This is a genomic window from Oceanobacillus sp. AG, from assembly GCF_009746545.1.
GTDB lineage: Bacteria > Bacillota > Bacilli > Bacillales > Amphibacillaceae > Oceanobacillus > Oceanobacillus indicireducens.
In genome coordinates this window covers 1-51,566 of sequence record NZ_WOWT01000030.1, presented here as the reverse complement: position 1 = coordinate 51,566, position 51,566 = coordinate 1, and the positions used below count along the sequence as shown (strand labels likewise).

Genomic DNA, 51,566 nt, shown 5'->3' with positions numbered 1-51,566 from the left:
AGTTACTTTGTCACAGGGCTTCAACCTTAGGATTTCTCCACCAGTTGCCTGTCAGCTACTGAGCGTCTTGGCACCTACTCAGGTTGGACTTTCACCAACTAGCAATTAACGGCTTGCTGGGCGCGCGTAATTAAAAAATAAAGTTGTTTATTTTTGAAACTGAAAATACACATTCATCATCCGAAAATTGGAAAGTGTAAAAATAAAGGGGTAATCGGAAAATAGAGTGGAAATGTTCCTTTTATAGATTTTGCTTAACTAATGCATTCGGTACTTTAAGTGCATTTTTTCATGAAGAAGTATAAAAAAGTGCAGGAAATAAGATTTCCACACACTTTTTTTACCTTAACCTTATTTATTTAATAAAACCTCTATTTCAGAAATAAGTTCTTGAAGTATTTCAAGCCCTCTTCTTGTGCTATCGATGTTTAGAGAAAGCAATGTGATAATTTTATCTATTCTTTTCTTGTAGCCTTGTGGCTTTGTATCAAACCCGTCAATCATTCGAACTGCTTTTTTCTCATTGATACAATATTCTTCATTCAGAGCAAATAAGACTTGATTTAGACATGAGATGGTTCGATAACAATGACCTGTAACATACGAAATATCATCTTTATCAACATTATCTTTAGCAAACATTAAAGAAAAAGATGCTTCGAACATAAAATAGCCAATTATTGCATCTTTTAAAGGTTTTGGATATGGCATGGTTTTGGATTTTAGTTTGGCAGGTTTTGTCATCCAGTATTTTGCAGATGGAAACTTCACCCATATACATAACATTTAGATAAGCATGTGGATGTCCAGTATGGTAATGAGTTGAAATGTTACCTAACAAGCATTCACCAATGACTTGTTCCACTCTATTGATATCACGAAATATTAAATCAACGTGATAACCTTGAACAATAATCCATCCACCACCATTTATCCAAGCACCCCATTCGCCTAAAGATGTCACTAAATTCTCTCTATGTTCATCATCCAGTTTAGTAGCAACCCTGCTAACATCGTTGACATTAAAACCTGCCGATTCATCATAGTATATTCCAATGTCAATATCAGAAGTGGCGTGATTAGTGCCTCTTGCTCTTGAGCCTCCTAAAACTACCCCTACAATGCCAGGTATCCCGTTCAGTTCCTTAATTATTTCATTTAAAATATTTTGTACAACCATAAAATTTCCAACTCCCATAAATTAAATTTAATATTATCTAAACGTTACTTATCCATTTCTTGAACCTCCATTTCATTCAACCTGGCACTGTCGAATATCTTATATATAATTATAAAATCTAAATTCTCTTTTTCAAAGTAATAAAGGTATAAATTGGCTTGAAGGTTCAGTGTTTTAATTAATAAAAAAGTAATTCCACCATATATTCCGAAGACCCAAAAAACAAATAAAAGAGGATAGCACATAACTAGTATGTGTATCCTTTTTGTCCCAAAATCGCGCCCTTTTGCAGGACTATGAGGGTTACTCAGAAAACAAGTCACATCCATGAATTATTTCATCAGTAGAAGCCAAAGTTGCTTCGTAAATTGTCTTATTATACTTTTTCATATAGGACTGAACAGCCTTATATCCTACTGCATAACCGGCACAGAAAGGAAGCCCAACAGGTTGATACCCTTCTTGTGCCGCAATTTCATCACCAAACATATAACTGCTCACTTCGGCAAACCCTTTTACGTTAAGTGCTTCCCTAATAACATCGGTTGAATACTCTAATTCCTCTTTATCCATGCTAGTAACCCAAGGTCCTAATTGTTCTGTTCCGTATAATTCTTTGGCAAATGACTCGGCTAAACCTTCTATAACAAGATAATCTCCTAATGTTACGTTACCATGGTCCCAATCAAAATAAGAAAAACGAATATTGTGATGAAATTCATGAGCTATAACTGCGGGAAGTTTCGGTAAATTATATTCATTTGGATAGATATTCACAGTAATAAACCCGGGAATACCTCCGAATCCTGTATATCCTTTCTGTAGCTTCAGTTTATCAGGATTTGCAACATACAATCCAAACTTTATTTCATCAGCGTTTACTTTCAAACCCGACTTATTAGCGTTTTCTATACAGTTTTTGATGGTATTATCCGCTACTGTATAAGCGTTATTTTCTTTTAGGATTGATAACCCCTGTTGGATTTGTTTACCGTTGGAAATATCTGCATAACCAAGCATTTTTGTAGCCATTATAACATCATAACCATTTTCTTGTTTTGCTTTTAAAGGAACATTAATTAAATTCCACATTTCCTTAAATGGCTCCATCATTGTATAACGAAAGTAATTTTTTCTTTTTTCCAAATCCGTAATCGCAAGTAATTCTTCGTATTGTTCCACTGTATCGATTACCTTATAAGTCATACCCATTTTAATCACCTTTTTAGCAAATATTTAACATTATAATCTTGAAGCAACTTTATATTTTCCATAAAATTTTCCTTGGAGTCAGTTAGGTCTAAATGAAATAATATATTTTCTAAGTCAGCAATTATTTGTGTTAAGTCATTTTTAAGAAATCCTAATGAAGGTTGTCGGTTTACTAAATCTTTAAGTTTATAACCTGTAATCTTCCCGGCAAGTATTTATGCAATTTTTTCTAACTAATTTGGATAAAACTAACTGGCCGTTAGCATTCTTTGCTTTTAATTAATCCAAATTAGAATAGTATCGTATGTAAGTCCAGTTCTTTTGCAAACGTCGCCCGTTGTAAAACAGTGTAATTCACCTCCATATTTCAAGACTAAGGTATTACGCTACGTTAAAGTCAAGTAAAATTATAAGCATCGACTGCAACTACAAATAAAACTTCCGCTAAATAAACCTTAATTCCATATGATAATCTGGATACAAAAAAACCCCTACCAAAAATAAATTGGTAGGGAACTATATCATTCAACTTATTTTGTCCATTTTAGCTTAAAACAAATGCTGTTAAACAGGCATTCTCTCTTCAAATTAAGTTAGCTCTTTACTCCCTTAAAGTAAGGGTGAAACATTTATAACTGGCTCTTCTTTCATTATATATTTTCTATTAGGAAAATCTCGATTTTACTTTCTTATTAGCTGTTCTATTAACAAAAGTAAATAATACTAATGCAATAAGAACTAATACACTACTTCCTATTCCCACATAATTTACTGAACTTATACTTATAACCCCTCCCCCTATAAACGCTCCTAATCCAATTCCAATATAAAGAGCCGAGGCACTGAATGATAAAACCATTTGAGCCTGCTTAGGATTCAAAGATATGAGAAATGAATTAAGAGCAGGGTTCATACCAAAACCAGGGATTCCCCACAATATCGCCACAATTGAAACCATTATAATTGCGAATGTAGATGGATTTAGCAGTGATAAAAATGAGAATGCTGCTAATAATATAGCAAACCCTCCCAGCGACAGTTTTAATGTTTTTGGAGCGTCAATCTTATCTGTGAAGTAACCTCCAACTAAATTCCCAAAAAGTGCACCTATTCCAAACAACATAAGAAAAATACTAATGTTCTCTACGTTCGTGATACCTGTAATGATAGGAGCTATATACGTATATGTCATGAAACCGCCAGTGGTACCAATAATGTTTACACATAACGTTAATAGAATAATTTTATTGAAACCTTTTAATCTTTCCCTAATCGTTAGTTCTGCTTCTCTTTCAATTTTAGGCAAGAATATCAGAACTCCTATGACAGTAATGAAAGAAACTACAGCAACAAAAACAAAAGAATAACGCCAAGTAAAAACATTTCCAAGCCATGTTCCAATCGGTGCTCCTAAAACTAATCCCATGGTTATTCCTGCTAATATAAATGACAATGCTTCAACATGTTGACATAAGAAAACAAGAAAAAACCTTATAAAATAAACATTCTAAGGCAGGATTCAAGTGAGAATTGTACAAAATATTAATTTAATAAAGGACGTCATTAAAATGTATATTTAATATTAGACAAAGAAACACGTAACAATTACATTAAAGTTACTTTTATGTTCGCACATGGCAGTGGATTAAGCAAAGGCTCATTAAAGGCCGCCCAAGGCAGCGGTGTGCGAAGCGGAAACCGCTGTTTTGGGCGAAGCCTGCGTGGCTTTAGCCACGCTTTAACCCCCCATATCTAAACAGGGGGGTAGAAAAACATTAAAAAACAGAAAAAAAGAGCTTAAAATCCAATAGGAACAACGGTTTGGAGCAAATTATGAAAATGTCAACTTTCCCCCGTTAGTTGACATCCTTTTGATTTAGGTATTTTCACCTAAATTTTAGCAATTTAGAACAATTTGTAAATATAACTATGATCCTTAATCCGTGACAAAATTCAGCTAAAATGCATCCAAAAGCTGGTGAAATCAGGTATAATACCCAAAAAAGGTGAATTTAGTAAGTTCACCAAACGGGTGATATTCTATGAAAAAGTTTATTATTGAACCTACTAATGAACGAATTACAGCGCATTCCGGTTTAGCCATTGTCGGTGATCTTTTATATCACACCAATCTTTCGCAGCGATTCAATAAAACGAAACTGGCTACAATGGAAAACCCTTCAATTTCTAACGGAGATGTCGCTTCTTCCTATATCGGCTTACTCTGCTAGGGCAAAAGTGATTTTGATGACATCGAAGATTTCCGGGAAGATGAATTTTTCCGTTACGCCCTGAATATCGACAACGTCCCTTCAAGCCCCACTCTTCGCCAACGGCTGGACCAGGCTGCCTTGTCGGACGATTGGAAAGAGATCTTGTTGGAAGAGTCAGCAGACCTTATCCAGCATTTAAATACATCCATTTCGCCTGTCTATGCGAACGATACGCCATATGTTCCTTTAGATGTGGATGTCTCTCCCTTTGGACAACTCCAACACCAAGAAAGAAGGGGTGGAAAGAACGTATAAGGGCTGTGACGGCTATGCCCCCATGCTTGCCTATCTGGGACAAGAAGGGTATTGTGTCAATGCAGAGTTGCGTGAAGGCAGTGTTCATTCACAAAATGGCACCCCGGAATTTCTTCAAAAGACGATTGAACTTGCAAGACAAATGACGGATCAACCGCTGCTTGTCCGGATGGATTCGGGGTGTGACAGTGCTGACAATATGAAAGTTTGCTTCCAGAACGAAGTAGACTTTATCATCAAGCGAAACCCGCGAAAAGAAACAGCAGAAGACTGGCTGGCCATCGCCCAGGCCGAGGGAACCTGCCGTGAAGTGCGCCCGGGAAAAAAAGTATATACGGGCTACTCTCTTTCCACCATTAAAGGTACAGGCGTCCCTATCCATATCGTCTTTAAGGTGATAGAGAGAACGATAGATGCAAACGGGCAAATCCTGCTTGTTCCAGAGATTGAATTTGATACCTACTATACTTCGTTGCTTGAACCGTCTTCCACGATAGTAGAACTGTACAAAGATCACGGAACAAGCGAACAATTTCACAGTGAACTAAAAACCGAACTGGACTTGGAACGCCTTCCTTCAGGCAAATTTCCGACGAATGATCTTGTTCTTCACTTTGGCCTATTTGCCTACAATCTATTAAGGATCATTGGGCAGGAAAGCCTGAAAGCCGATGATGCTCCCTTAAGAAAAAATGTAAAAAGGCGCCGTATCCGGACAGTAATCCAAAATATCATTACCTTGGCATCGAAACTGGTTTATCATGGAAGACAGTGGAAATTAAAGGTCCATAAGCATAATCGCTGGATGCCGGTATTCGAAAGGCTTTATTACGCTTTTTACTAAGTTGGCTATACTGTTAAATCAAATCCAGCCCCTTACCCAACCTTTGGAAAAAAACGGAAATCCTAAGGCTTATTTCACTATGCCCTCAAAAGCGCTTAAAAAGCGGAAAACAAATAAAGCATCCTGTTTTTTTGTTTTTCTGATTCATCAGGTGGAAGAAATTGGAAAAATTTAGGGCAGCACCTTATTTCTAAAGGTTTTAACAACCGATATCACGGATTCAGGTTGTCAATAAAAATATATTATTATTCTTTATATCGAAAAAATAGGTATCGAAAAAATATACTGTATAACTATATATAACTCAAACTTCACAGTTTGAAATAGGCAAATATGCCTTGAGATACCTGGGTAAACTGGCGATCCATTGTTGGAGTTGACTTTTAATCAGTTGTGTAAGTTTCTTGCTAGACTTAGTTGCTACTTCATTGATCAATTCGATGAGTTGCTGCAAGGCTACCACCCAGTCCAAGGTGCTGACCTCACCACAAAGCAAATAAAATAAACCGCCAAGTGTGCGCTGATCGGTGCTTTACCGATGCTGCCACGCAAGCAGAATGTACCTAGAAGATACAATTGTCGTATGACAAACAAGCAAGTCATACGAGAGTCCTTGAAACTCCTTTTGCAAACGCAATAAGGATTTCGCGCACTTAAAGAAAACCTCTATGTCCCAACACATGGAGTAAATCTGTATGACTTCCTCAACGGTTAAACTCAGGTCTGTTTAGAGAATGGCCAGCCATTCATTCTTCTTCGTGCGATGCCGAATAAACACCACAAGGACGGGGGATACATGGAATTAATTCCGTCCGGATCGAACGCAGGATGTTGGCGTTCTTCCCTTCCACTCGCGGAGCCGCCAGATACAAATCTTTTAGGGATAGCCGATTTCCGTTCACTAGGTACTGCTTGTTGTCATTTTTAATCATACCAATGACATGCAGTCAGTCCATCGGAATAAAGAAATGAACGTCCGACCATCCCATCGTCAGCATGCCGAAGCTTTTATAGTAGGCGCCGGTCGCATGATCCTTGAACCTTGCGAGCAACTCCATTGTTTTGCTGCAGTTACGATCAAACATCGAATCGTCAAAGATGAATATGGTCAAGCGGTTATCGGAAGTCAGTCTCTCGACTTTCTGAATCGTCGCAGCGCTTAGTGATAAAAGGAACTGCTGCCACGCGAACTTCATGTAGTTCAAAAATCGATAAATGGGGTCTTTGCCGGAAAATAATTTGGCTTGGGCACTTTCGAGCAGGCGAAACCAATTTTACTGATGAAATAAAAGAACAAAAACAAGCTGAAACAGATATGCAGCTGTATAGCCAAATTTCTTGTCAATCTTCGCATCTATTAAATGCTTAAGTACGCTTAGTTCTTTGAAAGCCGCTTTAATTTCCTTTGGCAGTTGATTGCAGGGATCTTTTTGTTTTATCATATAGGGGACACCTTTGTGTGGTAGTGGGTTGCTCGACACAATCACCACCCAACGGTTGTTTGAATTTAATTGGCCGCCAAATGGCAGGAAAAACTCATCCGGCATGATTAGTTGATTAGCATTATGTTCGTACAAGGTTATCCCTCCAAGTGCAAGGCCTTTTAATAGATTTCCGATCATATCCTTGTATATAATTTCGACAAAAAAGGAAGAAAATCTTGTTAAAACAACATTTTTTAGTTATTCAATAGACCCAGTAGAGATTGGCATTTCTTGCAGGAACTGCATTTTCCATTTATGAAGCTGGTTCACATGGATCCCGCGTTTCGGAAGCAATTTGTCTCATTGTTTTTTCTTCCTTCAAGACTACCAACACGATTTGGGATTTGAATTCAGGTGTATAGCTTTTACGTTTCATAAACCTATCTTAACATCTTCTTTTTTCATGTCTAAAATCTTGGGTCCATTATAAAAGGAATGATTACTTATACGGAATATTAAATTCAATACGAGCCCCAGATAAAACTAAGGGATCTACAACTTCAATGTTTCCGTTTAGTTCATCAACAAGTTTTTTAGTAATGAACAAACCTAAACCAGCATTGCCCAACGAATTAGATCTTGATCTATCTTCCCTAAAGTGTTTGGAAAACACCAAATCACGGTGTTCCTTTTCTATCCCCACTCCCGAATCCTCAATGGCGAAGTAAATGTAATTACCTTTTTCCTTAACAAAAAAATGGATTTCCCCATTTTCCGGTGTGTATTGAATAGAATTGGCAAAAAGATTCTCTAAGATTCTATTGACCTTAAAGTAAGGGATTTCCACGTGACTATCTATTTTCAAATCATGCTCATATTGAATATTTTTCTTTTCTATTAAGTGAATAAAATCATTTTCCACGTCTTTGATTAATTCATCAATAGATCTAACATCATAAATCAGTGTTGGATCCTTGATATTACTTGCTTGTCCCATACTTTCTAATATATTATTTACTTTTAAAATGTTTCTATTTATAATATCTATCTGTAATTGTTGATTAGGTGTTAAATTACTCATATTATTTAACATTTCAGTACTTAAAGTAATGAGTGTAACAGGTGTTTTTAGATCGTGTGACAGGCTAGACATCATAACCGCCCACTCTGAGTCGTGTTGCCAATTCTTATATAAAGACTTCTTTAGTTCTCCTTGCATTTGTCTAAATGACTGTGTTAATTCGCCAATTTCATTATTGCTATTATAACTAAGGTTAAATTCCAAGTTTTTATTTTTAATCATATTCGACGCATTTAATAACTCCTCCAAAGGGGCTTTTACGGAATAATAAAGTTTATTAATAAAAGTTCGCGAAAATATAATGAAATAAATAATCGGTGATATTAAAGGGATAATTATTAATCCAAACATAATATAGCGAGAAACAGAATGCCGACTTTTTATCTGATAAGAATAAACCCAAAGTCCTTTAATTTGATTTTCAATTACTATTGGCTGGATGAGATGATAGTAACCTTTGTAAAAGTGAGTATTATTAAACTTATCAACAACATTTACTCCCCGAAATAAACTACTGAATTTTTCACTACCATCAATGAATTCTCCATTGGGGCTAAATTTGTTTAGGATGATATCATTCTTTTTCAGATTCCATTTCATCTCATTGAATTTAGACGATCTCATATATTCAGAAGGATGATCCAACATTTTACTGCTCTGTTTATGGACTAGTTTTTCACTATGATTAGCTGTCCGTTCAATAGTTACAAAAATAATCAAAATTGAAATAATAATTGTAAATATACTCATTATAATAGTCCATACTATGCTTTTGAAATATAACCTTCTTATATCCTTAATTATTGATTGTTCCATTGGTACCCTATTCCCCAAACGGTTTGTAGGTAATTTTCTGAAAAACCGGCAGATAATAATTTACGTCTTATATTCTTAATATGCTCCACTATAGCACTTGAATCTCCTTGTCCATCAATTCCACTTATACGCTCATATATTTGTTCCTTGGTAAAAACTTGCTTAGGCGATGAAAGTAATAAGACCAATAAATCAAATTCTTTTTTAGTAAAGGGGATCACCTTTTTATTATACATAATCTCTCGCGATGTTATATCAACAACTAAGTCGTCAATCAATATTCTCTTTCGTTCATTTCCACCATGATTTTGCAGTAGACGTTCTCCCATTTTAAATAAGGCTTCAACCTTGTATGTTAACAGCTTCAAGGAGAAAGGTTTAGATATAAAATCGTCCCCCCCTAAAGCAAATGCCTTCATCATATTCATATCGTCTGAGGCAGCACTGATGAATATAATTGGGCAAATTACTTGATTACGAATTTTTTTGCACACTTCTAATCCATCAAACCCTGGCATCATGATATCCAACAAAATTAAGTCAACATCTACCTTTGCCTTATCAATCGCTTCTATGCCATCTTTTGCTTCCGAAACTATATACCCCTTAGACGTCAGATGAAGCGAGAGTATCTGTCTCATATCTTCTTCGTCTTCCGCAATCAATATTTTTTTATTCATTAATTTTCCTCCCCTCCCATTTATTAAACCATGTTAAAAATGCTACGAATAAAATCAAACTCACACTAGTATATAGCCCCCACACCAAAGGGGAATATACATAGTCACCAATGGTTAACAGTTGCAAATATCTCGTGCCGTACAGTAAAGGAATATACTGCCATATAGAATCACCTAAACTGTTCGCACCAAAATAGATAAGAAATATACTAAAAAAGATTCCCATACCGAGACATACACTTGTATTTATTTTTAATGCCATGAACCATAAAATAATTATAACAGGTAAAGTAAATATCGTTGTTAATATAGAATATAATAAAATATCCCCTGTGAAATGATTACCAATAAGCATCCATAATGGTATACAACTAATTAATGTACTGAAGTAAACCGAACCTAAACTTACAAAGATTAAATTCTTACTCCACTCTTTTCTACTTCGCAGCTGTAAAAGGTGATTGAAGTGTCCTATCTGTTCTTCATATCTAACATACAGACTTATCATTAGTGCAATACCAAATGGTATTGCACAATTAAAATAGACCGTATAGCTAACGAATATACGGATTAGAGAATCATACCTCTCGAGATATAAAAATAAGCTAATTCCATATACAACAGGGGCTAAAATCATTATAAAAAACCAATAGGATTTTGCCATTTTATAAAACATAACATTTAAATATTTCATATATACATCTTCCTTTTAAAAATCTTATTGGATAACCATATTAAAATTAGGAAATATACTACACTAGCTCCCATAGCTATAGCTAAAACATGAAAGTCTGGAACCAAATTAAAGCTTTCAATGTGTGTACCATTGGGATGGATTCCCATTGTTTCCGCTGGCACCCTTAACATACTTCCCCAAGGAAGAATCCAAAAATATGATTTTAAAGCGATAAATACAGATCCGACCGCACCAATTAGGTTTATTAGAGACGTAATAAGTACACCGATAAATTGGCTTACAATTAAATTGAAAGGAATTAATGGTAAAGCAACAATTATTATGAACGCTGTTGTCATAATTACCTGGGATATGATTGGCAATTCTTTATATATTAGCAATGAACCCAATATAGACACAACAGCTATCGATACTGCGGAGATACATTGATAAACTGTAATTACAACAACTTTAGAAAAAAACATTTTGGATAAAGATATGTTGTTTGAGAAAATGTTTTTATAATCACCGGCTATCTTCTCTTGATTAATATTCATACTACATGCCATAGCCAAACCCACAGGCAAGAAAAATATAGGCCAAAGATTATAAACAATTGTTAAAAAAACATTTGTACTTGGCTGTTGCTCCGCATATATATTTGAAAAAATAGCAAAAGCTAGAAAGAAAATTGGAATAGCTAAAAATAATTTTTTCGATAAAGATGATTTCATTTTTAATAATTCAGCTTGAATAAAATTAGACATACTTATACGTCCTTTCTATTGCCTGAAGTAATTTCAAAAAACAGATCTTCGAGGCTATCTTGATGATTAAGTTTATTTTGATATTCCAACTTGCCGTTATGAATAATACCAATGGTATCTGATAAGATTTGTATTTCATTTAAAATATGGCTGGAAATCATGGTTGTAACACCATCTTTTTTTAAATCGTTCAAAAGGCTTCTTAATTCCCTTATTCCTGCTGGATCTAATCCATTTGCAGGTTCATCCAAAACTAATAGTAATGGCTTTTTTATTAAAGCTAGTGCAATTCCTAACCTTTGTTTCATCCCTAAAGAGAACTCTTTTGTCTTTTTCTTGCCTGTATTAGAAAGATTAACTTTTTTCAACACTTCATTTATTTCTTCAAAAGGAATACCTTCTTGTAAACAAAAAACTTTTAAATTATCATACGCACTTAGATTGCCATATATAGCAGGACCTTCTATGAGTGATCCAATCTTTTTTAAATCATCTCTTTTCCACTTATTACCCTCAAACAGCACTTCGCCGTTTGTTTCTTGGAAAATTCCACTTATTATTTTCATTAGTGTGGATTTACCAGCCCCGTTTAGTCCGAGAAGACCGTAAATTTCTCCATAATTCACATGCAGATTTATGTCTGAGAGCACTTTTTCGTTTTTGAATTTTTTTTCTAAATGTCTTGTTTCTAAAATGTAATTAGTCATTATTACAACCCCTTATCTTTATTTAATACAAGTATAGAAAACAAATATCAAGAAACTATAAAGATTATCCCAAATTACGAAAGTAAAATCTAGTTACTAAATGCAAAAAGGGCTCCAGCCTTTGGTATAATTGAGTTTGCGAGAACTACAATCCTAAAGAAAGGAGCACCTTTAAGGTGAAGTTTATCACAAATCTATCAAATATAAAAGTTAACTTTAACTTGGAAAACGCAACCAATATAGCGGGATTGCTGCCCTTCCTTCAGTTCCTGAAACAAATGGAAATCGAAAACACTTTTCGGTGTTTTGACCCAATCAAAAAAAGCAATTCGCAATTCCCATTTCGTAAGATTATTATCTATCTGATCATTGGATGGGTCGCGTCCTGTACACGTCTCTTCCACTTTCGTTCCATGCAGAAGGATGCCATGATCCAACAGTTTATGGGTGGCAAGTGCCCGCATCATACTTTACTGGGCAAAGACTTAAGGTCTCTCGCGAAATTCAATGTACAGCTTGATGTCAAAGAGCTGATGCACGATGTCATTGAACCTGCCCTGCCATCATCCTTGATTTTGGATTTTGACTCAACCATCGAAACCGTTTATGGAAATCAGGAACTGGCTAAAAAAGGGCCAAACTCTCATAAACCGGGCCGTAAAAGCTACCATCCCTTGCTTGTATATGAAGGGAAGACCCGATTATGCCTGAATGCAGCTCTGCGGCCCGGAAACCGACATACTGCCGACAATGCCATTGAGCTGGCAAAAGAGACGTTGAATCTGCTCTCTGAGTCCCAATCCGTCTCTTATGGGCGGTTTGACAAAGGCTTTGCCGGAGAGGACTTTTATAGCTTTTGGGAAGGAAAGCAGATTGACTACGTTGGAAAACTGAAATGGACGAGCCGTTTAGCCAAAGCCGTTTATACAGATCCCGGTCCATGGATTCGATTTGTCGATGAAGACATCGTCATTGAAGGAAAGACGATTGAATATCAAGCAACTTCCTGGAATAAGCCAAGGCGTGTTTCCGTGATCCGAAAAGCTGATCGTTTTGAAATGGATCAAGTACAATTTGTAGACTTTATCTGGGAACATGAAGCAATGGTCCATACGATGGATTGGACTCCGATTGATATATGGCGGTTTTACAACCAAAGAGCCTGCATGGAAAATTACATTAAGGAAGCCAAGTACGGGTTCTCTATCAACCGAATCCCTACCGGCTCATTCAAAGCCAATGAACTGGATTTATTGATCAAATTATTTGCGTACAATCTGTTTGAGCTTTTTAAGATGGATCATTGCCCAACTCCGATGAAAAGCTACACGATCCAAAGATTTCGTAGGGAAATCGTTCAGGCAGCAGGTGTATTCACCTTTCACGCCAGACAAACCATGTTAAAGATTCAGGAAGCCTACCTTCATAAACGGGCTTTTTTGAACATGATCCAAAGCGTGAAAAAACTAGAGTGACCATTTGTAACTGAATAAATTGGAAATTTATTGCCCCTTCATTTGGGGAGGGGGAAGAACTATCCAATATACAAAATTTAGAGAATCTCAGCATCCAGTTTTACAAAATTTTACCAGGTTGCCTTGGAATTAATGTTCAGTAAATTTACTTTCGTAATTTGGGTTTATTCACTTATCTGGTGAATATGAGAAAGAACAAGAAACATTAAAAGCGTCATGTCATACCTTACAAAAAGAATTAAAAGAACACGAGAAAAAGAAAACAAACGTCGGCAAATTTGTGAAAATCGCTAGAAAATATACAGAACTGAAGAAGTTGGACACAGCCATTTTAAGAGAATTTATTGATAAAATATTAGTGTCAGCAAAAGATCATCAAACCAAGACACAAGAAATTACCATTGTGTATAATTTTATTGGTGCGTTTGATTTTAACCGAGTCATTCATCAAACAAAAAACGAAGATAAACATACAAAAGTTGACGTCGTATAACACTCCGCCAACATTGTATCCATGCATTCTTAATTCAGCGCACCATTTGCCTCTCATTTTATCGGGTACTAGACTGGCAGAAGCAGTCATCGCTAACGGGGTGAATATAGCAGCAGCTAACGCAGCTAATATTCTTGTTAAAAAGAGCATTTCATAAGAAGTCACAACTGATGACAGTGTATTAGCAATAGCAAACATCAACATAGATATAACCAAAAGCGATTTTAAAGGTAAATTCATCATCAAAGTTCCAAAAAGAGGAGCTCCTATAGCATATGCAATAGCGAATGCAGTTACTAGCTGACCCGCTGTAGCAATTGTAACATTCATTTCATTAGAAATATGAGGCAGTAAGCCAGCAATTACAAAATCATCTGTCCCAATGATAAATGTTCCAAGTACTAATATAAGAAGTCTGTAATTCATTTAATCCCTACTTTCTAGCTTTTTCTTTTTCTTTATCCCAATAATCCACAAGGTTTTCTAGCTGGTGTTCAATCTTTTGCAAGTAATTTATCTGCTGACGGACATTTGTTAATCGCTTAGAGTAAAGCTCTACTGCAATATGAGCACACCCATTATTTTCAGTGAGATGGAAATCATCACAAGATAATACATGATAAATCTCATCTGTATTCATTCCTATCTTTAAAAACAATTGAACAGCTTTTACTTTTTCAATATCAGATTTCTCAAATTCTCGATATCCATTTTCTAACCTCGAAGGTCGAATCAGATTCTTCTGTTCGTAATAACGTAACGAACGAATGCTTACTCCCATTTTTTTTGATAATTCTCCAATTTTCATTTTTCATTCCCCTTTTGATCTTTTACTGTAGACACATCATAAACCATAACACCGTGTCAGGGTCAACTGTTTACTTTACCCAGTACACTTGTCATTATTAGAATGAATTACAAGCATAATTTGTTGTACATGACTTAGAATTGATTCAAATTCAAGGATATTCCCAAAAAGCAAATACAGAGAACAATAAACGTTTTTACAACTCTACCATTGGGAATAAGTCACTATACAATCTTTTAAAATGGGAGATGAATTATTAATGCGAGCATTTGTATACCTTGGTTTACTAAGTTTCATCGTTATTCTTACAGCATGCACCGGTTTAGGCTCAGAGGAAACAGACATTGAAGATCGTAATGCAACAGAAAACGAAGAAAATGAACAACATGGAGAAGCAGAGCCGGAAGACAACGTATCTTCTAATAATGAAGAAAACCATCAAGAGCAACCTAGTGATACAAACGGAGAAAACGAGGGGAATGAAGAGAATCGAGAAACATCTGAACCTGGCATTTATGACCCTGAGGAAGTGAGCGGGCGAGAAAATCCAGATGGTGATGGTAATATCGTATACCCTGAAGCCTTAGAGAATCTTGAATTACCTTATATATATGAAAATACAGTTGTTTATAGCGGTACGATTAATCCTAATCAAAATATTCGATTTGAGCTACCGTTGCCAGATACAGATGATACGGAAATGGTTGAACCAGATGTGTCAGACGAAGGTTATTTTACAATTCCACTTGGAGGAACAGAACTTGATGCTGGTGATGAGTTGATCGTGTATGTTATGGGTGACATGCCCCATGAGCAGCAATTTGTTCTCCCTATTCAGCCGGCAGAAGAAGGAATGGAATTGATAGAAAGTAGTTCAGCAACAGAAGCAATAGAAGAAATCAAAGAGGCTACTTATTTACCGGAATTTTACGAGAATACATCGACCTATTATGGAAAAACTTTACCAGAAGTTGATGTGCAAGTCTCAGAGGTAGACGCATTCATCGGAGATACAATGGAATTGGAAGCTGATGAGAACGGAGATTTTAGCGGGGACTTTTCTAATTTCCCATACGTAGCAGCAGGAGAAGCAGGATTGCAAGAAGGGCAGTCGTTGTTGTTCACCATTAGAGACGAAGAAGGACATGTCGCTTTATTGATGACTGAAATTCAACCCCCTTCTGATAATTCCGAATATGATGGTCCAGTATCTGAAGATGATTGATGTACTATCCTGATTCCGTTTCTGCTTTCATTACCAAAAGATTTTTGGAACTATGTCAAGAAATTGGACATTAGAAATGCTGAACTTCTTGACATAGATTCATATTTAATCAGATAAGTCCACTATACGATTAATTTCAAGCATTATAGCTCGCTGTTCTAGCTCAAGTAAATCAATAATTTTGATTAATTCAGGAATAGCATGCTCTAATGTATAAACCCCGTCTGCCTTCAAACTATAGGTAACTTCAACTAATTTCTTCTATTTCTGCAAAGTACAATTTTCGATTCAATTCATATGTTAATAAGCGTTTCTTTTTTCAAAATTATACTTAATATTATTGGTCATGATTGTTAAATAAAAATTGACTTTTAAATTTCTCATTGAATTTTTCAGGATCTAATTTTAATACATAGATATTTATTAGTTTTTTTGCATTTTTTGAAGCTCATTCACGTGTATATTCGTTAAATCTACTGGGTATATTTATAAATACCTTAATTTCAGTCTCTTCTTGGGTATCTCTTAGTTCATCCAGCAATGTTTCAATGGTTTTGAGATATTGTATGTGACAATATAAATAAACTCCGCACTAGGGAAATCCTCCAGAACTTCACCGTAACTTGCCCGTGTAAATTCTACTACTCTTCGCAAAAAAACACCACCCAATCTTAGTAATTCGAATGAACGAATCATTGATAGGATAATTATAGTTATTTAATAATTAAAGTTTAATTTTTGTTACAATTGCTGACAGGCTATAGATGGTTATAATCAAGCTGATTAAGTAGGATTGTTCAATAATCGCGCCCAATTATATTATTTTTTATATTTACTCTTGAACCTCTAGTTGCTTGAGGTTTTATAATGAACGTATCCTTTTAAAGGAGGTTGTTCAAAAAGTCCGGTAAAAATGACACTTCTGTAAAGGGGAAGTTCTACTAAAACGTCCACGTCCTGCGGGAGCTCGTTGACTCGCTTTTTCGCTCCTCATGTACCTATGAACGTACATTCCGGTGCCGGGAGTTCTCGCCGTCTCGAACTTCGATGCACAGGACATGCTAGTGTCGGCGTTGCAACGATAGCCGACCCCGTTCCTTTTCGAACACGCACTAATAGGAGGAATTTTGGTGAATAAGAATATCAAGTTTTCCATTGGAGAGTTTTCAGAAAAGACAGGAATACCTATTCCTACTTTGCATTACTATGATGAAATTGGTTTATTACGACCAGAAAAGAAACCTTATTCGAGGCACCGCGTCTACAATTATCAAGATATTATCACCTTACAAAAAATTTTAAGTCTAAAATTTCTAGGTTATAGTCTAGATAGAATCGCAAATTTGTTAAATAAATCCAGTTTTACTGCTGATTTGAATAAAAGTTTATTCCTTCATTTACAAACTTTAGAGAAAGAAAAAGAACTAATTGAGCAATCCATACAATCAATTAAAAGAGTAATTAAGTTAGTCGAAGAAGAAGGAAAAGTGGATAGCAATTTATTATTTAGCCTTATTCATGGTATGCGCACTGAACATATACATGAAGAATGGATGGATCGTCATAGGTTAACAGATATCGTAGAAGAATTGTCGAAGAAAACGGAACAAGAAAAAATCTCTTTAGATAAAACGTTTATTCAATTGTCTAAGGAAGTAAAACAATTATATGGTAAACCAGTAGAGGACCCAAAAGTACAAGAGATGGTTAAGATCTATTTGGAGGCATCTTTTTCATTTCTTGGAGAGGAATTGATGCAAAAACTGGCTGATACTGATATAGAAGGATTGGATATTCAAGAACTTATAAAACCTTTCCCTTTCACAAAGGATGAACAAGATTGGCTTAATCAAGCGATGGAATATTATATGAAGCAAGAAGAAATGGAATAGCTTTTTACGAGCATTCTCTTAAATTTTTACGAATTAATAAAAACTATGTTAGAAAAACAGGGGGAAATCATGACTAATTCAACAGAAACAAAGTATGAATTTTTATCTGATAATCCGAATGTCAAAACACTGCCAATTATGGCGGCATTAATTATTGGTGCTTTTTTTGCATTATTGAATGAAACACTTCTAAACATAGCCTTGACAACATTAATGGATGAGTTTGATATTACATTACCGACTGTACAGTGGGTTGCTACTGGATTTATGTTAGTTACGGCGATTGTCATTCCAATATCGCCGCTTTTAATGCAATGGCTTACGACAAGGCAACTCTTCATTGGAACGATGACAGTATTTACAATTGGTACAGCAATCGCAGCAATCGCACCAACATTTTCTATTCTTCTTGTTGGACGTTTGATTCAAGCTATTGGCACTGGACTGTTAATGCCGGTCATATATAATGTATTCTTATTGATATATCCTCCGCATAAAAGAGGGAAGATTATGGGAACTGTCGGGTTAGTAATAATATTCGCTCCGGCAATTGGTCCAACGCTTTCTGGTGTAATTGTTGACTATTTAGGCTGGAGGTTTTTATTTATCTCAGTTATCCCTTTTACGCTTTTTTCAATTTTGTTCGCCTTTAAATATTTAATCAATGTCTCTGTGGTTACCAAGCCCAAAATTGATTGGATTTCTATTCTTTTATCAACTGTTGGCTTTGGAGCAACGATATATGGATTCAGCTCTGTCGGAGAAAGTGAAGCTGGCTTTTCATCCCCGACAGTATTACTTTCGATTATTATTGGAGGAATAGCTATTATTCTGTTTGCGATCAGACAATTTAAAATCGACGAACCTTTAATGGATTTACGGGTATTCAAATTACCAATGTTTTCACATGCTGTTATTATGTTCATTATTATTGTGATGACAATGTTTGCTTCCGAACTGATTTTACCAGTATTCATGCAGGGGCCGATGGCTTTGGCGCCTGCAGCAGCGGGAATGTTGCTTTTGCCGGGGAGTATTTTAAATGGGGTTATGAGTCCATTTATGGGAGCGTTATTTGATAAAGTTGGCCCTCGTGTGATGATGATCCCAGCAACAATTGTTCTGGCAAGAACAATGTTTATGTTTAGCCGATTAACAGCGGATACACCACCGTGGGTCATTATCGTAGGATTTGTGCTGATTATGCTTAGTATATCCGCAACGATGATGCCTGCTGAAACAAATGGATTGAACCAGCTTCCTAAACGCTTATATTCACACGGTACAGCAGTAATGTCGACATTACAGCCGTTAAGTGGCGCTATCGGTGTCTCTGTATTTATTAGTCTTTTTAATTCTAAACAAGCAAGTTACCTAGAAAGTGTAGCAGATCCCACGTCAGAAGCTTCCTTGACAGAGGCGATGGTCACATCGGTAGAACATGTCTACTTTATTATCTTTATCTTTGCGATAGTTACAGTGTTATTGTCATTTGTCGTTTATCGAGCCCGTCCAGTGGATGAAGATAAGCCAGCGGAAGATATGCTGAAATCATAATCTGAAGTGCACATTGTAAGCTATACAAAATGATTCCGAAATGGAAAATGTAAATCGAAGGAATGATGTTCTTAATGTTTCAGTAAACAAATAAGGATAAGTGTTTTCATCGCCTACAGACGTATTATTTTATGACCTAAATTGCAATATTAAATGCAACACTTTATGTGAAACCACTATATAAGGTTTTTATGTCAATTTGTTGATTATGTGGCCTAGGCCACACAATCAACGAATTTCGCAAATTTTCCGGGGGAATGTATTCATCCAATTGGCAACTTCTGCAATGCGCTGGTCTGAGTATGCATGAATCTGTTGCCCTTTCTTTATAAAACGTCTGAGTAGCCCATTATGACGTTCATTCGTCCCTCTCTCCCAATATGCATATGGATGCGCAAAATAAACATCTATTCCCATTTCTTTTCCTTGTGCGCTAAGTTCACTAAATTCGGATCCGTTATCAGCTGTGATGCTTTTAAATGTCTGTTGAACGTTTGGGTATTCCTGAAATATACCTTCTAAAGCTTCCCTTACTGCTGGTGCGTTCTTACCTGGTATGCGTTCGACAATGGTCATACGAGTCTTTCTTTCCACAAGAGTTAGAAGTGCCTGGTCTTTGGATTTGTGGCCAAGAACAGTATCAATTTCCCAATGCCCGAACTCTTCACGTGTGTCAATTGATTCTGGTCTTTCTTCAATGCTCGTTCCAAGGACTTTCTTATTACCTTTTGACTTTGAAGGCTTTGTTTTGCGACGTAGCTTCAAAACTAGGTCCATATTCTTTACTTTTAAATCATCGTTATCAATCCAGTTATATAGGGTTTTCGTGCAAGGAACGGAATCGAATGTATTTTTTTTGCATGGCCCACCACAACGTCGGGTGACCAGTTGTCTTTCAATATTTTCTTCTTAGCGAATAATATAAATTCCCATGAAGCCATCAAGATAGTCGGAGCACCACAGTTTCTTCTGTTCTCCTCATAAACACGTGCACCAGCGTCAGGAAAGTATTTCTTGTAGAGTTTACGATTGGTATCGATTTGTTCGACTGTGCCCCGCTTTAGTTCTCGATTAAAGTGACCGTTATAAAATATGTTCACTTAATTATGACCCAAGAAGTCACAATAGTTACTTCATTATATCAAAATTCAATACTATCATAGCCAAATATATTGGATTTTCCCCTCATTTGATAAAGTCGCCACATTAACCATCGAAGATATGGCTGACATCAAAATGACAACTAGAAAAAGTGAATACATCATAGGTATTGCTAAGTTAATGAAAAATGGAGAACTGACAAAAGAGAAATTACTGAGTATGGATGAATTTAAGCAGGTAGAAAATGCGTTGATCAAAATTCGTGATTAAAAGAAAAGGACCAATTTTGAACTCTCTTAACAAAATTGATCCTTTAATGATTTTAAAAATCTCTCTGAGAACGTTTATATACATTCAAGGTAATCAGCCAACTAATGACAATGATTCCTGAAAAAAGTAATAGCAGATTACTATACAAATAAGTTGATTGATCAACATCCATAGGTAACAACTTTTGATTAAGTAGGCGTATAGATAATAAACCACCTACAATTGCAATACCAGTTCCCTCTGATAAAAAGCTGGTAAAATTAAGCAAACTCATTCCGGCACCAGCTTCCTGCTGTTTCAAACTACTTGAAACAACTGTTGATATAACTGTTTTGGTGAACGAAAGCCCGCCTAAAACAAATACTATTATAATTGACATGAACCATGACGTTGTTTCTAAAAAAAAGGCAGCGATTAAAAAGCTAACAGAAAGAAATGTAACTCCGATGGTTAACACGTATAAAGGACCTTTTCTGTCAACAAGTATCCCACCAATGTAGCCGAAGATAATGACACTCATTGTTCCAGGGAAAATAATTACGCTTCCGATTGCGACAGTACTTAGTTGGTGAACATCTTTCATCATATAAGGAACCATAGAGACAAATCCTGCTACTGTGCCAAATATAATTCCTCCACAAAGAACTCCAATCAAAAAAGGTATATTTTTCCCTAGTCCAGGGTCAACAAAAGGCTCTGTTACTTTCCTAATATGTTTTACAAATATCAGGAATGACAGCATGCTGATGATAAGAAAAGAAATGCTATATGATGTTGTAAACAACATAAAAAATACAATGCCCGCAGACATTAGTATAATTCCTTTAATATCAAAATGACCTTTTATCTTTACTTCTTTCTTTAATAATTTCATAAGGAACGGAACAGTGATAATTGTCACCGTAGGGATGAGTAGAAGATAGGACCAATGGATATAATGGGCTATCATTCCACCAATCGCTGGGCCAGCGCCTTCTCCCATAGCTACTATCGATCCAATAAGACCAAATGCTTTACCCCTATTTGCCTTTGGAATATAGCGCGCAACTACAACCATCACGAGCGCCGGAAATGCAGCTGCACCAACACCTTGAATAAAGCGAGCCATAATAAGTAAGGGAAAGAGAGAATGGCCAACAAACCCAATTACTGACCCGAAACAATTTATTATAATTCCAAATAGGAGTAATCTTTTGATACCTAATTGATCAGATAGCTTTCCATATACAGCTGTTCCAATGGAAAAGGTTAACATAAAGGCTGTGTTCACCCAGTTTGTACTCGCAGGTGGTTTATTAAAATCATTTGCAATATCAGGTAATGAGACGTTCAAAACCATTTCATTTAATACGCTAAAAAAAGATAAAACGCAAAGCCAAATTAAAATTTGGTTGTGTTGTAAATTCGATTGTGAATAGGATGTATTCACATTTCATCCCCCAATAATGAGGGCAGACGCAGTTTATAGGGCTAATGATACGCTTCCCTCTTTTAATTGAACCCTGTTATATTCATTGCACTTCATAGTTAAGTCCTCCTAATCTTGATTAAAACATTTTACCACATATAGAATAAAATTTAAATTCAGTTTTCGATTTACTCCCATTTAAATATTTATCACCCATGCCAATTAGATATTTTAGAAATAGCTGATTTACTAAACATAAAGGTTCATTTTATAAACCTTTCAAGTAGAACCTACAAAGGTGAAATTATTATTGATTCTCGTTTATCACCCGAAGAACAGTGAGAAGATTTTGCACATGAACTTTGTCATGTTTTATTTCAATATGGAAATCAAATTCTAAATTTAGATAGCCTTTTTCTTGAATATCAAGAATGGAAAGCAAATAACTTTGCACTACATTTCTGTGTGCCTATTTCATGTTACAAAAATCATTACTTAAACATAAGATTGAAAGTATACCAGAAGCTATACCTTATATAATAAACAAATATAATGCTGCAGATAAAATTGCATTAAAAAAATTGATTCACTTTAGAAATCAGCTACAAATGGCGAAATTACAACAACTTAATTAATTATTCCGGTTTTGGATAATTTTTAAAAAGGGGTTATGGAAAATAGTGTAAAAAAAGTTTAGAGTTCAATCCTAAACTCTAAAACAAAAAAGAGGATGCACATAACTAGTATGTGTATCCTTTTTGTCCTACAATCGCGCCCTATTCTGGAATAACTCAGATTGCGCAGATAAACGCCATTTAACCTTTCAATTAGGCAATCATTCGGGGACTCTTTTTACTAGGTATACCGAATCTTTCAAAACTGAAAATCCATTTTTTTGATAAAATTGATAAGCTGGGACAGTCTTTTCAGTAGCTAATGTTATATGCCTAATCTCTTCGGTGCTCAATATATTATTAATTAGAGCAAGAAAGGTACTGCCTGCCCCTTGATTTTGTCTTTTTCTTGAAATAAAGAACTCCTTAATAAAATATTCCCGACCCTCCCACCAGTTAAAACATAACCTAATGCACAACCAATTAGCTTATCTTTTTCATCATAGAGGGCTAATGAGAGTGAGTTATTATTTTCCACCGCAGCCAGTCGAGTATCTTCTGAAAAAGCAAGGAGGAAAATACCCGTCGTCCGTCCCTTTCAAGAAAGACGTATGCGAAGTACCGCAAAAGACAAAAACAAATCAGGATTCATTGGAAGTTTCGGACGGACAAATGACCCTTTCCCAACTTTGCTAGCTGGTTCAGTCAGTAACTTTTCTTTTTGGTATGAAGGGAAAGAACAAGAAGGTTATATCCGACAACTTACACCATTGGAATGTGAACGGTTAATGGGATTACCAGAGGGCTGGACAGCTTTGGGAAATGGGAATAGGGTCATTAGTGATTATGCGAGATATAAAGCGCTTGGAAACGCGATTGCCGTATCATGTGCGGAATATATCATGGCGGGTATTGCGGAAACTTTATAGATAAGTCGATTTTGTTTCTGGCAATTAACGGATGTATGTTTGGCAGTATGTTTATTAGTCTTTATAAATCATAATAAACATTAATATTTATTCACCCTTGCGATGTGATGCTTACTGCACCAACGAAGCAAATTAGTTGAACAAGAAAAGAAGCGTTACTCCAAAATCGGATTAACGTTTCTTTTATGAATTTAAGTTTTTGCATTCATTATTAATTCCCTGATAGCTAAACTTGCTTCTTCAAAGTATTTCTCTGGTGATTGGAGACTGTTTTCCTCCCAATCGACGGAAACTCCGTAAATCATCCAACTTAACATGGTTGCGAGCATCCTTAACTTATCATCACTTCCATCTTGATATTTTTTTGCTAGTGATTGCAAGATGATTTGTTCTAGCTCCTTTTTCATTATCGCTTCAATGTTCACCGACATATCATGGTAACTTTTTTGACAGCGATTGGAAAGGTTTAAATGGAATTTCGTAATGGATATAAATAAACTCGCTAGCATCTCCTCACTAAACTCCTTATTTATCGTTGAAAGTTCTTGAAGTACGTTTGCCATCAGATCTTCTTTGATTACCTTTTCAAGTAAATCATATTTATCAAGAAAATGACGATAAAAGGTTGCTCTATTAATCATGGCTCCTTTTGTAATATCACTTATCGTGATACTGTTAAACTCCTTTTTCTCTAAAAGGTCTATAAAGGAATCAATAATAAACTTTCTTGTTCGAATGGAACGTAAGTCTGTGTTTTCTTCCAACTTTGACTTCCTCCTTTCTATAATAACGATAACAATTATCGTAAATTGTAGCTTATGCAACAAAGCGAAGATTTTGTTGCTTGAGTAGTGAACAAATTGGACCTATAATTTAATTATACAACAAATGTTGCGTAAACGATAGTTGTAACAAAGACATCTCATTAATTGTGGGAGCCAAAAATATAGGAGGATTTTAAAATGAATTTATTAGTAGTGAAAGCAAATAACCGCCCAGTTTCGGAAGGTGTGTCCAGTAAAATGTACGAAACTTTCATGGAATCAATCAAAGATGCAAAGAATTTAAATGTAAGTGTCTATGATGTCTTTGAAGAGGATATGCCTTATATTGGGCAGGAATTATTTGATGCAGGTAAAAAATTACAAATTGGGGAAGAACTATCGGAATATGAACAACGTCTGATTACAGCAAAACAGAAAGCGAAAGACGTATTTGCTACAGCAGATACCGTTGTATTTATTTTCCCATTATGGAATTTGAACGTGCCAGCTAGATTGCATACATTTGTCGACTACATTGATGAAGCGGGCTATACGTTCAAGTACGCTGCAGATGGTTCACCCGTTTACCTAATGCCTGAGAAGGAGATTGTTCTTATAAACTCAAGAGGTGGAGATTATTCTTCACCACAAATGCAACCAATGGAACATGCGGTTAATTATATGCGTAGTATCTTTGCAGGAATGTTTGGAATGCAAGTGACAGATGAAGTAATAATTGAAGGTCATAATGCAAGACCGCATGAAGCAGAGGAAATTATTGCAAAGGGACTTACAAAAGTGGAGGAAGTTGCTGAAAAAGTAATGTACCAACATGCGTAATGAAAAATAAAAGGAGGAATGGAAATGTCTAACACATTTCATAGAGAAATTAATCGACCTTGGTATACAGAATATGAAAATCCTGGTTACCCGCACGTACAAACTGGAAAAATCGTTACACCTGATCGTTCGCATGAAATTGATCCATTTATTGTTATGGCTGAAGACTGGTATAAGCGAGGGACTTTTCCTGACCATCCACATCGGGGCTTCCAAACAGTAACTTATGTAGTTGATGGCAGACTTGAGCATATTGACAATGCAGGTGGATATGGAATTCTTGATGCAGGTGATGTTCAATATATGAACGCAGGTTGGGCAGCAAGGCATGCGGAAGATGCGTATGACGATGATTTAATTCATACGTTGCAGGTTTGGTTGAATCTGCCGGAAGATTTGAGACGTACGGAAACAAGCTATCAAAATATCCGTGTTGAAGAAGCACCGGTGGTTTCCGTTGCGGGTGGACAAGTAAGAGTATATTCAGGTGAGATTGCAGGAGTAAGAGGTCCGATGAAAAGTTTAGTTCCAATTACGATGACAGAAATCACTCTCCAAGAGGGATCGGAGTATACACATATATTGCCCGAAAATCATAATGCATTCTTGTATATGTTAGCAGGAGAAATGGAATTTGGAGAAAACAATACAAAAGTTAGGAAAACAGGTGCGGCTACTATAACATTTAATGAAAATGGAAACGAAGAAAATCCAAGTGAATTGAAAATAAAAGCAACAAGTCGATCAAAAGTATTGATTTATTCCGGAGTACCTATTAAGGAAGAATTTGTTATGGGTGGACCATTCATTGCGAAAACGAGAGCAGGTATTCAAGAGGCTTTTCGGGATTTTCAAGATGATAAGTTTGGACCACCTGCTGTGAGAGAGTAAACCAATGTACAAATAACAAATCCAAATAAAATACTTGAGTTAAATTAATGGAGACTTTGGCCAAAATAAGTCACCTTTATAAATTTCACTTAAAGTGTTTATATTAAAATTTAATAAGCAAAACTTTAATAAACAATATTGTTATTTTTCTACAGCACAAATATATTCTGTTTCTGCTCTTATATATGGCTGTTTTTATTATAATACAACCAAGTTATCCACAGAAAATATTCCCTGCCAAGATTTTTTTGGCAGGGAACTATCTTATTGTTACCTTATTTCGTCCGGAAAAATGCTGTCAAATTAGCATTTCCACTTCAAATTACGTTGTTGGGTCATTCCCACTCCAAGTTTGCAGGTGACGCCAAAACGCTGCTGTACCAACGTTTTTCGCACCTTCAAATTGTTTTGGCGGGGATTCTGGCGGAACTTATTTTTTTACTGCTTGATTGCCATTAAATGATACACCTGATTTTTCTGCGGTTTGTATCTTAATGTTACCTGTCATTTCTTCCGCAATCAATTCATCTACCCCTGACCACATATGTGAATAATGTTTTAACGTAATTTCCGGACTAGAATGACCCATACGTTTGGATAGAATCAAAACAGAAATGTTAAATTCATTAATGAGATAGGATGCATGTGAATGTCGAAGCCCTTTGGCTTGGATACGATGAACATTTGCGAGCTTTGCATAGCGTTGAATAATTCTAGCAAGTGTCGATTTAATCATCGGTGTTCCATCATAACTAAAAACAAAATCGTCAATCCCTATTTTTGATTGTCGTTGTTTCCATTCTTGCAACACTTGTATCGTATCTTCATCCAAAGAAATAATCCGTTTGCCATCCTCTGTTTTCGTATAATCTTTTCGCTTCCAATTACTTTTATTTCGTAAATACAAGGAATGATGAATGCGAAGTCGTTTATTTTTAAAATCTACATCATCCCACCACAGGGCTGTCCCTTCACTAACACGTATTCCTGTCATGAAATACGTCCACAACATCACAAAACATAAGTGTTCATAAAAATCATCCAGACAGATTGTAGAAATTACCTTCTCAAATTCTGTTTTTGTCCAATAAGGAACAACCGCTTTTCCTTTAGGAATAGCTTTCACTTTTTTAGATACATTTACTTCTAGATATTGCATATCAACTGCCATATCTAGACTTTTACGAAACATACCAAATACCAAACTTGCATATGCCTGAGAATAACCAGCACCTTTATCAGAAAGTAACCAGGTTCGATAACGTTGGACATCTTCTACTGCTAAAGAACGGAGCTCAATGTTTAAAAAACGATCTCTCATACTTTCCAACGTTCGTTCGCGAACATAAAAGGTACTTTCTTCTACTTCTGTTTCATAAGCTGGAATGTACACAGTATCCATGAATTGACCATATGTCATATGATAATTTCCATAACCATTTGCTTGATGATATTCATTTTTTACCCGTACTAATTCTTTATAAGCTTGTAAAGCAGAAGTAAACTTTCTTCCTTGTTGATTGGTGCGTCCTTTTTTTCGGAGTCGTTTTCCAGTAATGCGATCCGTTCCTAATTCCGTTTCATAAAAATATTGGCCATTGTTATCAATATAAACCCCTGCATATTTGGTTTTAGCCATGACTGTCTTCCTCCAATTCTAGTTCACAACCTAGAATCGATTCGACTGTCATTTTTGGTACACGCCCTAAGCGTTTATTATTATAAAATGGATACCCTTTTTGTACCATGATCTGTTTCGCTTGTCTAATAATTCGTATCGAAGTATATTTAGGATATCCAAGTTGAATTAAATCATCTTTTGTAATCAGTTCCTTCATTATATATACCTCCTTTTCAGTAACAGAAGAATACATACTAGAAACAACGATAATTTAATACTATTAAAAAATCAGACGGCTGTTGGTACAGCTCCACGGGAATTTCACCCCTGCAAGTATTTCTTCCAGCTCTACTCATAGCTTGCGACGCTTTGAACGCTCGAACCATGACGATAGAGGAGTATCATTATCCAGACTGATGGGTTATCGCCAGCAATCCACCACGATTGTATTAGACTCATAGATTATCGCTCGTTTCTATCGAAAGTCAAGGCGTATGAATCAAGTGGCTCTGCATCAGTAGAACGTATCTGAGTTTCAGTTTATACTGCACAGCGTTTTCTTCTGTGCTTTCTTTGTCAAAGAACAATATATATGCGAAAGGGAAAACATAACCATGTAATCAAATCTTGAAAGCTAAAATGGCTTGCATCAGCTTCGAACGTAAACGTTCACGTGTATCTTCATCAATGCCCCAATACGTATTGCCTTGTTCATCATAAAGTTTACGCATCGACAAACTAGTCATGTAGCTTCCATAATGTAAAACAACTAGTTTCATTGCTTCTGGTTCACCCTTATTTGCAGCTAAAATGATTGGATACGGTAATAAACCACGTTCGTTGTCTTTTGTGTTAACATCAATCATCCCAGTCATCTGCATGTTCCTCCAAAAATCGCTTTAACCTTTTAAAAGAGCTTGTCCGTCTATATTGAACTGTACTACGAGGAATCTCTAGTAGTTCAGCTATTTCTACATCTGATTTATCAAAAAAATAGTATAGTAGGACTGTCTTACGCTTTTCTTTCGGCAAAGTACGCATCGCTTCAGCAAGTAATTTCAGAGTGATTTTCTTTCCAGCCACTTGAAAACATTCTCCATCTTCTCCCTCATATTGTTTATCTAAGATATAAAGTTGATTTGCTTCTTGTGGTGTGAGATCCGAAAATGTCATCTCTTTTGTTAGCCGTTGTTGCCTTTCGTTATAAATATTAATTGCTTCATTCTTCAATACGCGTTTACAAAAGGCGTTAAATGCACAGCGAACTTGCCACTCGGTACGATTTGGTACTATCATGCATTTCCTCTCCCTTCGCAACTGCAAAGGTGGGTGATGATTTCCCCTTTCATAACCTTCAACAAGCTTTTTTGTGAAATGCCAAATAACGGAGCAATATTTTTGAAAAATATCATTAAATGAAAAAATCCAACTGAACATAAGTCAGCTGGATCAAAAATGTATATCTTCTTCAAATCCCATAGAACCCCAAATCTTTTTCATGTAATGCTAAAAACCAATTGCTGTTCACAGCGTCTGTTATGCCCTCATGGAAGATTTAACAAGATAATAGCTGTAAAACCAGATAGTTAGTAAGCGTTTTATGTTTTTTTCATGTAACGGTATTTATTTAAACTGTTTTAGATGATCATCCTTCGTAACAATAAATATCATAACTGCAAGTACCTCAACCAATCTAAAAAGGGTTTAAAAATTCGGCACTATCGTATAGTCCAACTTAATTTTATCACTTTGCCTAGCTTGGCAACTTGTACTTCTATAGTTTTGTGCTTCCAAGGTAATAACTCCCTATAGAACGTAAGTGTTTATCTAACGAATATACTAGCGGAATACCTGTTGGTACATTCAAATCAACAACCTCCGCGGGACTAAGATTGTCTAGTATTTTAATTAATGCCCGCAAGCTATTGCCGTGTGCAACAATAATTACACTTTTACCTGATTTGATCTGTGGTATAATTTCATTATTCCAATAATCTTTGACCCGAAAAGCTGTTTCCTTGAGACTTTCAGTTAACGGAATACGTTCGTCATCAATATCACGATATCTAACATCATATCTTGGATAACGTTTATCATCCTTTGTCAAGGCAGGAGGCAACATGTCATAACTTCTACGCCATAATTTAACCTGATCTTCTCCATATTGTATAGCAGTAGTTGTTTTACTCAATCCCTGAAGCGCACCGTAATGACGCTCATTAAGCTGCCAAGACTTGTATACAGGGATCCACAGTAAATCCATTTCTTCAAGCACATAATCTAGTGTTTTAATTGCTCTCTTCAAATATGAGGTGTAGGCTACATCAAATACGAATTGCTCTTCTTTGAGTATTTTTCCCGCATGCTGGGCCTCTTCAATGCCTTGATCCGACAAGTCTACATCCGTCCAACCTGTAAAAAAATTTGCTTTGTTCCACTCACTTTCTCCATGTCTAATCAAAACCAACTTATACATGTATTATTGTCTTCCTTTCCGATGAATTTCTTTTACTAGTTATCCAGTTAAGTCACTCTATCAATAAACTATTTCGATTTTAAAATTATCAAGCCTTAAAAGCTGCATATTGTGGGCATATATGAAATTTAATATCATCATTGGAAGGCCAGATACACCTTGATTTAGATGAAAAATGCTTTGGTAGCGAGAATAAATGTCTGAAGTATGCTCTTGACAAGCCCCTTAGTAATGCATAGACTTTAATATAATGATTGTTTAATTAAATAAATGTGTTATCAAAGGAGTGGCTACGATAAAAAATAAGGAAATACTTCACGATCACGATAAAAATTTAAGCTATGTTTTAAAGCACATGCCTGATGTCCAATTTTTCCTGGAAGGATCTGCTGTTTTTCAACAACTAAGTGATGGCTCGCGTCTTCAAATCCTTTGGCTACTCTGTCACTGCGAAGAATGTGGACACAATATTTCAACTGCTCTTGACATGAGTCCCGCATCCGTTTCTCACCACTTGAAAGTGTTGAAATTACATGATTTAATCAAAAGTAGACGTGCGGGAAAAGAAGTTTACTATTCACTTGCTGATAGCGAAAAAGCTCGTCTGGTTCATCAAATGGTAGATGACTTTTTTAAAATGAGTTGTCCGTTGAAAGGACTTTAAATTAATAATAAAAGGGGAGCGCATTATATACAGAGCCCTAGATACCTCCCCTATAACATTATGCCACTGCCCCTTGGCGACCTTCTTCTTCTTGTTTTTGGGATTTTTGTATAGGCGTGTTGAATTTTTTAACGTTAAGTGCCCTTATTGCGTTGAGTATTGCTATGACAGATACCCCAACATCAGCAAAAACAGCTCCCCACATCGTTGTCATGCCAATTGCCCCTAGAATAAGTACAATTCCTTTGACACCCAATGCAAAAATAATGTTTTGTTTAGCGATACGGAGTGTCTTTTTACTAATCTTCATCACTGTAGCAATTTTGGATGGCTCATCAGTCATGATTACAACATCTGCAGCTTCAATTGCGGCATCTGAACCCATACCACCCATAGCAATTCCAATATCCGCTCGGGCAAGAACCGGAGCATCATTGATGCCATCACCGACAAACGCCAGTTTTCCTTTATCAGCTCGCTCAAGGACTGGGGCGTTATTGATACTATCACTAACAAAGGCCCGTTTTCCTTTTGCATTTTTATGCCGCATTAATTCTTCCATGTGTTCCACCTTGTCCGCAGGCAATAGTTCCGTATATGCTTTGTCTAAATTGAGCGTATCGGCAACCTTTTTCCCCACCGCATCGGTATCACCAGTTAGCATAACGGTCAGCTTGATTCCTAACGATTTTAAAGCCGTAATAGCATGTGAGGCGTCCTGTTTAATTTCGTCCTCAATGAGGATATATCCCATGTACTCATTGTTTACGGCTAAATGAACTACAGTGCCTACAAGATTCCTATCTTGATAAGATATGCGTTCACGTTTCATAAGTTTAGTGTTTCCTGCCAACACGACTTTGCCGTCAATCACAGCTTTCACACCATGTCCGGCGATTTCTTCTATATCTTTAATACGGGAGGAATCAATTTTTCTTCCATACGCCTTCTTGATACTCTGTGCGATGGGGTGGTTAGAGTAATCCTCCGCATATGCTGCCAATTCCAACAACTTATGATCAGGCACTTTATCAGAATTTATCTCACTAATCATGAAGCTCCCTTTGGTTAGTGTACCGGTTTTATCAAACACGACTATCTCTGTGTTGGCCAAAGCTTCTAGATAGTTGCTTCCTTTCACTAAAACACCAGATTTGGATGCTCCACCAATTCCTCCAAAGAAGCTGAGCGGTACCGAGATAACCAAAGCACAAGGACAAGAAATAACTAGGAAAATCAGTGCTCTTTCAATCCACATAACAAACGGTTGACCCGTGATGAGAGGTGGGACGATAGCCAAAATGACCGCAGCTAACACAACAAATGGTGTATAGTATCGGGAAAATTTAGTAATAAAGTTTTCACTTTTACTCTTTTTATCTGACGAGTTTTCAACTAATTCTAAGATCTTCGCCACCGTAGATTGACCGTATTCTTTATTCACTTGAATGGTTAATTTACCGGTTTGGTTGATACAACCGCTAATCACATCTTCTCCTACCTGTACCTCTCTTGGTACGGATTCACCTGTTAGAGCCGAGGTATCAATTGCAGAAAAGCCGTCTGTAACTATCCCATCGAGAGGGATTCGTTCGCCAGGCCTTACCACAACAATTTCATTAATTTTTACTTCTTCTGGATTAACCTGTAGCAATTCCCCATTTCTTATCACATTGGCATAGTCGGGGCGAATATCCATCAATTCGGATATGGACTTGCGAGATTTTGAAACAGCATAGGATTGAAACAGCTCACCGACTTGAAAAAAGAGCATAACAGCAATACCTTCTGAATACACTCCAAGGCAGAAAGCGCCGATCGTGGCTACTGACATCAGGAAATTCTCGTCGAAGACCTGTCCTCGTGTAATGTTTCTTGCTGCTTTCCATAAAATATCTCCTCCAACGATGAGATATGGTACGAGATACATCAGGAATTCAGGAAAGCCATCTAACTTTAAAAAAAATGTTACTACAAATCCAGCGGAAGCAATAAGGATACGTAGTAATCGTTTTTTTTCTTTCTTTGACATGTTTGTACCCTCCTCATATTCGAGTCAGCAGGGACTGCACTACAGCCACTACTGACTCAAATAATTCAATTTGAATGTAGTCAATTGTGACCATTCATTATGAACTGATTCGACGTGAAAAAATATCCATTAGCTTAGCCCTCTATCGACACATCTGAATCAATTCTTTTTATAATCTTCTTGCTTTGTTTAAGAACGGCATCGAATTTATCATCTGGGGCTTCAAGAATCATTCTTTGAGCCATAAAATTCACCTTTACATCGGTAACATTATCAAGCTTGCGAATGCTATGCTCAATCTTTGCCGCACAACTTCCACAATCCACATCATGCAACTTATAGGTTTTTTTCATAAAACAATTGCTCCTTTCTATTATTGTCTATATAATTAAACTATAATACAATCAAATGATCGTTTGATTGTATGTATTTCAAGTATATTAACTCTGTAATTAATTTTCAACAAGATTAGGGAAACTAGACTAATTGGATTAAAAGTTTGGCTGATTGGAATAAATTTCATTCACACAGATAGATAATCATTGTTCTATCTAATTGAAGCTAGTAACATGATTGTTAATTATTATTCTAAATGTATTACCTATAAGCGGAATAAATGAGTTCCGTATCGGAGGAAGGAAGAAAGAGTATGAAGGGATTTTCTCATTCACATATTAATACAAGCATGAACTTAGTGCGGGATGATCACCATGTTGTTTATCGCATGAATCCATATGAAGGGCAAGGAATTGCATCTGTCTATTCTGTATTGCCAGGCGTTGAAGTGATTATCTTTAATTTTGAAGCGAGCCACTATATGCCAACACTTCACCCAAACCTCCATATTTTGGAATTGAATCACTGCTTTAAAGGGCGAGCTGAGTGTAAAATGAAAGATGGATGCCTGCAATATATAGGAGAAGGTGATTTGTTCATGAATACGATGAGCAACCACAGTGACCGTATTGAATTTCCATTAGAGTACTACAAAGGTATAAACATTACGATTGATTTGGATAAGTTTATAGATCCACTATCTGATTATCTCCCTGATATTCCAATTGATATTCCAAATCTTGTTAACCGCTATTTTTCAAACGATGAATGCTTTTTTATACAGGCGAAGAAGGGTATTCAACATATCTTCAGTGGTATGTATTCGATTCCACTTGAGGCTAGAGACAATTATTATCGGCTGAAGGTTCTGGAAATTTTGATATACCTTCATTATTTTGATACAACTAAAGAGCAACAGAAGAAATTTTATGCCCGGCAACAAGTTGATATTATTAAACAGATTAAAAAGAAGATAACGGAACAATTTGAACAGAGGTTTACGATTGATGAACTAGCAAGACAATATTGTATCAGTCCTACTACCTTAAAGGCTACTTTTAAAGGTGTATACGGGGTTTCCATCGGGGTATATATGAAAGAGTATCGTATTAGGAAAGCGGCTTCTATGTTACTTCAGACTCAAGAAAGCGTTGGGGAAATTGCCTCGACAGTAGGGTATAAAAGTCAGAGTAAATTCGGGGCCGCTTTTAAAGAATTGTATAAAATAAGTCCTCTCGAATACCGAAGTAAGTATGATAAAGAAAAAAGTTACAAACCTTCTGAATAGGAGGACTCATGTTAGGATTCTATACTTGTTTTTCTATTATTGGTGGGATCTCCTTTTTGAAAATAATTGAGCTAAAAAGAAGTGGTCGATTAACGCATGTATTCAAATGGGTTAATCGACCGACTAAATTAAATGCTGTTTTAAACGTTGACCAGTTAACATTAGTAATTACATAAATAATGAATTTAAATTCACAATGCTGGACACAGTTTTATTCAATAATTTAAGCTAAACATACTCCAATTATGAGAAAGTATCCTACATCAATTTTACTTTGCACATACCCAGTGGTCTAAACACACAAAAGAACATAGTCATAGTTCCCCACAGGATATTGAACCTTCCGTTTTTTGACTACGTTTAGAGTTTAACTTCATCATGCCTATCGTCCCCTTTGACGATGCTGTCTCTTTGATCGATCATTGTTTGAAAAAATTTTAGCGATGCCTGCAGCTCTGATTCAGAAAATGAATCAAATACATTAATAAATCTACGCTCTATCTTTTCATGCATCATGGTGTGCAGCTCAAAGATCTGTCTACCTTTGGGTGAAAGGTAGAAATATACTTCTTTTTTGTTATCGTTCATCTGGCTTCGTTTAATATAGCCCTCCTTGATTAGATTGGAGCTGATTTTCGAAATACTCGCCTTGGATAAATTCATTTTCTCTGCAATAGATGTGTTGTTTATTGGCTCGTTATTGCCGATGCAATCAATGACATGAACACTTGTCATATTGTTTGGCCATGAGGTAATCCCCTGCAGCCGTGCGAGATGAACAAACTCATCAATCTCGGTAGAGAAAATTTGTTCAAATAAATGCGTAAAATGGAGAAAGCGTTCGTATAGCAATCGCTTAAGTCCCTCTGTTGGCTTCATTATCCTTATCATCCCTTTTCTGCAAAATTTTATTTTATACTGACAATTAATATAACCTAAAATTAAAGTTGAGTGTAATTTAATAAAGGGCGGTAGAATATCTAATCTGATTATAAAATAGGGTATTCAAAAAAATAGGCTCCATTCTAAGCCAAGTCCCCCATCTTGAACTGTTGTTAAACCTCTTCTCCTTACAAAACACTTTCTATTAAGGATATTGTTTACTCGTAAACTAACATATCACATTCATTATAGACAATCAATTTTTGAATATTAAAGTATAATTCATGGCTGTCATTCATAATTATACTTATTTGTCCAGTCATTTTTCTGACTTTGCTCACACTTTAATATGACACCAAAAAATTGACAAACCTCATTTACATATTATATGGTTTACCTGTAAACAAAGTATATGAATATAAGTTAAAAACTCAATTTATTATTGTACTTTATTTTGTTTATATGTTAACAATAAGGAATATGGAGACATGGAAATCTCGAAACTTTTAAATTGACACTGGAAAAAAGCTTTTGAAAAGTGAATTCTTGAGTCTTCAAATAACATGGAACTTGAATAAAACATTTTTATTCGATATACATTCAAAATCAAGATAATCTTTTGTCAATGACTAGTAAATAATATTTAAATACTACAAATTGATTTATACTAGTATCTTTCTATGCTTTTATGTTTCCGTAGACCATAAACTTTTCCTTTGGGAAACTTTGTATTCATAACCTAAACGAATGGGAGGTTATATTGAACAGAATAGGGACAGGATTACAGATTTATTAAATGATTCTTAATGATGGATATATTAGCCCTTTGAAGGCCAATCCATATTGGATATCCGAAAAACAGAATCATTAAAAAAACAAGTTAGGGTAGGAGTTTTAAGATGACAGGAAAACAAAAAATATTACTTTACTCCATATGTTATATGGTGTTGTTTAATGCAATGAACGTAACAATGATGAATGTAGCGATTCCGGAATTCAGGAAAGTATTTATATTAACGCCTTCTGAAGTAAGTTGGATTACAGCCATTTTTAGCTTATTCAACGGTATTGCAGCTGTTGTCATTGGAAAATTATCTGATAGGTTTCCTATACGTCGATTATTTGTTATTGGAATGGCTATGTTTCTGGTAGGTTCCCTAATTGGATTCATGAGCCCAAACTATTCATTCATTATCATAGCTCGAATCCTTCAAGGAATTGGGGGAGGTACTCTTCCCACATTAAGTCTTGTAGCTGCCGCACGATATTATCCTGAGAAACAACGTGGTTATGCACTTGGTATGGTATTTTCCATGGTTGCGTTTGGTAGTGCAATCGGTCCAATAATGGGCGGGTTTTTAACCGATTTATTCGGGTGGAGAAGTTTATTTTTAATATCGTTTTTAAGTTTAATTACTCTTCCGTTATATCTTAAATATGCACCGAAAGAAGAGGAAGTTAAGAGCGACAATCGTTTTGATATGGTGGGAGCCATTTTATTCATGCTAGCCATTACATCGCTGCTGATGGGAATTAATGTGACAGCCTGGTTATTTGTCATTGCAGTGATCTCTTTTGCCCTTTTCGTTTGGCAAGCTCAGAATACAAACGAACCATTTATTAAAATTGAAATATTGAAAAACGTCCCATTTAGTCTCGTTCTTTTCATGGGTTTATTAAATTCTATAGCTTATATGGCGATGATTTTCATTATTCCTTTAATGCTCTCAAAAGTAAATGAAATGTCAAACAGTTTAATTGGTCTTGTTTTGTTCCCAGGTGGATTGATGACAATGATATTAGGGTCTCGGATTGGAATAATAATTGCCAAACGCGGCAATCGTTTCATGAATCAATTTAGTTTTACAATCATGGCCATTGCTTTTCTGGCTCTTTCCACAATTGTCGGGGCCTCTCCTATTTGGATTTCAGTGTTACTGATTCTTGTATGCTTAGCCTTCACTGCAAACCAATCGGCTCTCACAAACCGCATATCGGAAGTATTGCCGTCCAATGAAACTGGTACTGGTACAGGATTATTCACATTTATGATTTTTTTAGGGGCTGCATTTGGCTCTGCGTTGTTTAGTCGTTTTCTTGAAATCAATACTAAACAATGGAATCTATTAAACGGGTCTACTGATCCTTCATATAGTAATTCTTTCATTCTTGCTACCTTTATTGTAGTTTTGGCCATGGTTGTGCTTGCTTTGGAGAGATCAATGGCAAAAAAACAAGAAATGCGATTTCATGATAAACATTTTAAAGATAAGTTTGGTTTATAGTTTTTAACAACTTCTAAATTATTCTTTGCTTTAATTAATGGGGTTTATAAAATTGAACCACCAACTCTATAATTACAACCGAAAATATGTTTGATTTCTAGGATTATATTAATCTGCTAAACAATTGGAGGGATTATATTGAACTTACCCAAGACGATAACAGAACGCAGATCCATCCGCAAATACAATGGAATTCCGGTAGAACAAGAACTAATCATTTCTTTACTGTATAAGGCAGCTAATTTACATGGCAATGAGGAAACACCAAAGTGGCGTTGTATTTACTATGGCACATATGAATCACGTCAAAGGCTAGCTGTGAATATAACAGCTAAATTGAAGGAAAGCAAACTCGGAAAAATCGTTCTCAATAAAATGATTGACTTTTTAACGAAAAAAGTAGCGGAGACTCCTGTCAACTTGGTTTTCATTGCAGAATCTGCTAATAATCAGCAACAAAGTGATAAAAATTACGCCTCAGTATGTAGTGTCATGCAAAATTTTCAACTTTTAGGTTGGGAGAAAGGTTTGGGGATGCTGTGGTACACAGATCCAATAATTCAAGGTGAATCATTCTTTAAGGAAATCGGTTTGCAAGAAGGAGAAAGGTTTGCTGGAATTTTAAATATAGGATACTTTGATAAAATGCCAAGGGGAAGAAGGAGAAGAACATCGGCAGAACAGAAGTGGACTGTAATTGGAGAGAACGATTGGAAACATTCAGAAAAACTTCAGGTTACTTCACAAACTGTTCTTGAAATGCTGAATCAAGCCATTTGGGCTCCGAACCACGGACTACGACAACCATGGCGTTTTATATATGTAACAAACGAAAAGACAATAGGGAAACTTCAAACGTTAAATAGGGATATTTCTGTCCCCTTCCTATTAGTTGTTGCAAAAGAAGAAGAGGATTTTCACAAGCGGGAAGAGGATTTCGCAGCGATAAGTTGTTTGGTTCAGAATTTCGAATTGTTAGCTAAATCCAAACAGTGGCAAGTGCTTCGCAGCATTCCAAAGTGGATTTATGATCAGGAACGATGTAAGCCATTTGGAGTTAATCCACAGGAACGTATTGTAGAGGTGCTGGAGTTTAAGGGAGACGATGGATACTCGAATTCTCTATTAGCTCCCCCAATGGTTAACATCACGTATCTTTAATCATGCGATTGGGATATTGGTAGTATGCGTTTCGATTAAAACTGAAAAAACTAAGATACTACTTTAAAAGGATCAATGCAAGAGCATAGTATTTTCTTTCACTGAGAATGATTATCGTTATTGATATGTTTTGTTTGTGACATGATGCTTATTAAAATAGTTTATATATAATACAAAAATTAGTTTCAAATATTATAAATATATTGGGGAGGATAATAAAGATGTTTAATATGCTATTTCAATCACATTCAGGTTTGTGGGAAATCACTATCTTACTTTTTTTCATTTCATTTATCTTATTGAAAATGGGAAAACCTAAGGGTAAAAAAATAATTCATATGATATTACGTCTGATTTATGTAATCATGATCATTTCTGGGCTGGGTATGTTAATTATGCTCAAGTTCCCATGGTTATATGTTATCAAAGGTATTTTAGCATTATGGCTTATCTGGATAATGGAACTAATACTTTCAAAATCGGTGGTAAGAAAGGAGCGCGGTCCTTCTACAAAAAGCTATTGGATTCAATTTATTATTGCTTTAGTACTGGTTGTATTAATTGCTGCCAAAATCATTAGCTTTTAGCTATTTTGGCGAATTTCAAATGATGGAATAAATGGGATCATGATATCTTCCCATGGAGATTGAAAGGTTTTGATTGGAATATCTATTCTCCTGATGATCTGTTACTAGGAAGAAATACAGCCCCTAACAAGGAGGCACTTTAAAAGTAATTCCTATCATGACAATAATACGTACGTACATGAAACAATAAGTGCAATAATGCAACAAGGATATGTTGCTCTACAAGAATTCTATAAATTCCTCGCTAGGTGAGGCTCCTATGTGGAGATACGCTACTGCCCAGAAATGTCTAAAGACTCCAATGGGTTAACAGGAATCATCGACTTAAGGTGGTTTTTAATGTAGCTAGATTATTTTCTTATGCCACATAGTGCTAAAGCTCTGCGAAAGAGGTTTATTCACTATGCTCTTTAATAGATGAACACACCCCTTTTTGCAGAGGGGTGTTTTTTAATACTTAGAAAAAAGTGTATGTTCCAGTTGAATGATAAAAATTAATTGAAGGAATACACAATCAAAGCTGAATGAAAGGGGATGGTGGGGATGGCTGATCCTTCTGATGGTTTGTTGCTAAAGAGGAAATATAAAAATCCCCTAACAAGGGGACTTATTTAAGGGAGGTCTCTATTATGACTAATAATATGTACGCACATGAAACAACAGGAGCAATAATGAAACAAGAATATGTGGTTCTACAAGAATTCTCCACAATTGAGCAGGCAATTTACTATTTGCGCAAAAATGTTCAAGGGAAAAGAAACATCCATTATGTATACATGGTTAACGAATCTCAGCAATTAACTGGAGTACTATCAATACGCGAACTATTATTAGCTACAAATGCTTATATGCTTACGGATGTTATGAAAAGGGAAATTGTTAGTCTTCCAACTGATTTAGATCAAGAAGAAGCAGCGAAAGTCTTTCGAGATAAGGATCTCGTTTCTATTCCAGTAATTGATGACAAAAGGAAATTAAAAGGTGTAATCCATGTAGAAGATATTATTGATGTTATTCATCAAGAGGCAGATGAAGATATCGGGATGCTTACGGCTTCAGGAAAAGAAATTGATTTTCGGACAAAACCATTAAAAGCTGCTGGAAGGAGGCTTCCATGGCTTATAATATTATTATTTGTTGGCCTTATTTCTGGTGGAATTATTGAAAGATTTGAAGAAACATTGGAACAAGTAGTTGCACTTGCATTCTTTATGCCGATGATTGCTGGGATGACAGGAAACACTGGGACTCAATCACTCGCTGTCGTTGTTCGTGGCCTAGTATCAGAAAAATTAGATATGAAAAAGACAGCTAAACTTTTATGGAGAGAGTTACTGGTCGGAATTATTATTGGAATAACCTGTGCTATCGTTGTTGCACTTATTGCCTTTGTGTGGAGAGGAAGCTTGATGCTTGGATTTGTCGTGGGCATATCACTTCTATGCACTCTTATTATTGGGACACTTGCCGGAACAATTATTCCACTAATTCTTTATAAGTTCAATGCAGATCCAGCAGTTGCCTCAGGACCACTCATTACAACGATAAATGATATTTTGTCACTACTTATTTATTTCGGGATTGCTACAATGTTTATTTCTAAAATCATGTAAAAATACAATTTAATCAAATTGATAGCTTATATTTTAATTGAAAATGAGTTTCTTAAATTACTATCATCAGCAAATGTTTGAACCATTTTCAATATTTTCACAAAAGAATTTCTGTTAAATTAATAACCATATGAAATATTAACTCGATGTTATAAGATTGTGTCTTTTAAAATAACTATCAATATTTTTAAAAATGACTTTTTTCCCAAAAAGGTTCAATCGCCACCAATTAGACTGATAATTCTAATAGAAATTAATATTCAATGTTGGTTGTTTTACCATGTTCAGGAAAAAAAGACGTTCAAATTTGATTAAGATCAAATATTTCCCAATCATATTGTTTATTAACTTAGGAAAGATTGAATAACTGGTGAGAACCTTTTCAACTAGAAATGGATTGTCTTCAGAAAAGATAGCTGATTTACTATCTATCAATAATTCAATGATCTGAATAGACTCAACTATGATTGACAGCTCCGCAAAAGTTGACTCGAATTGAACTAGTCTATACCGTGATTCTTTATATGATAAAAGAACTAAGTGAAATTCCAGCATTGAAACTCCCTAAATCTCTATCGGTCTATCTTAAAAAGGGTCATAAAAATACAACCATTTATAAAATAAAGCCAACAGAGGAAAGCTCACGGTCCAAAATTAGAACAGGAAGCCATCGAGAATTTTTCAATTATTAGGCAAGTATTGAATACATTCCTTCTGTCTCAAAACAGACCATATCAACTTGAACAATTGCCCGTTAAAGAACAAAAGATCTCCAAAATCTGAATCTAATTTCCATAATTACCCAAAATCCCAAAAATGTATATAATACCTTAAAAAAGATGCCCCTAGCCATATCGAGGAGATAGATTCATTTGACCGATCTTAGATATTACAAATTAATTAAGAAAATCGTAAAAATCTTAGTTTTTGGATTCTATCCAATCAATTTCACATATACAAAAAATAGCGAGGTCATTGGTTTAGACAATGATAAAATTGAATCACATTATTAAATAAAAGAGCATTTTTTTGGAGGAATTAGATGTATGTCAGAGGATAATATTACTCGATTACAAATAAAAGATAAAGAAATTATTTTAATTGGTACGGCCCATGTATCAAAGGCGAGTGCAGAACAAGTAAAAGAAGTAATTGAAATGGAGCAACCTGACGCCGTCTGTGTGGAACTTGATGCCGAGCGTTATCAATCCATTCAGGACGGCAACAAATGGAAGGACATGGATATCTTTAAGGTCATTAAAGAGAAAAAAGCTGCACTGCTTTTAATAAATCTTGCTATATCTTCTTTCCAAAAACGAATGGCGAAACAATTTGGAATTGAAGCTGGTCAGGAAATGATTCAAGGGATTGAATCTGCAAAAGAAGCAGGCGCAGAACTTGTTTTGGCGGATCGTAATATTCAAATCACCTTTTCGCGGATTTGGGGATCTATTGGTTTGAAAGGCAAGTCAATGTTGCTAATGCAAATTATTGCCGGTATTTTTAGTAGTGAAAGCATTTCAGAAGAAGAACTGGAAGAAATAAAACAACAGGACACCATTAATGCCATGTTGCAGGAATTCACCGACCATTTCCCAAGATTAAAAAAGCCATTAATTGATGAACGGGATCAGTACTTGGCTCAGAAAATCAAAACAGCACCAGGGGATAAAGTTGTTGCAGTTCTAGGGGCTGCTCATGTATCAGGTATCCAGAAAGAGATTCAAAAAGATCATGACTTAAAACAGTTAACGACAAAACCGCCTAAATCAATCACACCAAAGATAATCGGTTGGGCGATTCCAATTCTAATTATCGGAATCATTGTTTATACCTTTGTTGCCAACCCTGCTGCAGGATGGCAACAGATGATTAGCTGGATTTTATGGAATGGTTCTTTGTCTGCGATCGGAACAATCATTGCTTTAGGACATCCATTAGCAATATTAACCGCTTTTATTGCGGCACCGTTTACTTCCTTAAATCCCCTTCTTTCAGCTGGTTTGTTTGCAGGGTTTATCCAAGCTTACTTTTGGCGACCGACTGTAAGGGATTTTGAAGACTTGTCAGAGGATGTTTTTTCCGTTAAAGGTTTCTGGCATAATAAAGCAACAAGAATACTACTGGTCATTGTATTTTCCAATCTCGGAAGTGTTTTAGGTACATTTGCTGGTGGAGTGGATGTCATCCATTTATTTTTTCGAAATTTATAAGGGCTAACTTTTATATTGCTTAATCAATAAATATGAACTTTAATGAAAGAAAGGAATATACTAACATAAGAATAAAAATAAGAGATATTGCGATGACACAATATCTTTTATTTTCTCTATTATATTCATTTTACTATCGTCTAATTAATCCACAATCATCCAGTTTGTATCTTTCTCTAATATTAATACATACTGTGAAACTTGCGTTACTTTGGTTGTTTCATCTAAATATTGCACTGATAAACAAACTTGCACTTGATCTCCTGATTGTTGAAGTACAGGATTGATGAACTCTGAAAATGTATAGTCTTTATTGATAGAAGGCAATGCATTATTTTTCACGTAATAAGCGAGCTCCTTATCCGTCGCAGTCGGATAAAATGTAAAGAACGTCTCCAAAAATTCCATCACTTCTTTTTCTGTATCAGAACCAACTGTTCCGTCACTTTCAGGTTGTTGTGGCTCAAAATCTGATTTATGTGGTATGCTCCATAAAGTGGGGTTTTTTGTAATCACTAAGTTTCCCGCATTATCTTGATGAAGTAAAATTCGATAGGTGGAACGAATCCTTTGGCTATCTTTATCTTCCGTAATCTTTTGTTCTACTGCATATACAACCGCATAAGCATTATCCTCTTCTTCTGATACTGACCAAATATCAATATCACTCACACTCGAACTAGTAGGAATATCATCCCTAACCGTATCAATATTTAAAGCTTGTAATTCCTCTGTTAGATAAAGACTTAATTTTTCTTCTCGGCGTTCAATAGACTCTTTATTATTTTCCCACGTATAGTAATTTTTCACAAAGTTTTTCGTAAAGCTTTCAATCGCATTCGTATCTATCATCTTGGTTTCAATGACTTCTCTTTCATGGATCGTATGTTGATCAATAGCTGTAAAGTTCTTAAAAATCCCAAAGACAAGGCTACTAATTAATACAATCCACAAAACAGTCACGGATTTCTTACGCGTACCAACACTTTTTACCTTTGCTTTCGATAACTTTGTTTCCACCGTTTGTTTTTCTTTTTTTCTAATTATATTTTTCATCCATTTCAACCCTTTCTATTGTTTAATTCGTCCGGCTCCAATTAGATGTTTTTGCCAATAAGCAGTCGTTAAGTCTGCATAGCCAATCGGATCACCTGCGTTATACATTTGATTGTCTCCCAGATAAATTCCAACATGAGTGACATACGTTCCGGCATTATACGTGGAGTGAAAGAACACTAAATCACCTGGCTTTGCTTCTGATAAAGGGATATGCTCTGTAAAGTCATATTGTTGTTGTGCTGTTCTTGGTAAATTAATTCCAGCCTTTTGATAACTCCATTGTGTAAGCCCACTACAATCAAATGAAGTGCTTGGGTTAGCCCCCCCAAATACATAAGGATAGCCTTCGTATTTCAATGCTTCATCCATCACTAGTTGCACAAGGTCACCATCAAATTGTGGGGAGTGAAAGTATTGATTGACTAAATCTACATAAAACATGTTGCCATACAGATAACGCCAACCCCCGTTCTTTTTTACGGCAATTGGGTTGGAATAAGTCGTTTTACTTCCACCTGAATGTTTTTTCGCAAAGCTTTGGGCTAAGTCAAAACTATATTTTTTTCCTCTTTGTGCAACATAATCAATGAAACCACCACCATAGTTATACGCTTGTATGACCGTATTTCCATCTACACCTTTAGATTCTGCTGATTGAAGTAAATCCGCAAAGTATTTTACCCCTTGCTTTATAGATGCTTCTTCTGAATCTAACGTATTTGGTGGTAATCCCATTGATTCACTTGATTGCATCACATCAGTTAATTTCCCACCACTTTCCACTTCCATAATTGCGAGTAATGTTGACACAGATTCACTAACGCCATATTCTTTCGCATATTTCTCTACCATTGTTCGGTGCTTTAATACGTCTGCTGACACAGAAACGCTTCCACCACCATCCATGTCAGAATAATTTTCCTCTGATGAATCATCTTCATTGGAAATGAAAAGTGCCACAAAAACTAATAAGCCAAAAAAGAGTAGAAATCCTACTCCATACGTAATGAGCATGATTTTTAATCGCATAACCTTCATTGGCGTTCCCTCCTATTCGTAGGCACGGAACGTTTCTGAAGCTGTCTTTTCTTCAACACTTTGATTGGTTTACCTACTTGCTTCATGACTTTTCGTATTTCTTGCTTATTTTCCATTTGAGGACGTTCTTTAGAAGTTGTTCTTTTTCTTTGTGCCTGCGACTGTTCAATTTGATTATGCATCTTTTCTTGTTCGTTTGATGATGTCTTTTGTTGCTGTATAATTCTCCCCACTATCGGTTCTCTTTGAGTAACTGGTCGTGTATGACTAGATTGATCACGAGAAGGTGCACGCTTTTTATCCAATGCTTGTCGTTTATCTGCAATTGTTTGTCGATGTTTCACTGTGCGTTCTTTTGCTGCTTTTTCTCTTTGTTCTTTCGCCTGCACAACACCTTCTTTAAAATCATGAACAGGCTTTTTCAACTGTTCTTTTCCTTGCATCACTGCATATTTAGTATTCGTCGGTAAATCAACCAATTGTTCTTTTCGGTATTTGATATTTGCTCGAACCTGACTTTTTGCACCAAGTACTTTCCCAGTTACTTGACCAAACTTCTGACTTAATGAAGTTGGATTCGCCTGTTCGTTCGTCTTTTCTCGATTCTTTTTTGGTGATGATGTTAGTCGTTGTAATGGACGAAGTGGCGATGAACTCCCTTTTGTTTTTTTAGACTGACCAACTAATGCGCCAGCTGTCGCCCCTGTCGTTGCACCTGCAAGCGTACGGGTAATATTACGTTGCAATCGGCGACCACCACGATTAAACATGCGATAAGGACGACGCATTACTTTCCGGCTAATATTTTGCGAATCATTGCTTTGTAAGCTGAACATACTCATGATGTCACCAAGTTTCATGTAAATGCCCGCAAACGTGACAATCTGTAAGAAGGCAATTAAGAAAAATGGATAACTCGTTGTTAAACTGTACAGCATGGAGGAAATACTAAAAGCAACGGTAATAATTAACGTGATGCCCGCACGAAGCATGATCACATTAAACAATTTCATAATCGCTTGTTTTCCCATGTTTTCAAAAGTTGGAATCATAGATAATAGAAAACTAATCGGTAAAAACATCGCATAAATAATAAACAGAATTTGTGAGAAAATCATAATACCCGATAACAGGAAAACAAAAATGGAAATCCCAATGTTAAATAGAAATAAAAAGAAGACCATGCCTAAACGTGTAGTGGTCTTCGTAATCGTTAAATTTTTATTGTCATGATCTTCAATTTCTGCTTTTACCGCATTCTCACGATCTTTTCCGTTATTGGCATCCGGACTAATGGAAACTAATGTATTAACACGATCTTCGCCAATCGTTTCTTTATCCGAATCATCAAATTGCAAGAGCATCCAAGGCTGCTCGACTTGAATAGAAAAGAGATTATCCCGTATCATATCCACACTATCTTTTCCTTGACTAGTAGAGCTTGGCATTAAGATTTTTGTTCCTAAATCTAAACTTGCTTGACTAATATCTGCTGAAAAATCATTGATTTTTGTAATGTATGTTGGTGCGTAAGCGATAAAGGAAGCAGACAAAATAAACACGACCAAAAAGTTCAGAATAGCTCGAATCGCTTTCGTTGTTTCTCGTTTCATTAATCCCGTATAAGCCACGTAAATCCCAATGACTAAAATAAACAGAAGCAAGAAACCAACATAAAATCCCGAACTACTAAAACCACTTGCTGTAATCCCCGCTAATGTTTGCATGTTTTTCCCGATGGCATCCGCTGTTTGTGAAATAAAATCGAGTGAATAGGCTTGTTGAATTAAATAGCCTGTCGCATTAGACAAATACAAACTTATAATCCAGATAAAATTGGTAATCGTATAGAGCCCATACATCACCTGTTTACCAATCCCATCATTCCAATTCCACGGAAGCCAATCCCAATCTGTATCGACATAAAAATCTAATTGGTAATGATCTAATGAATAAAGGGAATACAAGTTATCTTCTGATACCGTATCATCGACTAATCCCGCAGCTTGCGCAAAAGTACCAAGTAATAGAAGACATAGGAAAACGGCAGCACTAATCAGCACTACCGTTAAAATTATCTTTTTTAGTTTTTGTTTGTTCACATTGTCACCTCGTTTCCTTTTCATTTACAGGTGGTCGAGTGTCGAAAGCATCGAATAAATCTTCAAAGACGGGATGGACTTGAATAATTCCAACACGCCCATATAAATCTTGAATTAAGCATTGACCGTTTTCTAGTTCACGAAGTCTTCTCTGGTTTCCTTCATCTTCTTTATCGACGCCAAAGAATTCTAATGTTTTTTTAATTTCATTAATATCTCTAGAACGAAAGGCAAACTTCACACCGATATTGTTTTTTAGTTTTTCATCTGTTAAATCATCCGCATTTTGCGTCACAAAATATACACCAGCATTCATGGCACGTCCTGCACGAACCAATTTATTTGAGAGTGTTTTCCCTTGTGCGACTTGCAGGAAGGACCAAGCTTCATCCAAATCAACTATTTTAAATATGCTTCGATCAGAATGGATAAAGTCTAATGCGAAGGTGGAAATTACAATCAACATCGCAACACTAAGGAGTTCCATTGTTGTGTATTCTTCAAAACTCGTTTCCGCATCAGGTAACACCAAATCAGCTACTTGAATAATGTTTAACTGTTTCTCTAAACTAGTCGAATTTTTCACCGTTCCATCTGAAAATAGAAGGTGAGCGAAATCATAGTCCGTAAAACTTTCAATATGGTCCGCAATCGGTCCAGCTAATGGATTAGGATCACTTCTTAATTCATGAATCACAAGAAGCAAGCCACGTTCTTCCTGTTGACCAACGGCCCGAATCGCACGTCGTAATACAGGGAATTTCTCACCATCACGACTAGAGATACCTGTAAGAAAGGTAAGAATATCAATCGCAAGGCTTTCTGAATCCTTTTTCTTTTTCATAATGACAAAGGGATCAAGTAGCCCTTTGTTTGAATCATCACTTGTTAAATTAACAATATTTATTTCATGTGCCATTTCAGGCAATGTTTCTTTCCAGTTGCCACGTTCTGCCTTTGGATCAACGATAAGAGCTTGTCCGCCATAAAGAACAGCATAATATACGAGTAGGTTATTTGAGAATGATTTCCCGCCACCAAGTGAGCCTAAAAAAGCAGAAGCCAAGGCATTTGTGACCGAACCTTTGACACCTTGACTCGCTAAACTAGGATTGAGATATACATTTCTTCCCGTATCCAAGTTGTAACCAAAATAAATCCCTTCTGTTTCTCCGAGCATCTGTGTTGCGCCGAACCCAAGTCCCGCTAAAAAGTCGGATGTAACGTACTGAATATAATCATTCATATACCGTTTACTAGCAGGAATAAACTCACTGTGCAAACCAATCATATCACCAAATGGACGAACGAGTTTCACGTTTAAATCATCATAAAAATCTTTCACTTCATTACATCGTTGTTTCAGTTCATCTAAGGTAGACGCCGAAACTCGGATGACATAACTCAACTTGTACATCGACTCTTTACTTTGATCGAGTACATCTTCTAATTCATTCACTTGCTCCAACGCTTCTAGCACATTACTTCCTGTTTCATTATTGGATTCCCACGCATGATTATCTAAATCTTTCAGTTCTTTTTTCTTATTGCGCACAGTCGATAATGCTTTTTTATTCGTCACAATTTCCACATTCATGGATGTATCGATGGGGAAGGTGAATTGTTGCTGCTGATAATAAAAGATTTCATCTGATGGAAACTCCAAATCACCAACAATTGAATTAATCGTAAAATAAGCAACATATGTCGTTTGTTCTTCTTGTTTGATTTTTAAATAGCGCTGTTTTTCTTCCATTAAGCAACGTGTTGGTTTGATGATGTCATAACGCTTCACTAAAGTTTCCTGTTTTAACTTTTTTAGGGGAAGCACATAGTCATATTCCTCATAAGCAATATCTGATTGACCATGTAGATGTTCAATTAAATATCCAAAATCATTTTTATCTAAGGGACGTATTTTGAAACGCCTTGAAATTTTGTTTTGTAGCAAAGACTCCATTTTAGAAAAGCGTCTCATTTCATCATGAGGCATAGAAACAAAATCCCCCATTAAGTGATGGTTCACATCACGAACAAAAGAAGATAGTGAATTTTTAATAGATTTTCCCATGGATTTCATGGTGACTTCTTCTTCATTCAAGAGCAGCTTAAAACCAATAAAGAAGCGATAGTCTACTTGATGTTCTCCAATCATTGAAACAAGTGCTTCGGTTTGATCATCAATCCGTGCATAAGCAACATCTTTTAATCGACCAGTAACTAAGTTTTTACTTCGCTCTTGAACAGAACGAATACTACTAGCCGTGCTAATTTGCAAGGCATGAATTTTTCCATCTTGATTTTGTGCAATCAATTGGCGAAAGTGATCATGCACTTGAATTTTTTCATCTGGTGACAAAAAAGAATAGTTGTAGGGAAGCAATTCATAATAAGCAAAACATTCGCCATCATGATTGAAGACAAGATTATTTTCTATATATTTAATCGGATAACGCATGCAGTTCACTCCTTACAGCAGTAATATTCTCTTTCATTTTCACTTGTTGTAATTTGATTGGTTTCCCTGCATAAGTTAATTTAGGGCGCAAAAAGTAAGTGATGACGGATTTTAAAAAGCTATATGGCTTTTTTCCATCAAATGTTTTTTGACTCATAAACCATGTTAAACCAACAGGAATTCCCACATATTTTAATAATGCTCCATTAATCAAAGAGAGAGGCGGGATGTTTCCTAGTAGCATAACAAGTAATAGAGATAGTACAAACCATGACATTTGATTAAAGGTGACGGGGAAGGGCAAACGAAAATCATTAATTGCATAGATGACTTTTTCAACCGACCAAATACGTGTATAACTTTTTAATTTTTTCATAGGTTCTCCTTTCAAAAAGAAAACAGCCTGCATGTACACAGACTGTTTTCGCATTTTTATATTTACTTATCCAACATATTCAAACACACCATGTGAGGTAACAAGAAAACTTCCGTTTATTTCTAAATCTCTTCCAAGCGCTTGATAATCAATATAGTTCTGTAAATTAGTAGGTACTTCCCCAAGCATACCTGTTTCTTCTACATAGTAACGAGCCACATCTTCCATGTCTTCACAATCTGCATAACAAATAATATCATCTTGATTTTCTAGTAATTCTTCCAAACTATCAAACCAGTATCCTTGAATTTCAGATAGTTCATGATAAATTGGTGAGCCTTCTAATTCCTCTACCATCGCACATAACCGATTGATTTCAGAGATTGGTGTGTATTCACTAATCTCAAATGGCAATTCGTAATCATGTATGGCATATTCTTCATATTCACCGTTTAAGCCAATGCGTTCTTCCATATCTTCCATATCGATTGGTGGTGTAAACCACGCTCCAACTAATTCGCCTTCATTGTACTTACCGAGATTTGCGATATATACTTGCATGTCCATTGTTTAATCATCCTTTTATTTGATTAATAAACGACAAAAAGTAGTTAACTATTTAAAGTTAACTACTTCTTTTACTCACACAATATAATATAGTCTATCAATTTTTAAATTTAATCTTTACATGAGATTTAGTGTTACTTATGCTGCAAACAATTATAAAGAAAAACTATTGATTTTCATTCTTATTTTTTATTAAATTATAAATTGGGTAGTCTTTTATCAAAGTTTTATCCTTTTCTGATAACTTATTAAAACGATACTTAAATTCGTTGTGATTACCTAGTAATATGTCTAAGGCACATAAAATAGTTACATCATCTATATTTGTAACTTTTATTTCAGTAATTTTCATGATTTCTTCTTCAGTTAACTCTCTCTTCCTGAAAATTGCCTGCATTTTATTTATTAAAAACATAATTTCATCAGTTTGTTCATAAATATAATCATACGTGTTTGCGATCATTGTTAAAATCTCTTTTCTTTTATTGTTTTCGTTACCTGTAAAGCTCCACATTGTTCCATCTAAAACACTTGCTAATTGTTCAAATTCCTCCAGATTAAAAATAGACTTCCCTGCTATAATGTGCTAAGTTTTTTTCATATTAATAGAGGGGAGTTTTTTAATT

General features: G+C 35.7%; 44 protein-coding genes, 6 pseudogenes and 1 riboswitch. Of the genes and pseudogenes, 18 read left to right on the top strand and 32 right to left on the bottom strand.

Annotated features, from left to right (window positions below; genetic code table 11):
* Window positions 1-351: 351 nt before the first annotated feature.
* The 3 genes and pseudogenes from GN217_RS15125 to GN217_RS15115 form a co-directional block, all read right to left on the bottom strand.
* Window positions 352-1,180, bottom strand: a pseudogene (locus tag GN217_RS15125) (nucleotidyltransferase domain-containing protein).
* Between the two features lie 303 nt (window positions 1,181-1,483).
* Complete coding sequence (locus GN217_RS15120) at window positions 1,484-2,392, bottom strand: DUF2268 domain-containing putative Zn-dependent protease (RefSeq protein ID WP_156857489.1); 909 nt, start codon at window positions 2,390-2,392, stop codon at window positions 1,484-1,486.
* 664 nt (window positions 2,393-3,056) lie between these two features.
* Window positions 3,057-3,845 carry an MFS transporter gene (locus GN217_RS15115; RefSeq protein ID WP_255454411.1) on the bottom strand — a complete coding sequence of 263 codons (789 nt, stop codon included), beginning with the start codon at window positions 3,843-3,845 and terminating at the stop codon, window positions 3,057-3,059.
* Between the two features lie 589 nt (window positions 3,846-4,434).
* Between GN217_RS15115 and GN217_RS15110 the strand changes: the two are divergent.
* Window positions 4,435-5,764 (top strand): annotated as a pseudogene (locus GN217_RS15110) (IS1380 family transposase).
* 304 nt (window positions 5,765-6,068) lie between these two features.
* Here GN217_RS15110 and GN217_RS15105 read toward each other — a convergent pair.
* From GN217_RS15105 to GN217_RS15080, 6 genes and pseudogenes are all read right to left on the bottom strand, one after another.
* A pseudogene (locus tag GN217_RS15105) lies at window positions 6,069-7,206 on the bottom strand (IS4 family transposase).
* Between the two features lie 481 nt (window positions 7,207-7,687).
* Window positions 7,688-9,019 (bottom strand): HAMP domain-containing sensor histidine kinase, encoded by a 1,332-nt coding sequence (locus tag GN217_RS15100; RefSeq protein WP_198042681.1) that lies wholly within the window; start codon window positions 9,017-9,019, stop codon window positions 7,688-7,690.
* Window positions 9,020-9,069: 50 nt separating this feature from the next.
* Window positions 9,070-9,765: a response regulator transcription factor gene (locus tag GN217_RS15095; RefSeq protein WP_156857486.1), complete on the bottom strand. Its 696-nt coding sequence runs from the start codon at window positions 9,763-9,765 to the stop codon at window positions 9,070-9,072.
* Window positions 9,758-10,459 (bottom strand): BsaG family lantibiotic immunity ABC transporter permease subunit, encoded by a 702-nt coding sequence (locus GN217_RS15090; protein WP_156857485.1) that lies wholly within the window; start codon window positions 10,457-10,459, stop codon window positions 9,758-9,760. Before GN217_RS15090 ends, GN217_RS15095 begins: the two co-directional genes overlap by 8 nt.
* Complete coding sequence (locus GN217_RS15085) at window positions 10,456-11,208, bottom strand: lantibiotic immunity ABC transporter MutE/EpiE family permease subunit (protein ID WP_156857484.1); 753 nt, start codon at window positions 11,206-11,208, stop codon at window positions 10,456-10,458. Before GN217_RS15085 ends, GN217_RS15090 begins: the two co-directional genes overlap by 4 nt.
* Before the next feature lie 2 nt (window positions 11,209-11,210).
* A complete protein-coding gene (locus tag GN217_RS15080) occupies window positions 11,211-11,915 on the bottom strand; it encodes a lantibiotic protection ABC transporter ATP-binding subunit (RefSeq protein ID WP_156857483.1) in 705 nt (234 codons plus the stop codon).
* Between the two features lie 176 nt (window positions 11,916-12,091).
* Here GN217_RS15080 and GN217_RS15075 point away from each other — a divergent pair, with 176 nt between their 5' ends.
* Together GN217_RS15075 and GN217_RS19480 are read left to right on the top strand one after the other, a co-directional pair.
* Window positions 12,092-13,390 (top strand): IS1380 family transposase, encoded by a 1,299-nt coding sequence (locus GN217_RS15075; RefSeq protein ID WP_156857482.1) that lies wholly within the window; start codon window positions 12,092-12,094, stop codon window positions 13,388-13,390.
* A gap of 280 nt (window positions 13,391-13,670) precedes the next feature.
* Window positions 13,671-13,757, top strand: a pseudogene (locus GN217_RS19480) (DUF4368 domain-containing protein); the annotation flags it as partial.
* Here GN217_RS19480 and GN217_RS15065 read toward each other — a convergent pair.
* Complete coding sequence (locus GN217_RS15065) at window positions 13,752-14,309, bottom strand: MFS transporter (RefSeq protein WP_156857481.1); 558 nt, start codon at window positions 14,307-14,309, stop codon at window positions 13,752-13,754. The pseudogene GN217_RS19480 and the gene GN217_RS15065 sit on opposite strands and share 6 nt — an antisense overlap.
* A gap of 7 nt (window positions 14,310-14,316) precedes the next feature.
* Window positions 14,317-14,691 carry a MerR family transcriptional regulator gene (locus GN217_RS15060; RefSeq protein ID WP_156857480.1) on the bottom strand — a complete coding sequence of 125 codons (375 nt, stop codon included), beginning with the start codon at window positions 14,689-14,691 and terminating at the stop codon, window positions 14,317-14,319.
* 259 nt (window positions 14,692-14,950) lie between these two features.
* On the opposite strand from GN217_RS15060, the gene GN217_RS15055 reads away from it, so the two are divergent.
* The gene (locus tag GN217_RS15055; protein WP_156857479.1) at window positions 14,951-15,916 is read left to right on the top strand and encodes a hypothetical protein; all 966 of its coding nucleotides are present in this window, start codon (window positions 14,951-14,953) and stop codon (window positions 15,914-15,916) included.
* A 525-nt stretch (window positions 15,917-16,441) separates the two neighbouring features.
* Here the strand turns inward: GN217_RS15055 and GN217_RS19265 are convergent.
* Window positions 16,442-16,570, bottom strand: coding sequence for a hypothetical protein (locus GN217_RS19265; protein WP_255454410.1), 129 nt, complete (start codon window positions 16,568-16,570; stop codon window positions 16,442-16,444).
* A gap of 476 nt (window positions 16,571-17,046) precedes the next feature.
* On the opposite strand from GN217_RS19265, the gene GN217_RS15050 reads away from it, so the two are divergent.
* Both GN217_RS15050 and GN217_RS15045 read left to right on the top strand, forming a co-directional pair.
* The gene (locus GN217_RS15050; protein ID WP_156857478.1) at window positions 17,047-17,808 is read left to right on the top strand and encodes a MerR family transcriptional regulator; all 762 of its coding nucleotides are present in this window, start codon (window positions 17,047-17,049) and stop codon (window positions 17,806-17,808) included.
* Between the two features lie 69 nt (window positions 17,809-17,877).
* A complete protein-coding gene (locus tag GN217_RS15045) occupies window positions 17,878-19,365 on the top strand; it encodes an MDR family MFS transporter (RefSeq protein WP_156857477.1) in 1,488 nt (495 codons plus the stop codon).
* A 228-nt stretch (window positions 19,366-19,593) separates the two neighbouring features.
* Here the strand turns inward: GN217_RS15045 and GN217_RS15040 are convergent, their stop codons facing one another.
* Window positions 19,594-20,253 (bottom strand): IS30 family transposase, encoded by a 660-nt coding sequence (locus GN217_RS15040; RefSeq protein WP_305080916.1) that lies wholly within the window; start codon window positions 20,251-20,253, stop codon window positions 19,594-19,596.
* The gene (locus tag GN217_RS15035) at window positions 20,154-20,465 is read right to left on the bottom strand and encodes a hypothetical protein (RefSeq protein WP_156857475.1); all 312 of its coding nucleotides are present in this window, start codon (window positions 20,463-20,465) and stop codon (window positions 20,154-20,156) included. The genes GN217_RS15040 and GN217_RS15035 overlap by 100 nt, the downstream gene beginning before the upstream one ends.
* Window positions 20,466-20,586: 121 nt before the next feature.
* Here GN217_RS15035 and GN217_RS15030 point away from each other — a divergent pair, with 121 nt between their 5' ends.
* Window positions 20,587-20,736, top strand: coding sequence for a hypothetical protein (locus GN217_RS15030; RefSeq protein WP_156857474.1), 150 nt, complete (start codon window positions 20,587-20,589; stop codon window positions 20,734-20,736).
* Window positions 20,737-20,788: 52 nt separating this feature from the next.
* On the opposite strand, the gene tet(L) is transcribed toward GN217_RS15030, so the two are convergent.
* On the bottom strand, window positions 20,789-22,165 hold the full coding sequence (gene tet(L), locus GN217_RS15025) for a tetracycline efflux MFS transporter Tet(L) (protein ID WP_156857473.1): 1,377 nt from the start codon (window positions 22,163-22,165) through the stop codon (window positions 20,789-20,791).
* Between the two features lie 33 nt (window positions 22,166-22,198).
* The gene (locus GN217_RS19475; protein ID WP_156857491.1) at window positions 22,199-22,261 is read right to left on the bottom strand and encodes a tetracycline resistance efflux system leader peptide; all 63 of its coding nucleotides are present in this window, start codon (window positions 22,259-22,261) and stop codon (window positions 22,199-22,201) included.
* Between the two features lie 240 nt (window positions 22,262-22,501).
* On the opposite strand from GN217_RS19475, the pseudogene GN217_RS19470 reads away from it, so the two are divergent.
* Window positions 22,502-22,684 (top strand): annotated as a pseudogene (locus GN217_RS19470) (M78 family metallopeptidase domain-containing protein); the annotation flags it as partial.
* Between the two features lie 295 nt (window positions 22,685-22,979).
* Here the strand turns inward: GN217_RS19470 and GN217_RS15005 are convergent.
* A complete protein-coding gene (locus GN217_RS15005; RefSeq protein ID WP_232334458.1) occupies window positions 22,980-23,237 on the bottom strand; it encodes a GNAT family N-acetyltransferase in 258 nt (85 codons plus the stop codon).
* A gap of 132 nt (window positions 23,238-23,369) precedes the next feature.
* On the opposite strand from GN217_RS15005, the gene GN217_RS15000 reads away from it, so the two are divergent.
* Entirely contained in the window at window positions 23,370-23,687 is a 318-nt protein-coding gene (locus GN217_RS15000) for a DNA cytosine methyltransferase (RefSeq protein WP_232334457.1), read from the top strand.
* Window positions 23,688-23,878: 191 nt separating this feature from the next.
* Here GN217_RS15000 and GN217_RS14995 read toward each other — a convergent pair whose 3' ends face one another.
* Window positions 23,879-24,451: a TetR/AcrR family transcriptional regulator gene (locus tag GN217_RS14995; RefSeq protein WP_156857471.1), complete on the bottom strand. Its 573-nt coding sequence runs from the start codon at window positions 24,449-24,451 to the stop codon at window positions 23,879-23,881.
* Window positions 24,452-24,649: 198 nt separating this feature from the next.
* Here GN217_RS14995 and GN217_RS14990 point away from each other — a divergent pair, with 198 nt between their 5' ends.
* Both GN217_RS14990 and GN217_RS14985 read left to right on the top strand, forming a co-directional pair.
* Window positions 24,650-25,291: an FMN-dependent NADH-azoreductase gene (locus GN217_RS14990; protein ID WP_156857470.1), complete on the top strand. Its 642-nt coding sequence runs from the start codon at window positions 24,650-24,652 to the stop codon at window positions 25,289-25,291.
* Between the two features lie 24 nt (window positions 25,292-25,315).
* Window positions 25,316-26,182 carry a pirin family protein gene (locus tag GN217_RS14985; RefSeq protein WP_198042680.1) on the top strand — a complete coding sequence of 289 codons (867 nt, stop codon included), beginning with the start codon at window positions 25,316-25,318 and terminating at the stop codon, window positions 26,180-26,182.
* A gap of 430 nt (window positions 26,183-26,612) precedes the next feature.
* On the opposite strand, the gene GN217_RS14980 is transcribed toward GN217_RS14985, so the two are convergent.
* The 5 genes from GN217_RS14980 to gpmA all read right to left on the bottom strand — a co-directional run bounded on the left by GN217_RS14980 (window position 26,613) and on the right by gpmA (window position 30,279).
* On the bottom strand, window positions 26,613-27,821 hold the full coding sequence (locus GN217_RS14980) for a tyrosine-type recombinase/integrase (RefSeq protein ID WP_156857468.1): 1,209 nt from the start codon (window positions 27,819-27,821) through the stop codon (window positions 26,613-26,615).
* Window positions 27,814-28,020 carry a DUF3173 domain-containing protein gene (locus GN217_RS14975; protein ID WP_077604216.1) on the bottom strand — a complete coding sequence of 69 codons (207 nt, stop codon included), beginning with the start codon at window positions 28,018-28,020 and terminating at the stop codon, window positions 27,814-27,816. The genes GN217_RS14980 and GN217_RS14975 overlap by 8 nt, the downstream gene beginning before the upstream one ends.
* Window positions 28,021-28,423: 403 nt before the next feature.
* Entirely contained in the window at window positions 28,424-28,678 is a 255-nt protein-coding gene (locus GN217_RS14970) for a helix-turn-helix domain-containing protein (protein ID WP_156857467.1), read from the bottom strand.
* Window positions 28,662-29,099: an RNA polymerase sigma factor gene (locus tag GN217_RS14965; RefSeq protein WP_156857466.1), complete on the bottom strand. Its 438-nt coding sequence runs from the start codon at window positions 29,097-29,099 to the stop codon at window positions 28,662-28,664. Before GN217_RS14965 ends, GN217_RS14970 begins: the two co-directional genes overlap by 17 nt.
* A 478-nt stretch (window positions 29,100-29,577) precedes the next feature.
* Window positions 29,578-30,279 carry a 2,3-diphosphoglycerate-dependent phosphoglycerate mutase gene (gene gpmA, locus GN217_RS14960; RefSeq protein WP_156857465.1) on the bottom strand — a complete coding sequence of 234 codons (702 nt, stop codon included), beginning with the start codon at window positions 30,277-30,279 and terminating at the stop codon, window positions 29,578-29,580.
* A gap of 286 nt (window positions 30,280-30,565) precedes the next feature.
* Here gpmA and GN217_RS14955 point away from each other — a divergent pair, with 286 nt between their 5' ends.
* Window positions 30,566-30,943: an ArsR/SmtB family transcription factor gene (locus GN217_RS14955; protein WP_232334456.1), complete on the top strand. Its 378-nt coding sequence runs from the start codon at window positions 30,566-30,568 to the stop codon at window positions 30,941-30,943.
* Window positions 30,944-31,064: 121 nt separating this feature from the next.
* On the opposite strand, the pseudogene GN217_RS14950 reads toward GN217_RS14955, so the two are convergent.
* A pseudogene (locus GN217_RS14950) lies at window positions 31,065-33,328 on the bottom strand (heavy metal translocating P-type ATPase); the annotation flags it as partial.
* 296 nt (window positions 33,329-33,624) lie between these two features.
* On the opposite strand from GN217_RS14950, the gene GN217_RS14940 reads away from it, so the two are divergent.
* Entirely contained in the window at window positions 33,625-34,599 is a 975-nt protein-coding gene (locus GN217_RS14940) for a helix-turn-helix domain-containing protein (protein ID WP_198042679.1), read from the top strand.
* A gap of 360 nt (window positions 34,600-34,959) precedes the next feature.
* Here the strand turns inward: GN217_RS14940 and GN217_RS14935 are convergent, their stop codons facing one another.
* Entirely contained in the window at window positions 34,960-35,478 is a 519-nt protein-coding gene (locus tag GN217_RS14935; protein ID WP_156857461.1) for a MarR family transcriptional regulator, read from the bottom strand.
* A gap of 902 nt (window positions 35,479-36,380) precedes the next feature.
* Here GN217_RS14935 and GN217_RS14930 point away from each other — a divergent pair.
* The 5 genes from GN217_RS14930 to GN217_RS14910 all read left to right on the top strand — a co-directional run bounded on the left by GN217_RS14930 (window position 36,381) and on the right by GN217_RS14910 (window position 43,340).
* Window positions 36,381-37,766 carry an MFS transporter gene (locus GN217_RS14930; protein WP_156857460.1) on the top strand — a complete coding sequence of 462 codons (1,386 nt, stop codon included), beginning with the start codon at window positions 36,381-36,383 and terminating at the stop codon, window positions 37,764-37,766.
* 138 nt (window positions 37,767-37,904) lie between these two features.
* The gene (locus tag GN217_RS14925; RefSeq protein WP_198042678.1) at window positions 37,905-38,927 is read left to right on the top strand and encodes a nitroreductase family protein; all 1,023 of its coding nucleotides are present in this window, start codon (window positions 37,905-37,907) and stop codon (window positions 38,925-38,927) included.
* A 221-nt stretch (window positions 38,928-39,148) separates the two neighbouring features.
* The gene (locus GN217_RS14920; protein ID WP_156857458.1) at window positions 39,149-39,514 is read left to right on the top strand and encodes a DUF1516 family protein; all 366 of its coding nucleotides are present in this window, start codon (window positions 39,149-39,151) and stop codon (window positions 39,512-39,514) included.
* A gap of 233 nt (window positions 39,515-39,747) precedes the next feature.
* Window positions 39,748-39,913, top strand: a riboswitch (M-box (ykoK) riboswitch).
* Between the two features lie 230 nt (window positions 39,914-40,143).
* Complete coding sequence (gene mgtE, locus GN217_RS14915; RefSeq protein WP_156857457.1) at window positions 40,144-41,127, top strand: magnesium transporter; 984 nt, start codon at window positions 40,144-40,146, stop codon at window positions 41,125-41,127.
* Window positions 41,128-42,173: 1,046 nt separating this feature from the next.
* A complete protein-coding gene (locus tag GN217_RS14910) occupies window positions 42,174-43,340 on the top strand; it encodes a TraB/GumN family protein (protein ID WP_156857456.1) in 1,167 nt (388 codons plus the stop codon).
* 144 nt (window positions 43,341-43,484) lie between these two features.
* Here the strand turns inward: GN217_RS14910 and GN217_RS14905 are convergent, their stop codons facing one another.
* From GN217_RS14905 to GN217_RS14875, 7 genes are all read right to left on the bottom strand, one after another.
* Complete coding sequence (locus GN217_RS14905; RefSeq protein ID WP_156857455.1) at window positions 43,485-44,396, bottom strand: conjugal transfer protein; 912 nt, start codon at window positions 44,394-44,396, stop codon at window positions 43,485-43,487.
* Window positions 44,397-44,411: 15 nt separating this feature from the next.
* Window positions 44,412-45,428, bottom strand: coding sequence for a bifunctional lytic transglycosylase/C40 family peptidase (locus GN217_RS14900; RefSeq protein WP_232334459.1), 1,017 nt, complete (start codon window positions 45,426-45,428; stop codon window positions 44,412-44,414).
* Between the two features lie 5 nt (window positions 45,429-45,433).
* Window positions 45,434-47,563 carry a CD3337/EF1877 family mobilome membrane protein gene (locus GN217_RS14895; RefSeq protein WP_156857453.1) on the bottom strand — a complete coding sequence of 710 codons (2,130 nt, stop codon included), beginning with the start codon at window positions 47,561-47,563 and terminating at the stop codon, window positions 45,434-45,436.
* Window positions 47,544-49,997 (bottom strand): conjugal transfer ATPase TcpF, encoded by a 2,454-nt coding sequence (gene tcpF, locus GN217_RS14890; protein WP_156857452.1) that lies wholly within the window; start codon window positions 49,995-49,997, stop codon window positions 47,544-47,546. The genes GN217_RS14895 and tcpF overlap by 20 nt, the downstream gene beginning before the upstream one ends.
* Window positions 49,981-50,373 (bottom strand): conjugal transfer protein, encoded by a 393-nt coding sequence (locus GN217_RS14885; RefSeq protein ID WP_156857451.1) that lies wholly within the window; start codon window positions 50,371-50,373, stop codon window positions 49,981-49,983. Before GN217_RS14885 ends, tcpF begins: the two co-directional genes overlap by 17 nt.
* 66 nt (window positions 50,374-50,439) lie before the next feature.
* Window positions 50,440-50,940, bottom strand: a complete 501-nt coding sequence (locus GN217_RS14880; RefSeq protein WP_156857450.1) for an antirestriction protein ArdA — start codon at window positions 50,938-50,940, stop codon at window positions 50,440-50,442.
* 166 nt (window positions 50,941-51,106) lie between these two features.
* Window positions 51,107-51,454, bottom strand: coding sequence for a hypothetical protein (locus GN217_RS14875; RefSeq protein WP_156857449.1), 348 nt, complete (start codon window positions 51,452-51,454; stop codon window positions 51,107-51,109).
* Between the last annotated feature and the right edge of the window lie 112 nt (window positions 51,455-51,566).

Bases quoted from the DNA above. Each gene is read 5' to 3' on its own strand.
- GN217_RS14910 (WP_156857456.1), top strand. From the start codon at position 42,174: ATGTCAGAGGATAATATTACTCGATTACAAATAAAAGATAAAGAAATT.
- GN217_RS14985 (WP_198042680.1), top strand. From the start codon at position 25,316: ATGTCTAACACATTTCATAGAGAAATTAATCGACCTTGGTATACAGAA.
- GN217_RS15080 (WP_156857483.1), bottom strand. From the start codon at position 11,915: ATGACTAATTACATTTTAGAAACAAGACATTTAGAAAAAAAATTCAAA.
- GN217_RS14940 (WP_198042679.1), top strand. From the start codon at position 33,625: ATGAAGGGATTTTCTCATTCACATATTAATACAAGCATGAACTTAGTG.
- GN217_RS14965 (WP_156857466.1), bottom strand. From the start codon at position 29,099: ATGATAGTACCAAATCGTACCGAGTGGCAAGTTCGCTGTGCATTTAAC.
- mgtE (WP_156857457.1), top strand. From the start codon at position 40,144: ATGACTAATAATATGTACGCACATGAAACAACAGGAGCAATAATGAAA.
- GN217_RS14975 (WP_077604216.1), bottom strand. From the start codon at position 28,020: ATGAAGGAACTGATTACAAAAGATGATTTAATTCAACTTGGATATCCT.
- tcpF (WP_156857452.1), bottom strand. From the start codon at position 49,997: ATGCGTTATCCGATTAAATATATAGAAAATAATCTTGTCTTCAATCAT.
- GN217_RS15055 (WP_156857479.1), top strand. From the start codon at position 14,951: ATGCGAGCATTTGTATACCTTGGTTTACTAAGTTTCATCGTTATTCTT.
- GN217_RS15045 (WP_156857477.1), top strand. From the start codon at position 17,878: ATGACTAATTCAACAGAAACAAAGTATGAATTTTTATCTGATAATCCG.
- GN217_RS15100 (WP_198042681.1), bottom strand. From the start codon at position 9,019: ATGAGTATATTTACAATTATTATTTCAATTTTGATTATTTTTGTAACT.
- GN217_RS14980 (WP_156857468.1), bottom strand. From the start codon at position 27,821: ATGGCTAAAACCAAATATGCAGGGGTTTATATTGATAACAATGGCCAA.
- GN217_RS14920 (WP_156857458.1), top strand. From the start codon at position 39,149: ATGTTTAATATGCTATTTCAATCACATTCAGGTTTGTGGGAAATCACT.
- GN217_RS14905 (WP_156857455.1), bottom strand. From the start codon at position 44,396: ATGAAAAATATAATTAGAAAAAAAGAAAAACAAACGGTGGAAACAAAG.
- GN217_RS15030 (WP_156857474.1), top strand. From the start codon at position 20,587: ATGGCTGACATCAAAATGACAACTAGAAAAAGTGAATACATCATAGGT.
- GN217_RS15000 (WP_232334457.1), top strand. From the start codon at position 23,370: ATGCGAAGTACCGCAAAAGACAAAAACAAATCAGGATTCATTGGAAGT.
- GN217_RS15085 (WP_156857484.1), bottom strand. From the start codon at position 11,208: ATGTCTAATTTTATTCAAGCTGAATTATTAAAAATGAAATCATCTTTA.
- GN217_RS14990 (WP_156857470.1), top strand. From the start codon at position 24,650: ATGAATTTATTAGTAGTGAAAGCAAATAACCGCCCAGTTTCGGAAGGT.
- GN217_RS14895 (WP_156857453.1), bottom strand. From the start codon at position 47,563: ATGAAAAGGAAACGAGGTGACAATGTGAACAAACAAAAACTAAAAAAG.
- GN217_RS14970 (WP_156857467.1), bottom strand. From the start codon at position 28,678: ATGACTGGGATGATTGATGTTAACACAAAAGACAACGAACGTGGTTTA.
- gpmA (WP_156857465.1), bottom strand. From the start codon at position 30,279: ATGTATAAGTTGGTTTTGATTAGACATGGAGAAAGTGAGTGGAACAAA.
- GN217_RS14930 (WP_156857460.1), top strand. From the start codon at position 36,381: ATGACAGGAAAACAAAAAATATTACTTTACTCCATATGTTATATGGTG.
- GN217_RS15090 (WP_156857485.1), bottom strand. From the start codon at position 10,459: ATGAAATATTTAAATGTTATGTTTTATAAAATGGCAAAATCCTATTGG.
- GN217_RS14880 (WP_156857450.1), bottom strand. From the start codon at position 50,940: ATGGACATGCAAGTATATATCGCAAATCTCGGTAAGTACAATGAAGGC.
- GN217_RS14875 (WP_156857449.1), bottom strand. From the start codon at position 51,454: ATGTGGAGCTTTACAGGTAACGAAAACAATAAAAGAAAAGAGATTTTA.
- GN217_RS14935 (WP_156857461.1), bottom strand. From the start codon at position 35,478: ATGAAGCCAACAGAGGGACTTAAGCGATTGCTATACGAACGCTTTCTC.
- GN217_RS15060 (WP_156857480.1), bottom strand. From the start codon at position 14,691: ATGAAAATTGGAGAATTATCAAAAAAAATGGGAGTAAGCATTCGTTCG.
- GN217_RS14885 (WP_156857451.1), bottom strand. From the start codon at position 50,373: ATGAAAAAATTAAAAAGTTATACACGTATTTGGTCGGTTGAAAAAGTC.
- GN217_RS14900 (WP_232334459.1), bottom strand. From the start codon at position 45,428: ATGCGATTAAAAATCATGCTCATTACGTATGGAGTAGGATTTCTACTC.
- GN217_RS15065 (WP_156857481.1), bottom strand. From the start codon at position 14,309: ATGAATTACAGACTTCTTATATTAGTACTTGGAACATTTATCATTGGG.
- GN217_RS15095 (WP_156857486.1), bottom strand. From the start codon at position 9,765: ATGAATAAAAAAATATTGATTGCGGAAGACGAAGAAGATATGAGACAG.
- GN217_RS15120 (WP_156857489.1), bottom strand. From the start codon at position 2,392: ATGGGTATGACTTATAAGGTAATCGATACAGTGGAACAATACGAAGAA.